This window comes from Paraburkholderia sp. J11-2 (assembly GCF_905220185.1).
GTDB lineage: Bacteria > Pseudomonadota > Gammaproteobacteria > Burkholderiales > Burkholderiaceae > Paraburkholderia.
Genome location: NZ_CAJMYY010000003.1, coordinates 172,283 through 229,832, shown reverse-complemented (window position 1 = coordinate 229,832; position 57,550 = coordinate 172,283). Strand labels below are relative to the sequence as shown.

At 65.0% G+C, this 57,550-nt stretch carries 47 protein-coding genes and 8 tRNA genes (2 of these 55 cut by a window edge); 36 read left to right on the top strand and 19 right to left on the bottom strand.

Annotation, left to right across the window (positions count from 1 at the left end):
- On the bottom strand, positions 1–304 hold the beginning of the coding sequence (locus U5A57_RS05465) for a tetratricopeptide repeat protein (protein WP_321908878.1). 413 nt of this gene lie to the left of the window's left edge; the window shows 304 of its 717 coding nt (coding positions 1–304); the start codon lies at positions 302–304; the stop codon falls past the left edge of the window.
- Between the two features lie 285 nt (positions 305–589).
- Between U5A57_RS05465 and cysS the strand changes: the two genes are divergently transcribed.
- The 7 genes from cysS to U5A57_RS05430 all read left to right on the top strand — a co-directional run bounded on the left by cysS (position 590) and on the right by U5A57_RS05430 (position 8,511).
- Positions 590–1,987 carry a cysteine--tRNA ligase gene (gene cysS / locus U5A57_RS05460; RefSeq protein WP_321908876.1) on the top strand — a complete coding sequence of 466 codons (1,398 nt, stop codon included), beginning with the start codon at positions 590–592 and terminating at the stop codon, positions 1,985–1,987.
- 47 nt (positions 1,988–2,034) lie between these two features.
- Positions 2,035–2,919, top strand: a complete 885-nt coding sequence (locus U5A57_RS05455) for a DNA-3-methyladenine glycosylase (protein ID WP_321908874.1) — start codon at positions 2,035–2,037, stop codon at positions 2,917–2,919.
- Between the two features lie 128 nt (positions 2,920–3,047).
- Positions 3,048–4,019 (top strand): acetyl-CoA carboxylase carboxyltransferase subunit alpha, encoded by a 972-nt coding sequence (locus U5A57_RS05450; protein ID WP_158757629.1) that lies wholly within the window; start codon positions 3,048–3,050, stop codon positions 4,017–4,019.
- Positions 4,020–4,060: 41 nt separating this feature from the next.
- Complete coding sequence (tilS, locus tag U5A57_RS05445) at positions 4,061–5,500, top strand: tRNA lysidine(34) synthetase TilS (RefSeq protein ID WP_321908871.1); 1,440 nt, start codon at positions 4,061–4,063, stop codon at positions 5,498–5,500.
- A gap of 495 nt (positions 5,501–5,995) precedes the next feature.
- Positions 5,996–7,246 (top strand): aspartate kinase, encoded by a 1,251-nt coding sequence (locus U5A57_RS05440; RefSeq protein WP_321908870.1) that lies wholly within the window; start codon positions 5,996–5,998, stop codon positions 7,244–7,246.
- Between the two features lie 224 nt (positions 7,247–7,470).
- A tRNA-Ser gene (locus U5A57_RS05435) sits at positions 7,471–7,564 on the top strand.
- 596 nt (positions 7,565–8,160) lie between these two features.
- Positions 8,161–8,511 carry a hypothetical protein gene (locus U5A57_RS05430; RefSeq protein ID WP_321908868.1) on the top strand — a complete coding sequence of 117 codons (351 nt, stop codon included), beginning with the start codon at positions 8,161–8,163 and terminating at the stop codon, positions 8,509–8,511.
- A 143-nt stretch (positions 8,512–8,654) separates the two neighbouring features.
- On the opposite strand, the gene fabI is transcribed toward U5A57_RS05430, so the two are convergent.
- On the bottom strand, positions 8,655–9,443 hold the full coding sequence (gene fabI, locus U5A57_RS05425; protein ID WP_321908866.1) for an enoyl-ACP reductase FabI: 789 nt from the start codon (positions 9,441–9,443) through the stop codon (positions 8,655–8,657).
- A 109-nt stretch (positions 9,444–9,552) separates the two neighbouring features.
- Here fabI and U5A57_RS05420 point away from each other — a divergent pair, with 109 nt between their 5' ends.
- The 5 genes from U5A57_RS05420 (at position 9,553) to U5A57_RS05400 (ending at position 16,147) form a co-directional block, all read left to right on the top strand.
- Positions 9,553–11,487, top strand: coding sequence for an extracellular solute-binding protein (locus tag U5A57_RS05420; protein ID WP_415765151.1), 1,935 nt, complete (start codon positions 9,553–9,555; stop codon positions 11,485–11,487).
- A 27-nt stretch (positions 11,488–11,514) separates the two neighbouring features.
- Complete coding sequence (locus U5A57_RS05415; protein ID WP_321908863.1) at positions 11,515–12,552, top strand: microcin C ABC transporter permease YejB; 1,038 nt, start codon at positions 11,515–11,517, stop codon at positions 12,550–12,552.
- 1 nt (position 12,553) lies between these two features.
- The gene (locus U5A57_RS05410; protein ID WP_158757636.1) at positions 12,554–13,660 is read left to right on the top strand and encodes an ABC transporter permease; all 1,107 of its coding nucleotides are present in this window, start codon (positions 12,554–12,556) and stop codon (positions 13,658–13,660) included.
- On the top strand, positions 13,657–15,276 hold the full coding sequence (locus U5A57_RS05405) for a dipeptide ABC transporter ATP-binding protein (protein WP_321908860.1): 1,620 nt from the start codon (positions 13,657–13,659) through the stop codon (positions 15,274–15,276). Before U5A57_RS05410 ends, U5A57_RS05405 begins: the two co-directional genes overlap by 4 nt.
- 160 nt (positions 15,277–15,436) lie before the next feature.
- Positions 15,437–16,147, top strand: coding sequence for a C40 family peptidase (locus U5A57_RS05400; RefSeq protein WP_321908858.1), 711 nt, complete (start codon positions 15,437–15,439; stop codon positions 16,145–16,147).
- A 100-nt stretch (positions 16,148–16,247) separates the two neighbouring features.
- Here the strand turns inward: U5A57_RS05400 and U5A57_RS05395 are convergent, their stop codons facing one another.
- Positions 16,248–17,192, bottom strand: a complete 945-nt coding sequence (locus U5A57_RS05395) for a patatin-like phospholipase family protein (RefSeq protein ID WP_321908857.1) — start codon at positions 17,190–17,192, stop codon at positions 16,248–16,250.
- Between the two features lie 485 nt (positions 17,193–17,677).
- Here U5A57_RS05395 and gltX point away from each other — a divergent pair, with 485 nt between their 5' ends.
- The 9 genes from gltX (at position 17,678) to U5A57_RS05350 (ending at position 20,946) form a co-directional block, all read left to right on the top strand.
- Positions 17,678–19,099 carry a glutamate--tRNA ligase gene (gene gltX / locus U5A57_RS05390; protein ID WP_321908855.1) on the top strand — a complete coding sequence of 474 codons (1,422 nt, stop codon included), beginning with the start codon at positions 17,678–17,680 and terminating at the stop codon, positions 19,097–19,099.
- Between the two features lie 235 nt (positions 19,100–19,334).
- Positions 19,335–19,410: transfer RNA gene (locus U5A57_RS05385), tRNA-Ala, on the top strand.
- Between the two features lie 55 nt (positions 19,411–19,465).
- Positions 19,466–19,541: transfer RNA gene (locus U5A57_RS05380), tRNA-Glu, on the top strand.
- Between the two features lie 75 nt (positions 19,542–19,616).
- Positions 19,617–19,693 (top strand) — tRNA-Asp (locus U5A57_RS05375).
- A gap of 71 nt (positions 19,694–19,764) precedes the next feature.
- A tRNA-Glu gene (locus U5A57_RS05370) sits at positions 19,765–19,840 on the top strand.
- Between the two features lie 94 nt (positions 19,841–19,934).
- Positions 19,935–20,011, top strand: a tRNA-Asp gene (locus U5A57_RS05365).
- A gap of 60 nt (positions 20,012–20,071) precedes the next feature.
- A tRNA-Glu gene (locus U5A57_RS05360) sits at positions 20,072–20,147 on the top strand.
- 81 nt (positions 20,148–20,228) lie between these two features.
- Positions 20,229–20,305 (top strand) — tRNA-Asp (locus tag U5A57_RS05355).
- Positions 20,306–20,481: 176 nt separating this feature from the next.
- Entirely contained in the window at positions 20,482–20,946 is a 465-nt protein-coding gene (locus U5A57_RS05350) for a GNAT family N-acetyltransferase (RefSeq protein ID WP_133181337.1), read from the top strand.
- 28 nt (positions 20,947–20,974) lie between these two features.
- Here U5A57_RS05350 and U5A57_RS05345 read toward each other — a convergent pair whose 3' ends face one another.
- Positions 20,975–21,883: a helix-turn-helix transcriptional regulator gene (locus U5A57_RS05345; RefSeq protein WP_321908851.1), complete on the bottom strand. Its 909-nt coding sequence runs from the start codon at positions 21,881–21,883 to the stop codon at positions 20,975–20,977.
- A 170-nt stretch (positions 21,884–22,053) separates the two neighbouring features.
- On the opposite strand from U5A57_RS05345, the gene U5A57_RS05340 reads away from it, so the two are divergent.
- Complete coding sequence (locus U5A57_RS05340) at positions 22,054–22,461, top strand: gamma-glutamylcyclotransferase family protein (protein WP_321908849.1); 408 nt, start codon at positions 22,054–22,056, stop codon at positions 22,459–22,461.
- Between the two features lie 111 nt (positions 22,462–22,572).
- On the opposite strand, the gene aceB is transcribed toward U5A57_RS05340, so the two are convergent.
- Entirely contained in the window at positions 22,573–24,165 is a 1,593-nt protein-coding gene (gene aceB / locus U5A57_RS05335) for a malate synthase A (protein ID WP_321908847.1), read from the bottom strand.
- 69 nt (positions 24,166–24,234) lie between these two features.
- Entirely contained in the window at positions 24,235–25,017 is a 783-nt protein-coding gene (locus U5A57_RS05330) for a haloacid dehalogenase type II (protein WP_321908845.1), read from the bottom strand.
- Between the two features lie 165 nt (positions 25,018–25,182).
- Here U5A57_RS05330 and U5A57_RS05325 point away from each other — a divergent pair, with 165 nt between their 5' ends.
- A complete protein-coding gene (locus U5A57_RS05325) occupies positions 25,183–26,085 on the top strand; it encodes a LysR family transcriptional regulator (RefSeq protein ID WP_321908844.1) in 903 nt (300 codons plus the stop codon).
- Positions 26,086–26,287: 202 nt separating this feature from the next.
- Positions 26,288–26,722 (top strand): universal stress protein, encoded by a 435-nt coding sequence (locus U5A57_RS05320; protein WP_321908842.1) that lies wholly within the window; start codon positions 26,288–26,290, stop codon positions 26,720–26,722.
- A 287-nt stretch (positions 26,723–27,009) separates the two neighbouring features.
- Here the strand turns inward: U5A57_RS05320 and aceA are convergent, their stop codons facing one another.
- The 3 genes from aceA to U5A57_RS05305 form a co-directional block, all read right to left on the bottom strand.
- The gene (aceA, locus tag U5A57_RS05315) at positions 27,010–28,317 is read right to left on the bottom strand and encodes an isocitrate lyase (protein WP_321908841.1); all 1,308 of its coding nucleotides are present in this window, start codon (positions 28,315–28,317) and stop codon (positions 27,010–27,012) included.
- 419 nt (positions 28,318–28,736) lie between these two features.
- Complete coding sequence (locus tag U5A57_RS05310; RefSeq protein ID WP_321908838.1) at positions 28,737–30,449, bottom strand: DEAD/DEAH box helicase; 1,713 nt, start codon at positions 30,447–30,449, stop codon at positions 28,737–28,739.
- A gap of 437 nt (positions 30,450–30,886) precedes the next feature.
- The gene (locus tag U5A57_RS05305) at positions 30,887–31,156 is read right to left on the bottom strand and encodes an acyl-CoA-binding protein (RefSeq protein ID WP_321908836.1); all 270 of its coding nucleotides are present in this window, start codon (positions 31,154–31,156) and stop codon (positions 30,887–30,889) included.
- 179 nt (positions 31,157–31,335) lie between these two features.
- Here U5A57_RS05305 and tsaB point away from each other — a divergent pair, with 179 nt between their 5' ends.
- The 4 genes from tsaB to U5A57_RS05285 all read left to right on the top strand — a co-directional run bounded on the left by tsaB (position 31,336) and on the right by U5A57_RS05285 (position 34,709).
- Positions 31,336–32,178 (top strand): tRNA (adenosine(37)-N6)-threonylcarbamoyltransferase complex dimerization subunit type 1 TsaB, encoded by an 843-nt coding sequence (gene tsaB, locus U5A57_RS05300; RefSeq protein WP_415765208.1) that lies wholly within the window; start codon positions 31,336–31,338, stop codon positions 32,176–32,178.
- On the top strand, positions 32,175–32,669 hold the full coding sequence (gene rimI / locus U5A57_RS05295; protein WP_321908834.1) for a ribosomal protein S18-alanine N-acetyltransferase: 495 nt from the start codon (positions 32,175–32,177) through the stop codon (positions 32,667–32,669). The genes tsaB and rimI overlap by 4 nt, the downstream gene beginning before the upstream one ends.
- Positions 32,656–33,633, top strand: coding sequence for a uracil-DNA glycosylase (locus U5A57_RS05290; RefSeq protein WP_321908832.1), 978 nt, complete (start codon positions 32,656–32,658; stop codon positions 33,631–33,633). The genes rimI and U5A57_RS05290 overlap by 14 nt, the downstream gene beginning before the upstream one ends.
- 83 nt (positions 33,634–33,716) lie before the next feature.
- Positions 33,717–34,709, top strand: a complete 993-nt coding sequence (locus U5A57_RS05285) for a DUF1853 family protein (RefSeq protein ID WP_321909201.1) — start codon at positions 33,717–33,719, stop codon at positions 34,707–34,709.
- A 31-nt stretch (positions 34,710–34,740) separates the two neighbouring features.
- Here U5A57_RS05285 and thiD read toward each other — a convergent pair whose 3' ends face one another.
- Together thiD and lplT are read right to left on the bottom strand one after the other, a co-directional pair.
- Complete coding sequence (gene thiD, locus U5A57_RS05280) at positions 34,741–35,547, bottom strand: bifunctional hydroxymethylpyrimidine kinase/phosphomethylpyrimidine kinase (RefSeq protein ID WP_321908831.1); 807 nt, start codon at positions 35,545–35,547, stop codon at positions 34,741–34,743.
- 106 nt (positions 35,548–35,653) lie between these two features.
- Positions 35,654–36,964: a lysophospholipid transporter LplT gene (gene lplT / locus U5A57_RS05275; RefSeq protein ID WP_321908830.1), complete on the bottom strand. Its 1,311-nt coding sequence runs from the start codon at positions 36,962–36,964 to the stop codon at positions 35,654–35,656.
- 220 nt (positions 36,965–37,184) lie between these two features.
- On the opposite strand from lplT, the gene alr reads away from it, so the two are divergent.
- The 3 genes from alr to U5A57_RS05260 all read left to right on the top strand — a co-directional run bounded on the left by alr (position 37,185) and on the right by U5A57_RS05260 (position 40,053).
- Positions 37,185–38,255 (top strand): alanine racemase, encoded by a 1,071-nt coding sequence (alr, locus tag U5A57_RS05270; protein ID WP_321908828.1) that lies wholly within the window; start codon positions 37,185–37,187, stop codon positions 38,253–38,255.
- A gap of 16 nt (positions 38,256–38,271) precedes the next feature.
- Positions 38,272–39,648, top strand: coding sequence for a DNA repair protein RadA (gene radA, locus U5A57_RS05265; protein WP_321909199.1), 1,377 nt, complete (start codon positions 38,272–38,274; stop codon positions 39,646–39,648).
- Positions 39,649–39,789: 141 nt separating this feature from the next.
- Positions 39,790–40,053, top strand: coding sequence for a DUF2866 domain-containing protein (locus U5A57_RS05260; protein ID WP_042265827.1), 264 nt, complete (start codon positions 39,790–39,792; stop codon positions 40,051–40,053).
- Positions 40,054–40,125: 72 nt separating this feature from the next.
- Here the strand turns inward: U5A57_RS05260 and U5A57_RS05255 are convergent, their stop codons facing one another.
- Both U5A57_RS05255 and U5A57_RS05250 read right to left on the bottom strand, forming a co-directional pair.
- A complete protein-coding gene (locus U5A57_RS05255) occupies positions 40,126–41,346 on the bottom strand; it encodes a CaiB/BaiF CoA-transferase family protein (protein WP_321908826.1) in 1,221 nt (406 codons plus the stop codon).
- A gap of 104 nt (positions 41,347–41,450) precedes the next feature.
- Positions 41,451–43,400: an ATP-binding cassette domain-containing protein gene (locus U5A57_RS05250; protein WP_321908824.1), complete on the bottom strand. Its 1,950-nt coding sequence runs from the start codon at positions 43,398–43,400 to the stop codon at positions 41,451–41,453.
- A gap of 148 nt (positions 43,401–43,548) precedes the next feature.
- On the opposite strand from U5A57_RS05250, the gene U5A57_RS05245 reads away from it, so the two are divergent.
- A complete protein-coding gene (locus U5A57_RS05245) occupies positions 43,549–44,031 on the top strand; it encodes a glutathione peroxidase (RefSeq protein ID WP_321908822.1) in 483 nt (160 codons plus the stop codon).
- Positions 44,032–44,057: 26 nt separating this feature from the next.
- Here the strand turns inward: U5A57_RS05245 and cls are convergent, their stop codons facing one another.
- From cls to dapC, 6 genes are all read right to left on the bottom strand, one after another.
- On the bottom strand, positions 44,058–45,500 hold the full coding sequence (gene cls, locus U5A57_RS05240) for a cardiolipin synthase (protein ID WP_321908820.1): 1,443 nt from the start codon (positions 45,498–45,500) through the stop codon (positions 44,058–44,060).
- A gap of 191 nt (positions 45,501–45,691) precedes the next feature.
- Complete coding sequence (gene prmB / locus U5A57_RS05235; RefSeq protein WP_321908817.1) at positions 45,692–46,588, bottom strand: 50S ribosomal protein L3 N(5)-glutamine methyltransferase; 897 nt, start codon at positions 46,586–46,588, stop codon at positions 45,692–45,694.
- A 32-nt stretch (positions 46,589–46,620) separates the two neighbouring features.
- Positions 46,621–47,760, bottom strand: a complete 1,140-nt coding sequence (gene dapE / locus U5A57_RS05230; protein WP_321908815.1) for a succinyl-diaminopimelate desuccinylase — start codon at positions 47,758–47,760, stop codon at positions 46,621–46,623.
- Between the two features lie 125 nt (positions 47,761–47,885).
- A complete protein-coding gene (locus tag U5A57_RS05225; RefSeq protein WP_028204073.1) occupies positions 47,886–48,251 on the bottom strand; it encodes an ArsC family reductase in 366 nt (121 codons plus the stop codon).
- Entirely contained in the window at positions 48,251–49,078 is an 828-nt protein-coding gene (gene dapD / locus U5A57_RS05220) for a 2,3,4,5-tetrahydropyridine-2,6-dicarboxylate N-succinyltransferase (RefSeq protein ID WP_028204072.1), read from the bottom strand. The genes U5A57_RS05225 and dapD overlap by 1 nt, the downstream gene beginning before the upstream one ends.
- Before the next feature lie 79 nt (positions 49,079–49,157).
- Positions 49,158–50,381 (bottom strand): succinyldiaminopimelate transaminase, encoded by a 1,224-nt coding sequence (dapC, locus tag U5A57_RS05215; protein WP_415774580.1) that lies wholly within the window; start codon positions 50,379–50,381, stop codon positions 49,158–49,160.
- 316 nt (positions 50,382–50,697) lie between these two features.
- Between dapC and U5A57_RS05210 the strand changes: the two genes are divergently transcribed.
- The 4 genes from U5A57_RS05210 to ligA all read left to right on the top strand — a co-directional run.
- On the top strand, positions 50,698–51,813 hold the full coding sequence (locus U5A57_RS05210) for a DMT family transporter (RefSeq protein ID WP_321908812.1): 1,116 nt from the start codon (positions 50,698–50,700) through the stop codon (positions 51,811–51,813).
- Between the two features lie 169 nt (positions 51,814–51,982).
- Entirely contained in the window at positions 51,983–55,501 is a 3,519-nt protein-coding gene (smc, locus tag U5A57_RS05205; RefSeq protein ID WP_321909196.1) for a chromosome segregation protein SMC, read from the top strand.
- Between the two features lie 144 nt (positions 55,502–55,645).
- Positions 55,646–56,929 (top strand): cell division protein ZipA C-terminal FtsZ-binding domain-containing protein, encoded by a 1,284-nt coding sequence (locus U5A57_RS05200; protein WP_321908810.1) that lies wholly within the window; start codon positions 55,646–55,648, stop codon positions 56,927–56,929.
- A 366-nt stretch (positions 56,930–57,295) separates the two neighbouring features.
- Positions 57,296–57,550: the start of an NAD-dependent DNA ligase LigA gene (gene ligA, locus U5A57_RS05195; protein WP_321908808.1), read on the top strand. 1,815 nt of this gene lie beyond the right edge of the window; only the first 255 of its 2,070 coding nucleotides appear in the window; it begins with the start codon at positions 57,296–57,298; its stop codon lies beyond the right edge, outside the window.

Below are 57,550 nucleotides of genomic sequence, written 5' to 3'. Positions count from 1 at the left end.
GCTGCGTAAGTTCGGTGAACGCCTCGATCGCGTCGTCGTCGCGGTTCAGGCGCGCGAGAATGGTCGCGCGCTTGAACTTCGCCTGCACGTCGCGCGGGTTCGTCTTGATGCGTTCGTCGAGCTGGCGCAGCGCGCCAGCCCAGTCCTGCTGGCTGATCGCTGCGTCGGCGCCTGGTGTGGCGTCGGACGTCGCCGGGGGCGCGGCATGCGCGATGCTCACGCTGCACAGCACGATCGCGACGCTCGAGAGAGCCGACGCGGCAAGGGTCGCAGCGCGGGGCGCGCGGCCGCTGGAAGGTTTCATAGGGTGAGGTCGCGGTGTTATACTCCGAGCCATTCTAACAAAAGGTCTGTGCGTTTTCGTCGCGCGCTTTGTCCCTCGCCCGTTTGTTCGCGTTATGTTTGCATTACGGGCGCTTGCGCGAGTCGCCGGGCTTTCCAACGCCACTCGTGGTCGTCTCCGCTGAGCATAGCAACCTGTTTGCAGTCCGGACGCCGACAGACAGCAGCCTGAGTCATGCGGGCATCACCCGCTGGCTGCGGTCGGCGCCGCCGCGGATTTCTTTCGACCCACGTATCCATCGCCTTTATGGAATCACTGCGCATCTACAACACGCTCGCGCGTGACAAGCAAATTTTCGTGCCACTCGAGCCCGGCGTCGTGCGTATGTACGTCTGCGGGATGACGGTGTACGACTATTGTCACATCGGGCATGCGCGCGTGATGGTGGTGTTCGATATCGTACAGCGCTGGTTGCGCGCGCTCGGTTACAACGTGACCTACGTGCGCAACATTACCGATATCGATGACAAGATCATTCGTCGCGCGGTGGAAAACGGCGAGACGATCAAGCAGCTCACCGACCGTTTCATCGCAGCGCTTCACGAAGACGCGGACGCGCTCGGCATCGAGCGTCCCGACCATGAGCCGCGCGCGACGCAGTACATCCCGCAGATGCTCGACATGATCGGCAAGCTCGAGCGCAACGGTTACGCGTACCAGGGTGCGGACGGCGACGTGAACTACGCCGTGCGCAAGTTCGCGAACTATGGCGCGCTCTCGGGCAAGTCGATCGAGGACCTGCGCGCGGGCGAACGTGTGGCGACGAACGATGCCAAGCAGGATCCGCTTGACTTCGTCCTGTGGAAACAGGCAAAACCGCAAGAGCCGGCCGACACGAGCTGGGACTCGATGTACGGGCGCGGCCGTCCGGGCTGGCATATCGAATGCTCGGCCATGGGCTGCACGCTGCTCGGCGAGCACTTCGACATTCATGGCGGTGGCCAGGACCTGCAGTTTCCGCACCACGAGAACGAGATTGCACAGAGCGAAGGCGCGACCGGCAAGACGTTCGTCAATACGTGGATGCATAACGGCTTCGTGAATATCGACAACGAGAAGATGTCGAAGTCGCTCGGCAACTTCTTCACGATCCGCGAAGTGCTGGCGAAGTACGATGCAGAAGTGGTGCGCTTCTTCATGGCGCGCGCGCATTACCGCTCGCCGCTGAATTACAGCGACGTGCATCTCGACGACGCGCGCAACGCGCTCACGCGTCTTTACACGGCGTTGAAGGACGTGACGCCCGACGCCGGTGAGCTCGACTGGAATGAGCCGTACGCACAGCGTTTTCGTGCGGCAATGAACGACGACTTCAACACGCCGGTGGCGATCGCCGTGCTGTTCGAACTCGCGAGCGAGGTGAATCGTACGCGCGACGCCGTGCTCGCGCGTCAGCTGCAGCGCCTCGCACGCGTGATCGGGCTGCTCGTGCGCGAGCCGCGCGTGTATCTGCAACAGGCTGTGGGCGCAGAAGAGGCGGGCGCGCTCGACGTGGCAGCGGTCGAAGCGAAGATCGCGGCGCGCACGGCGGCCAAGCAGGCGAAGCAGTATGCGGAGGCGGACCGGATTCGGGCCGAACTGCTCGAAGCCGGTGTCGCGCTCGAAGACAAACCGGGCGGATTGACCGAGTGGCGCCGCGTGTAAGCGGGCTGTCCAGTTTCCACTGATCGATTCGCGAGGCAGGAGGCAGGATGGCAACGGCCACGAAGACGCAGACCAGGCGGTCTGCGTCGCTAACGGGCGGAACTGCGGGCGCACCCGCAGGTGCAAAGCGCGCGCTCAATGGCGCGGGCGGCAAGGCAGCGACAAAGCCGGCTACCAAGGCGGCGCGTGGTAAGGCAAACGGCGCGTCCACATCGCACGAGGCGCTCGACGGCGCGGCGATCGAGGCCGCGCTCTCCAATGGTCCGGCGGTGCTCGAAGCCGTGGAGCCGGCGGCGAATGCGCTCGGCGATCTCGAATTCGAAGTGCAGCGTCCCGACTATTGGGACAAGGCCTGCGCGGACCTCGTCAAGCGCGACCGTATTCTCAAGAAGCTGATTCCGAAGTTCGGCCCCGTGCATTTGCTGAGCCGCGACGATCCGTTCGTCACGCTCGCGCGTTCGGTGGTCGGCCAGCAGATTTCGACGGCGGCGGCGCAAGCGCTCTGGCAGCGTGTGGAAGCCGCGTGTCCGAAGCTCGTGCCGCAACAGTTCCTGAAACTCGGTCACGAAAAGCTCGCCGCGTGCGGGCTCTCGAAACGCAAGACGGAATACATTCTCGATCTCGCGCAGCATTTCGTCTCGGGCGCGCTGCATGTCGGCAAGTGGACGTCGATGGACGACGAGGACGTGATCGCGGAGCTCACGGCAATTCGCGGCATTGGCCGCTGGACCGCCGAGATGTTCCTGATCTTCAATCTCGCGCGCCCGAACGTGCTGCCGCTCGACGATCTCGGTCTGATCCGCGCGATCAGCGTCAACTATTTCAGTGGCGAGCCGGTCACGCGCAGCGAAGCGCGCGAAGTCGCGGCCAACTGGGAGCCGTGGCGTACTGTCGCGACGTGGTACATGTGGCGCAGCCTCGAGCCGTCGTGAGGCTTGAGTCAGCCGTTAGTTATTAAGAAAAATCCTATCGATCGAAGAAATCGATAGTTCTGAGCCGATTTCGGCGCGGGCTGGCGCGGTTAGAATACGCGCTGCCGCAAAGTGAAGGATTCCCACACATGAAGACCACGTTTCTGGATTTCGAACAGCCGATCGCTGAACTGGAAGCGAAGATCGAAGAACTGCGCTTCGTTCAGGACGATTCGGCCGTCGATATTTCGGAAGAAATCGAGCGGCTGTCGAAGAAGAGCCAGCAGCTCACGAAGGACCTCTATGCGAACCTGAGCCCGTGGCAGGTTTCGCAGATCGCGCGTCATCCGCAGCGTCCGTACACGCTCGATTACGTGCACGAGCTGTTCACCGATTTTCACGAACTCCATGGCGACCGCTCGTTCGCGGACGACCTTTCTGTCGTTGGCGGCCTCGCGCGCTTCAATGGTCAGGCCTGCATGGTGATCGGTCATCAGAAGGGCCGTGACACGAAGGAGCGTGCCGCGCGCAACTTCGGCATGCCGCGCCCGGAAGGCTATCGCAAGGCCGAGCGTCTCATGCGCCTCGCCGAGAAGTTCGGTCTGCCCATCTTCACGTTCGTCGACACGCCGGGCGCGTACCCTGGCATCGGCGCGGAAGAGCGTGGCCAGTCGGAAGCGATCGGCCGCAATCTCTACGTGATGGCCGAACTCAAGACGCCGATCATCACGACGATCATCGGTGAAGGCGGTTCGGGCGGCGCGCTCGCCGTCGCGGTTGCCGACACGGTCATGATGCTGCAATTCTCGACCTACTCGGTGATCTCGCCGGAAGGCTGCGCATCGATTCTCTGGAAGAGCGCTGCGAAGGCCCCGGAAGCCGCGGAAGCGCTGGGCCTCACGGCGCACCGCCTGAAGGCGCTGGGCCTCATCGACAAGATCGTGAACGAGCCGCTCGGCGGCGCGCATCGCGACCCGAAGGGCATGGCTGCGCTGCTGCGCCGCGCGCTTGCCGACTCACTGCGCCAGTTCCAGGGCATGAGCATCGCCGACCTGAAAGAGCGCCGTTTCGAGCGCCTGATGGCCTACGGCAAGTACAAGGAAACGACGCCGGGCGCGTAAGGCGCGCGACGTCAACGCTCTACTACGTCTGCGGTCGTGCTGTGACCGACCATCCCGAATCCGACGCCGGGCGCATCATTCTCGATGCGCTCGGCGTTGTGCTTTCCGCGCTTCCCAACGACGCACGCATCGCGATCGCGTATAGCGGCGGGCTCGACTCGTCGGTGCTGCTCGATGCCGCAGTGCGCGCGGCCGGCGCTGCGCGTCTGATTGCGCTGCATGTGCATCACGGACTGAGCCCGAACGCCGACGCATGGCTCGCCCATTGCGAGGCGAGCGCGCGCGGCCACGGCGTGGCGTTCGACGCACGGCGTGTGGAGCTGGCGCGCGACGACGCGGGCGGCGTCGAGGCGGCCGCCCGCGATGCCCGCTATCGCGCGCTCGACGCGATGTGCGCGGTGCATGGTGTCGAGGTGCTCTGGCTCGCGCAGCATGCGGACGATCAGGCGGAAACAGTGCTGCTGCAGTTGCTGCGCGGCGCGGGACTCGCGGGGCTCGCGGCGATGGCGCCTGCGCGCGCGAGCGGCAATGGCGCGGTGCGCATGCGGCCATTGCTCGCTCTGTTGCGCACGCAACTGGAGCGCTATGCGCGCGCGCATGGCGTGCAGTGGATCGAGGACGAGTCGAACGACGACACGCGTTACGCACGCAACGCCTTGCGCCACGACGTGATGCCGGCGCTCTCGGCCCATTTCCCCGGCTATCGCGACGCGCTCGCGCGCACGGCGGCGCATGCGGCTGCTTCGCAGCGTCTGCTCGACGATCTGGCGCGGATCGATTTGCGCGACGTTGGACTCGATGACGCAGCCGCGCTTTCACACACCGCGCTGGTCGCGCTCGACGACCCGCGCGCGCTCAATGTGCTGCGCTACTGGATGCGCTCGCTTGGCCTGCCGGCGGCATCGGCGGCGCGGCTGGCCGACATGTTGCGGCAGTTGCGCGAGGTTGCGCGCGACGACCTGAACGCTCACGCATTGCGCGTCGATCACGCCGGACACCGCTTGCGCGCGTATCGCGGCATCGTCACGTGGCAAGCCGCAGCTGTACGCGCAGAACGTGCAGAACGCGCAGGCGAGGGCGCCACGCATTCGCGTGCGCCTGTGTCGTTGAAGTGGCGCGGCGAGGAAATCTGGCGTCTGCCAACGTGGCGCGGCACCTACGTTTTTGCGCCTGCCGCGCCCGACGACCCCGACGCCGTCCCAGAGCATGTGCTCGCGAGCGCTCCGCTCGTCGCGCGCGAGCGTAGCGGCGGCGAGCGTTTGCGCGACGAGGCTGCGAACGTGAGCCGCACGCTCAAGAATCTGTTCCAGACGCGTGGCGTGCCCGCATGGGAGCGCGACGTGCCGCTGCTCTTCACGGGAGAGACGCTGCTGTTCGTGCCCCGTATCGGCGTCAACCGGTCGGCGTTCGGTGCGGCGCCAGGCGAGCCGGGCGTGGCCTGGCGTCGCATCGAATGGCGCGAAGATTTACTGATCGCCTGAATTCGCGCGCGCGGTCACCGCGCAGTTGGTGCACAGTTGCCGCACGGCCGTGGCTGAACCGATCGGCGCAAGCGTGATCGTTCCCCCGCAAATCCTTGCCCCGCAAGCCTTTTTCGCCCTCCGCAAGCTTGTTTCGTCTTGTAATTTTGACGTCAATCGGGTAGTGTAAGTCGTTTGTCCAGCCCGCTTTTTCGCGTTCACGGACGCCGTCAAAAGCGGCGTGTGCCATGAAGGCGCGATTTTTCCTTCGAGCGGTATCCGACGGTTGCAGGGACGTCGTAGCGGCATGCGGGCAGGGCGCAAGTGCAAGCCACAAGAAGGCACGAGAAGGTACAAGCGCGCATCACCAATCGACACGATGCGCCGGCCTTCGCGCCCCTGAGGGCAAAACCCGCGCGTGCTGCACGCGCTGAAGCCGCCGCCATGGCCATAAGCGTCCGGGCGGCCCAGTCCTTCGGTGCGCCAGCGCGGTAACATCTCCAGTTCAGAACGACAATGGCACTCATCGTACACAAATACGGCGGCACCTCGATGGGCTCGGTCGAGCGCATCAAGAACGTCGCCAAGCGCGTCGCCAAATGGCACAAGGCCGGCCACAAGATGGTCGTCGTGCCCTCGGCGATGTCCGGCGAAACCAATCGTCTGCTCGGTCTCGCGAAAGAAATTTCGCCGCAGCCCAGCCCGCGCGAGCTCGACATGATTGCGTCGACCGGTGAGCAGGTGAGCGTTGGTCTCCTCTCGATCGCGCTGCAGGATGCAGGCGTCGACGCCATCAGCTACACCGGCTGGCAAGTGCCGGTCAAAACCGACAGCTCGTTCACCAAGGCCCGCATCAACGACATCGACGGCGAGCGCGTGCTGGCCGACCTCGACGAAGGCAAGGTGGTCGTGATCACGGGCTTCCAGGGCATCGACCCGGAAGGCCATATCACCACGCTCGGCCGCGGCGGCTCGGACACCTCGGCGGTTGCAGTCGCAGCCGCGCTGAAGGCCGACGAATGCCTGATCTATACGGACGTGGACGGCGTGTACACGACCGACCCGCGTGTGGTCGACGACGCACGCCGTCTCGATCGCATTACGTTCGAAGAGATGCTGGAAATGGCCAGCCTCGGCTCGAAAGTGCTGCAGATCCGCTCGGTGGAATTCGCGGGCAAGTATCAGGTGAAGACGCGTGTGCTCTCCAGCCTGACCGACCCGATGATGAACCTCGACGAGGAAATGACCTCGGGCACCCTGATTACTTTTGAAGAAGACGAGACCATGGAAAAAGCAGTCATCTCGGGTATCGCGTTCCAGCGCGACGAGGCCCGCATTGCCGTGATGGGCGTGCCCGACAAGCCGGGCATCGCGTATCAGATCCTCGGCCCGGTGGCGGACGCGAATATCGACGTCGACATGATCATCCAGAACCAGAGCGTGGCCGGCAAGACCGACTTCACGTTCACGGTGCCGCGCGGCGACTATCAGCGCGCCATGGATGTCCTGAACAACCAGGTGAAGGGTCACGTGAACGCCGAGCAGGTGCTGGGCGATCCGAAGGTGTCGAAGGTCTCGGTGGTCGGCGTGGGCATGCGCTCGCACGTGGGCGTGGCGAGCAAGATGTTCCGCACGCTCTCGGAAGAGGGCATCAACATCCAGATGATCTCGACTTCGGAAATCAAGATCTCGGTGCTGATCGACGAGAAGTACATGGAGCTGGCGGTCCGCGCGCTGCACAAGGCATTCGACCTCGAGCACGCGTAAATCGCGCTGGGTTGGCGTTGTATTGGCGTTGGGTCTGGGTTGTATGACGCGGATGTGACGCAGTTTTTCCGCTTGATTCTGATTTGAGATGCCGCGCGCGACGTTCGTTGTGCGCTTGCAGAAAAAACTTTGCAAAAAAGCGTCGTATGAATTGACCGGAAGGCGCTAACCCGCTATTATCTTTGCTTCGTTGCGCTGCCTCCCTGGCGCGAACGAAGTTTTCGGGAGACGTGGCCGAGAGGTCGAAGGCACTCCCCTGCTAAGGGAGCATCTGGGCCAAAACCTGGATCGAGGGTTCGAATCCCTCCGTCTCCGCCAGTAATGGCGGCGAAACCCCGCAAGTCTCGGCTTGCGGGGTTTTTGTTTTTTTGGCCCACGTTGTGCGTCAAGTCGGTGTTTGATCGGCCGCTTATTGCTTCTTGCCGCCGTCGAGGCGGCTCCGTTGTCGATTCCCGATTTCCAGGATTCATTTAATCAGGACTGCGATGGATGTATGTCAGGGAAGCGATATGGGGTCCCACATCGAGTCGTGCGCAACGTCTGGTGGAAGAGCGGGGTGTGCGCAAAGTCGTTCGTCATGCGAATGAAACGGCGTTTTCACGTGCATGCCGCACTCATGACCCAAGGTCCTGCTGGCGCCCGCACGCTTTGGCGCCAGCGGTGATATCCTCCGCTGCGCCGTCGTTCGCCGCGTTGCCCATGCTCACGGCAACACTGGGTCGCGAAAAGCACGCGAGCGATGTGCGCATTCGCACTGCGCTGCGCGCCGCCAGCCTTCGCGTGGGTGTAACGAGACGTAACGACATCGAACGCAGGGCAGGTTTGTGCATCAGTTATTACAAGTTTGAAATACGCCGGCCAAGACCGTGCGTTATATTGGTTTCAACAAAACATCAAACCCGAAAGGTGAGTCCATGAAGTTCCCACGTGTTGTTGCAATGCTGCTCGGGGGCGTGGCTATCGGCGCATCGAGCGTTGCTATGGCTGGCGTGAGCGTTGGTGTCAACATCGGTATTCCGGCCCCGGTTTATGTCGCTCCGCAGCCGGTCTACGCACCGCCGCCCCCGCCGCCGGTCGTTTATCAACCGGCTCCTGTCTACGCGGCGCCGCCGGCCATCGTGATCGGCTGGCATGGCGACCGTTACTGGGACGGCCGCCGCTACTGGGGGCGCGACGACTGGTATCGTCACCACGGCGGCTACGACGGCCCGGGCCGTGGTCACTATGACCGCGACCACGGTGGTCCTCCGGGACACTGGCACTAAGCCGCGAGGCTGGTCGCTGGCGTAACGCGTGTGACACGGGTAACGCGTTGCGCCAAAAGAAAAGCCGCCCATTGGGCGGCTTTTGCTTGTCTGTCGTTGCACGCGCAACGAGGCGCGCATAACGGGTAGACGCGAAGGCAGGCTTATTCGAGTCCGGCCATTCCGCCAACCACGGCGTTGAAGCCCGAGTCGACGTGCATGATTTCGGCGGTCACGCCGGCTGCCAGGTCAGAGAGCAGGAACGCGGCAGAATTGCCGACTTGCTCGATGGTCACGTTACGTTGCAGCGGGGCGTTTTGCTCGACGAAGTCGAGAATCTTGCCAAAGCCCTTGATGCCGCTTGCCGCAAGCGTCTTGATCGGGCCAGCGGAGATGCCGTTCACGCGCACGCCTTGCCCGCCGAGCGCCACCGCGAGATAACGCACGCTCGCTTCGAGTGCGGCCTTCGCGACGCCCATGGTGTTGTAGTTCGGGATGGCGCGTTCGGCGCCGAGATAGGTCAGCGTCAGCAGCGAAGCATTCTGGGCGAGCATCGGCTTGGCGGCCTTGGCGAGCGCCGGGAAGCTGTACGCCGAAATATCGTGCGCAATACGGAAGTTCTCGCGGGTCATGCCGTCGAGAAAGTCACCCGCGATCGCTTCGCGCGGTGCGAAGCCGATCGAGTGGACGAGGCCGTCGAGCGTGTCCCAATGCTGCTTGAGGTCGGTGAAGAGCGCTTCGATTTGCGCGTCGTCGGCCACATCGCAGGGGAACACGAGGTCGCTTTCGAATTCGCGCGCGAACTCGGTAATGCGGTCCTTGAAGCGGTCGCCGACGTACGTGAACGCCAGTTCCGCGCCTTCGCGCTTGCATGCCTGCGCGATGCCGTATGCGATCGAACGGTTCGACAGCAGGCCGGTCAACAGAATGCGTTTGCCAGCGAGGAAGCCCATGAATTCTCCTAAATCAGGTCATTGCGCCCGGCGCCTGTAAGGGCGGCGCCGCGTGGTTTGGGTAGAATTCTCTCACAACTGACAAGGCAGCCCGGACAATTACCGATCTATGACGACAGGAACGCGAGGCAGGACGGCGCGCGGCGCGCTTGGGGCAACCGTTCCTGCGGCATGGTTCGCGCCTGGAAAAAGGCTGGCGGCCGCGTGTCTGGCGCTCGCATTCTGGCTGATGGCCATGCCGTCCGCGCACGCGGTCTACGCCATCGCACAGTATGGCGAGCCCAAATATCCGCAAGGATTCGCGCACTTCGACTATGTGAATCCCGATGCGCCCAAGGGCGGCACGCTCGTCCTCGCCAACCCCGACCGCCTCACGAGCTTCGACAAGTTCAACCCGTTCACGCTACGCGGCAATCCGGCGCCGGGCCTTGGCATGCTGTTCGAGAGCCTCACGACGGGAAGTCTCGACGAAGTGGCCTCCGCCTACGGTCTGCTCGCCGACGATATCCGCATCGCGCCCGACGCGCTTTCGGTGACGTTTCACATCAACCCGAAGGCGCGCTTTTCGAACGGCGACCCGGTGACAGCCGAAGACGTGAAGTTTTCGCTCGATACCCTGAAGAGCCGCCAGGCCGCGCCCTCCATGCAGGCGTATTTCAGCGAGATCACGCGCGCGGTCGTGGTCGATCCCGCGACGATCCGCTTCGAGTTCCGCAGCCGTAACCGCGAGCTGCCGCTCATTGCGGGCGGCATGCCCGTGTTCTCGCACAAGTGGGGTTTGCGCCCGGACGGCAGCCGCATCGCCTTCGATCAGCTGGCGTTCGAGCAGCCGATCGGCAGCGGCCCGTATGTGATCGACCGCTACTCGAACGGCCGCACGATCACCTACAAAATCGACGCCAACTACTGGGGCAGGGATCTGCCGGTGCGTGTGGGCACCAACAATTTCGAGCGCATTACCTACAAGCTCTATTCGGATGACGTGGCGCGCCTCGAAGCCTTCAAGGCGGGCGAGTACGACGCGCTCGTCGAATACGTCGCGCGCAACTGGGTGCGGCGCGATGTCGGCAAGCGCTTCGACAGCGGTGAGCTCATCAAGCGCGAATTCCCGCAGCACAATGGCACGGGTATGCAGGGCTTCGTCATGAATCTGCGCAAGCCCGTGTTCCAGGATGTGCGCGTGCGCCGCGCGCTCGACCTCGCGCTCGATTTCCAGTGGCTCAACCGCATGCTGTTCTATAGCCAGTACCGTCGCATCGACAGCTGGTTCGCGAACACGCAGCTGCAGGCCAAGGGCCTGCCGTCGCCTGGCGAGCTTGCCTTGCTCGAGCCGTGGCGCAAGTCGCTCGACCCCGCCGTGTTCGGGCCGCCGCCCTTGCAGCCCGATACGACGCCGCCGGGCTCGCTGCGCGCGAATCTGCTCAAGGCGCGCGCGCTTCTGGCCGACGCCGGCTGGACCTACCGCGATGGCGCGCTGCGCAACGCGAAGGGCGAGCCGTTCACGTTCGAAGTGCTCGACGACACGAGCGCTTCGGCGCAGTGGGCGCCGATCATGGCGCAGTACACGCAGGCGCTCAAGCGGCTGGGGATCCAGGTGAACTATCGTTCGGTCGACTTTGCGCTCTACCAGAAGCGGCTCGACGCGTTCGACTTCGACATGACGACCATCAAGTTCCCCGACGTTCAGGTGCCCGGCGCGGAACAGGTCGACCGCTTCGGCAGCAAGGCCGCCGACGAGCCGGGCTCGGGCAACTTGCTGGGCCTGAAGTCGCCCGCCGTCGATGCGATTCTCAAGGCGCTTACGCAGGCGCAAACGCTCGAGCAACTGCTCGACGCCACGCATGCGCTCGACCGGGTGCTGATGCACGGCTACTATGTGGTGCCGCAGTGGTTCAGCGCGACGCACCGTGTGGCGTTCAAGAACACGCTGGCATATCCGGCGAAATTGCCGCTGTACTATGGCGCGAATGACTGGATCATCTCGACGTGGTGGCTGAAGTCACCACCCCGGCCGCAACCCGGGCAGCAAGCCGCTGGTCATTAACAACGGACACGACGGAAGCAACGAATCATGTGGAGCTACATCGTCAAACGCCTGCTGCTGATGATCCCGACGCTGTTCGGCGTGCTCACGCTGACCTTCGGCGTGATCCAGTTCGTGCCGGGCGGCCCCGTCGAGCAGGCAGTGCGAGAGTTGCGACGCGGGGCGGAGCAGGGCATGCCGTTCGGCATGCGCGCGCATTCGGGCGTGGACGCGCAGCAGATCGCGCAGCTCAAGCAGCTCTACGGCTTCGACAAGCCGCCGCTGCAGCGCTATTTCCTGATGCTCGGTCGCTTCGCGCGCTTCGATCTCGGGCAGAGCTATTTCCATCACCAGAGCGTCTGGTCGCTCATCATTTCGAAGCTGCCGGTTTCGATCAGCATTGGTCTCTGGACCTTCTTCCTCACCTATCTGATATCGGTGCCGTTGGGCATCGCGAAGGCGGTGCGCAACGGCTCGCGCTTCGATCTCGTGACGAGCCTCGTCGTGCTCGTCGGTTACGCGATTCCGGGCTTCGTGCTGGGCGTGCTGCTGCTTGTGCTGTTTGGCGGCGGCTCGTTCCTGCAGCTCTTTCCGCTGCGCAATCTCACCTCCGATAACTGGGACACGCTTTCGCTCGGCGGCAAGATTCTCGACTATCTCTGGCACATCGCGCTGCCGGTTACAGCCTCGGTGGTGGGCAGCTTTGCCGTCACGACCATGCTGACCAAGAACGCCTTTCTCGAAGAGATCCGCCGCCAATACGTGCTGACGGCGCGCGCCAAGGGCCTCTCGGAGCGCACCGTGCTCTGGAAGCACGTGTTTCGCAACGCGTTGCTGCCGCTCGTGGTGGGCTTCCCGTCCGCGTTCATCGGCGCGTTCTTCACGGGCAGCCTGCTGATCGAAACGCTTTTCTCGCTCGACGGGCTCGGGCTGCTTTCATACGAGTCCGTCGTGCGGCGCGACTATCCAGTCGTGCTCGGCACGCTGTATCTCTTCACGTTGATCGGACTCCTGACGAATCTGATCTCCGATCTTTGCTACGTGTGGGTCGATCCCCGCATTCAATTCGAACAACTGGAGCGCTGAGTTGAACCGAGTCCGTGCCGGCGCCGAGTCCGAGCTGCGCACCGAGTCCGTGCGCGCCTTCAAGTCGCCCACGCCCGCGCGGCGGGTGTGGCTGCGCTTCAAGCAGCAACGGCTCGGCTACTGGAGCCTCATCATCTTTGTCGTGGCCTTCGCGGCGAGCCTCGCGGCGCCGCTCTGGTGCAACGACAAGCCGCTCGTCGTGCGCTACGACGGTCACCTGTACTTTCCGCTCTTCAAGGCGTACCCGGAGACGACGTTCGGCGGCGACTTCCCGACGCCTGCCGACTACCTCGATCCGTATATCCGCCACCGGTTCGACGCGCCCGGCAACTTCGCGATCTATCCGCCTAATCCGTACTACTACGACACGCTCAACTACTTTTCGAAGGTGCCGAATCCCGCGCCACCGTCGCGGCAGAACTGGCTCGGCACCGACGCGAGCGGACGCGACCTGTTCGCGCGGTTGCTCTATGGCTTTCGCGTGTCCGTGGAGTTCGGGCTCGTGCTGACGGCGATCGGTACGGTTATCGGCATTCTGGCGGGGGCGGTGCAGGGATATTTCGGCGGCAAGGTCGATATCGTCGGGCAACGGCTGATCGAAATCTGGAACTCGATGCCGGAGCTCTACCTGCTCATCATCTTCGCGGCGATCTTCGAGCCGGGGTTCATCCTGCTCATTGTCCTGTTGTCGCTATTCGGCTGGATCGGGCTCGCGAGCTATGTGCGCGCCGAGTTCCTGCGCAACCGCAACCAGGACTACGTGCTCGCCGCGCGCGCAATGGGTCTTTCGAACTGGCAGATCATCTGGCGCCACGTGCTGCCCAACAGTCTCACGCCGGTCATTACGTTTCTGCCGTTCCGTATGAGCGGAGCGATTCTCGCGCTCACGAGCCTCGATTTCCTCGGCCTTGGCGTGCCTCCGCCCACACCGAGCCTCGGCGAATTGCTCGCGCAGGGCAAGGGCAATCTCGACGCATGGTGGATCTCGATGTCGACATTCGGCGTGCTCGTCATCACGCTGCTGTTGCTCACGTTCATGGGCGACGCGCTGCGCAACGCGCTCGATACGCGCATTTCCGACGCCATGAAGGCCGGAGGCAACCAGTGAGCGCCCAGCCGGAAAACATCGCCGCGCCGCTGCTCTCGATCGAGCAGTTGAGCGTGCGCTTTGACGAGACACTTGCCGTCGACGACATCACGCTCGCGATCGGGCGCGGCGAGCGCGTGGCGCTCGTCGGCGAATCCGGCTCGGGCAAGACTGTGACTGCGCTGGCGGTTCTGCGGCTCTTGCAGGACGCGCAGATGAGCGGAACGATCCGGCTCGACGGCGAGGATCTGCTCGCGAAAAGTGAGCGCGCGATGCGCGGCCTGCGCGGCAGCGACATCGCGATGATCTTCCAGGAGCCGATGACGGCGCTCAATCCGCTCTACACGATCGGCGAGCAGATCGCGGAAACCATCGTGCTGCACGACGGCGTGTCGAAGAAAGCGGCCTACGAGCAGGCGGTGGGGCTGCTCGAGCGCACGGGCATTGCCGAGGCGCGGCGGCGCGTGTCGAGCTATCCGCATCAGCTCTCGGGCGGCCAGCGACAGCGCGTGATGATCGCCATGGCGCTCGCGTGCCGTCCGCGCTTGTTGCTCGCCGACGAGCCGACCACCGCACTCGACGTGACGATCCGCGGCCAGATCGTCGATCTGCTGCTCGAACTTCAGCGCGAGGAGGCAGCGCGGCGCGGTATGTCGGTGCTGCTCATCACGCACGACCTGAACCTCGTGCGCCGCTTCGCGCAGCGCGTGGCCGTGATGGAGAAGGGCAGGCTCGTGGAGTCGGGCAGCGTCGAGCAAATCTTCGAGGCGCCGCAGCACCCGTACACGCAGCGGCTCATCGCGAGCCGGCCGGAGCGCCACGTGCTCCCCGTGCTGCCGATCGCGCCGGTTCTGCTGCAGACGAAGGACGTGATCGTCGACTTTTCAACAAAGCTGCCGGGTTTTCGCGGCTGGTGGCAGAAGGGGCGCTATCGCGCCGTGAACGACGCGAATATCGCGGTGCGCCAGGGCGAGACACTCGGCATCGTCGGCGAGTCCGGCTCGGGCAAGACGACGCTTGCGATGGCGATGTTGGGGTTGCAACGAACGGCGGGCGGTGTCGTCGAGTTCCAGGGGCGGCCGATCGCGAGCTATCAGGGGCGCGAGCGGCTTTCGTTGCGCTCGCATCTGCAGGTTGTCTTTCAGGATCCGTTCAGTTCGCTTTCTCCGCGCCAGACCATCGAGCGCATCGTGGGGGAGGGGCTCGCGCTGCATCGGCCCGATCTCTCCACCGAGGAGCGGCGCAAGCGCGTGGTCGGCGTGCTGCGCGAAGTGGGCCTCGATCGCACCGCTTTGCAACGATACCCGCACGAGTTTTCGGGCGGCCAGCGCCAGCGGATTGCCATTGCGCGCACGCTGGTACTGGAGCCGCGCGTCATTGTGCTCGACGAACCGACCAGTGCGCTCGACGTGTCGATCCAGCAACAGGTGTTGAGATTGTTGACGGATTTGCAACGCAAGTACAACCTGGGCTACGTGTTCATCAGCCACGACCTGGAGGTGATCGGCGCGATGGCGCACCGGATCGCAGTGATGCAGAACGGGGCAATCGTCGAGTCGGGAGAGGTCTCGAATATCTTCGATAGACCGGCGCATCCTTACACGCGAAAATTATTGAAAGCCGCATTCGATCGCTAGGCTTTGGCGGAACTTTAGGGTGAATTTCGGTGAAATTCACCAATGAGGTGAATGTCGCGATTGAATTTTTCTATTTGTTTTGACACACAAATACTTACTGGCTAGTATCGTCCAAACTTTTCTACTAACTCCCTGATTTACGGGCAATTTCTACCGACCAATGCAGCACCGATACCTGACCCAGGCTTGCACGCGCGTCGTCGCCGGGATGTTCATCGGCGTACTGATGGCCGCAGCTCCCGGCGCGTTCGCCGACGAAGTAAGCAGCTTTAACCAGAATGCCTCATTTTCGCCGAGCAGCTCGGCGAATCCGCAGTCCATCCCTGCAGTTCAGAACGCACTTCAGAATGCCAACCAGGCGACCCCGGCGGCGGCTCCGGCCCCGACCGAAGGCGGCGCCAAGGCGTTCCTCTCCGGCATGGCCGGCAAAGCCGGCGACGTCGTTGTCGGCGCACTCAATATGATTGGCGTGCGTTACCGCTGGGGCGGCAACTCGCCTGACTCCGGCCTCGATTGCAGCGGCTTCGTGCGCTACGTGTTCCAGGACACGCTCGGCATGTCGCTGCCGCGCCGCGCCGAAGAAATGAGCCGCGTGGGCGAGAAGGTCAGCATGAGCAACCTGAAGCCGGGCGACCTCGTGTTCTTCAACACGATGCGCCGCACGTTCTCGCACGTCGGTATCTACATCGGCGACAACAAGTTCGTGCATTCGCCGTCCACCGGCAGCACGATCCGTGTTGACGACCTCGACGACGGCTATTGGGAAAAGCGCTTCACGGGCGCACGCCGTGTCGAGACGTCGTTCACGCCGGACCAGCAGCAAAGCCTCAAGCGCGTGAGCGCACAGTTCGACCCCAACGGCGGCAACTGATCGGGGCTTTGTAGCGCACCCGGTAGCTAAAAAGCCTGCTTCTCGCGAAGCAGGCTTTTTGTGTTTGCGCGCCCGCCCAAGGGGCGCTTGGGTCTAGCGGTCAGGCCGTCAGGCGCGCCGCTGCAAGCTTGCGCTCGAGTTCCGGCATGCTGCGCGCCGCCGCTTCCTCGCCCGCGAGAATCGCCGCGTTGCGCTGCGTGAAGTCGCTGCTCGACATCGCGTTGAGGTTCGGGCGGATCACGACGTCGGCGTACTTGTCGAGTTCGTAGGTCTTGATCGTCTGGCCCATGATCGTGAAGGTCTGCATCAGCACGTCGAACTGGCTGAGCGTCGAGGCCGTTTCCGGGCGCGACGAAATGTCCACGGCGATCACGAAATCGGCACCCATCTTGCGTGCGAACGAGGCCGGCACGGGGCTCACGAGGCCGCCGTCCACGTATTCGTGGCCCGCGATCTTCACCGGCTCGAAAATCGACGGGATGCTGCACGACGCACGCACGGCAATACCCGTGTTACCGCGCTGGAACAGGATGGGCTGCCCCGTGCGCAGGTCAGTCGCGACAACGCCGAGCGGCTTCGCCATTTTTTCGATGGGGCGCTCGCGCAGCGTGGTGTTCAGATAGTTCTGCAGCGCCACACCCTGCAGGAGGCCGCGCGTGCGGAAGGGCATCGCCCAGTCGCTGATCGAAGCTTCGTCCATCGTCAGCGCGAGCTTGTTGAGCGCGAAACCGTTCATGCCCGAGGCGTACAGCGCCGCGACGACCGAGCCCGCGCTTGTGCCGACCACGAAGTCGACTTGCACATTGCGCGCCTCGAGCGCCTTGATCACGCCGATATGCGCGAAGCCGCGCGCGGCGCCGCCGCCAAGCGCGAGGCCCACGCGAATCGGGCGCGTCGGCTTGCCGACCGGCGGCGGGGGCGCAGTGGTGACGGGCGGCGGGACGCTGGCGGTCTGCGTGCCCGCGGTCGTGCAGGCGGCAAGGACGGTGGAGGCGGCCGCAAGCGAAAAGTGGCGGCGGCTCAACGAAGGCGATGACTGCTTCAAGAAGGTTCTCCATGCGGTCCGCGTTCGTGTTCGGTCAGGAACGATGCGGTACCCCGGTCTGCTCGCGCGGGCGGCTGAGTATCTGTGTTTGCGCGCGCGACGCCGCAGCGTGGTGGCGGCGCGCCGACATCATAAGGCAAAGCGCGGCCGGTTTAGCGAGCGTGCATGTAACGCGATGTGTCGGAAGGTGACAAAGCGCCTGCCGGTTTGCGAGCGCGCGGGCGTCCGCGCGAGATTTGAGTAAGACTCGCATGAGAGAAGCGCAGCACCGACAGGCGTGCGCCGGACCGCGCCCCCAGGCCGAAGCCGTGCCTGGCGGGTATAATCCCGTCTCTAATTTTCCGGATTCCCGTTCGCGCGCGAGCTTGTGCGCCCCGGCGCTGCCGCGCGGGCCGAATGCGCCGCGAACCCCGGCCGTCCGCCGCCGTGGCTGCTTCTATCGCCAGCGCCGCGCCGCGGATGGCATCGTCCTCGAGTAATCGCCCATGACTACCTCTGTCGTCCGTACCCGCTTCGCGCCGAGCCCGACTGGCTTCATCCACCTCGGCAACATCCGTTCCGCGCTGTACCCGTGGGCGTTCGCGCGCCACAACAAGGGCGTCTTCGTCTTGCGGATCGAAGACACCGACCTCGAGCGTTCGACATCGGAATCGGTCGACGCGATCCTCGAAGGCATGAAGTGGCTCGGCCTGAATTTCGACGAAGGCCCGTTCTACCAGATGCAGCGCATGGACCGGTATCGCGAAGTGCTCAAAGAGATGCAGGAGCAGGGTCTCGTGTACCCGTGCTACATGTCGACCGAAGAACTCGACGCACTGCGCGAGCGCCAGCGCGCCGCCGGCGAAAAGCCGCGCTACGACGGCACGTGGCGCCCGGAGCCGGGCAAGGTGCTGCCCACGCCGCCGGAGGGCGTGCAGCCGGTGCTGCGCTTCCGTAACCCGCTCACGGGCGTGGTGGCATGGGACGACGCCGTCAAGGGCCGCGTGGAGATCTCGAACGAGGAGCTCGACGACCTCGTGATCGCACGCCCGGACGGCACGCCGACCTACAACTTCTGCGTGGTCGTGGACGACCTCGACATGAAGATCACCCACGTGATTCGCGGCGACGACCACGTGAACAACACGCCGCGCCAGATCAACATCCTGCGCGCGCTCGGCGGCGAGCCACCGGTCTATGCGCACCTGCCCACCGTGCTCAACGAGCAGGGCGAGAAGATGAGCAAGCGCCACGGCGCGATGAGCGTAATGGGCTATCGCGACGCCGGCTATCTGCCCGAAGCGGTGCTCAACTATCTCGCGCGTCTGGGCTGGTCGCACGGCGACGCCGAAGTGTTCACGTGCGAGCAGTTCGTCGAGTGGTTCGACCTCGAGCATCTGGGCAAGTCGCCCGCGCAGTACGACCACAACAAGCTCAACTGGCTCAACAACCACTACCTGAAGGAAGTGGACAACGCGCGGCTCGCCGAGCTCTCCAGGCCGTTCTTCGCTGCGCTCGGCGTGGACGAGGCCGCGCTTGCCAAGGGCCCGTCGCTCGAAGGCGTGGTCTCGCTCTTCAAGGACCGCGCGAACACGATCAAGGAGATCGCCGAGAGCGCGATGATGTTCTACCGCGAACCGCAGCCGGAAGCCGAAGCGCTCGCGCAGCACATCACGGAAGCGGTGCGTCCTGCGCTCGCCGACCTCGCCGCCGCGCTCAAGGGCGCTGAGTGGACGAAGGAGGGCGTCTCGGCCGCGCTCAAGGCCACGCTCGCCGCGCACAAGCTGAAAATGCCGCAGCTCGCGATGCCCGCCCGTTTGCTCGTGGCCGGTACGACGCATACGCCGTCGGTCGATGCGGTGCTCGTGCTGTTCGGCCGCGATGCGGTGGTGAGCCGTATCGAGAAGGGCATTTCGGCTGCAAAGTAAATTTTTTGAAGAATTTTTCGCCCGGACCCTAGCGCCCGGGCGGCAGTTCTTGTAGTATTCGGGCTCCGTTGAATACGGAGCGCGAGATAGCCGCGAATTAGCAGCAAATCTCACGCAAAGAGCCCCAGAATCGGGCAACGATGTTTCAAAGAAACCTCGAAGCGCTTCAAAAAACGATTCAAAAGCTCTTGACGAAAGCGAAATTGATGTTTAAAATCTCGCTTCTGTTCTGCAAGGGGGTATAGCTCAGCTGGGAGAGCGCTTGCATGGCATGCAAGAGGTCAGCGGTTCGATCCCGCTTACCTCCACCAACAGAACGTGTAGTACGCAGTAGAGTGTGGTAACGGCATTATCTGAAAAGATCATGTCCCCTTCGTCTAGAGGCCTAGGACATCACCCTTTCACGGTGAGTACAGGGGTTCGAATCCCCTAGGGGACGCCAGACATGAGCGTCGTCAATGAGATTGGCGAGGCATCAGATGGAAGTCAACTGATATCCATCTGACTGTGTCGAACTGGAGCGGTAGTTCAGTTGGTTAGAATACCGGCCTGTCACGCCGGGGGTCGCGGGTTCGAGTCCCGTCCGCTCCGCCAGATCCAGCCCGTTCAGAAACTGTGAGCGGGCTTTTTAGTTAAAGTGACGATTACAGGCGCAAGCCCGTGTTGTCCCCTTCGTCTAGAGGCCTAGGACATCACCCTTTCACGGTGAGTACAGGGGTTCGAATCCCCTAGGGGACGCCAAATCAAAATGCGGCGCCAAAGAAGTAACACTGCGAGCAGTGTGGCGACGCCGCCAGCGGGAATCGACCGACGCCCGCAGGTTGAGCAGCAAGCTGGAGCGGTAGTTCAGTCGGTTAGAATACCGGCCTGTCACGCCGGGGGTCGCGGGTTCGAGTCCCGTCCGCTCCGCCAGATTCAAAGCCGTTCGGTAGTAGCGAGCGGAATGCAGTTCAAAAGGCGTAAGCCTGTGTTGTCCCCTTCGTCTAGAGGCCTAGGACATCACCCTTTCACGGTGAGTACAGGGGTTCGAATCCCCTAGGGGACGCCAAATGAAAATGCGGCGCCAAAAAAGTAGTGTGGCGACGCCGCCAGCGGGAATCGACCGACGCCCGCCGGTGAGCAGCAAGCTGGAGCGGTAGTTCAGTCGGTTAGAATACCGGCCTGTCACGCCGGGGGTCGCGGGTTCGAGTCCCGTCCGCTCCGCCAGAATGAAGCCCGTTGGATACGTCCAACGGGCTTTTTCTTTTTCCGCAGACGTTTCTTCCTTCTCTCCTCATTCTTTCCCTACGCGCCATTTCATTTTTCCGTACGGACAATCTGCGATTGCCGACGGTCGCGCGTTATCGTAGCGTTGTCGAAACCTCGTTTCCCCGCTTGCCGACATGTTCGCACCCAACGACATTGCGTCGCCGTTTCAGCTGCGCCGCGCCACCATGGACGATTTCGAGTTCGCGGAGACGCTCACGCGCAACAACATGGGTGGCTACTATTTGCGGCATCACCTCGTCTGGCGCGGCGATCTCTTTCTGGCGAGCTATCGCGAGTCGGAGAATTTCATTCTCGAACTCGACGGCGAGGCGATCGGCGTGCTGCGCGTGACGCAGGAGGGCGACTCGCTGCACATTCGCGATGTGCAGATCGCCCAAGGCTATCGCGGCAACGGCGCCGGCACGTTCCTGCTCGACATCTCGCACCAATGGGCCCGCGAGCGGGGCTTGCGCGAACTGCAACTGCGCGTGTTCGTCGATAACCCGGCCGCGCGTCTTTATCTGCGCATGGGGTACCGCGTGGCGGGTCCGAGGCTTGCGCGGCTTGGCTCGATTCGCCACATGACACGGCTGGTCTGAACGCAGCCGGTACCTTGTTCAACGCGCACTATTCGTCACGATGATCGTTGCGACTGGCGGTCACGGAATCTTCGGGTTCGTCTTCGTCGCGATCGCCCGAGCCGCGCGCGATGAAGGCGCGCGGGCTCTCGCCGAATGCGCGGCGAAACATCGCTGAAAACGCGCTCTGGCTCTGGTAGCCGAGTTCCTGCGCCACGACGGCCATCGGGCGTCCCTGATTGAGGAGCGGAATGGCGCGGGCGAGGATCGCCTGCTGGCGCCACTGTGAAAAGCTCACGCCGAGTTCCTGGCGAAAGAGCCGCGCAATCGTGCGGGTACTCGCGCCGACGTGTGCGGCCCAGTATTCGAGCGAGCCGGGCCCCGCCGGATCGGCGATCAGCGCCTCGCACAGCGCGCGCAGGCGTTTTTCCTCAGGCATCGGCACGGCGAGCGGCAGCGGCGCCGAGCGCGTGATCTCGTCAAGCGCCAGCGCGCCGAGCAGGCGCTCGCGCGCCGTAGGAATGCCACGCTCGTCGAGCGCGGCGATCGTCTCGCGCAACAGACCTGAGACCTCGACCACGCGGCACGCGTCGAGGCCGGGCGGAATCACCGATTCGTCTACGTAGAGCGTGCGCAGGAACGCGTCCTCGACGATCGCCACTTCGTGCGTGATGTGAGGCGGCACCCAGATGGCGCGCGAGGGCGGCACCATCCACGTCGTGCCGGGCGTCGCCATGCGCAGCACGCCGCGCGACGAGTAGGCGAGCTGGGCCCACGCGTGCGTGTGCTGCGCGATGCATACCCCGGCCGGCATGGGCCGCGAGCGCACACGGATAGGATGCGTGGACGTAGGCGCGAACTCGGGCGGGATATCGATGAGTTCGGCGCGCGGCGGCGCAAGGTGGCTTGCGGTGCTGGCCGCGGTTTTAACCGTAGCGTTGGGCGAATCCTCGGGCATGACGGGCACGGTGCGGCGGGTTGGGCGACGGGGTCGCCAAGTCTGGCGCACCCATTGTAGACGTCTCGCGCGCGGCGGCCTGGGCCGCATGCATTAATGGCCGGGCATAATGTGGACGGATCGATAGCGTGCTCGTGTGGCGCGAGCCACCCTGAAGGAGAAAAAAAGCCATGAAATATGTGTTCGTCTACGGCACGCTGCGCGCGGGCGAGATCAACGACATCAACCTCGCGGCGGATCGCAACGCGATCGCGCGCCCGCGCCACCTCGGTCTCACCACGCTCGCCGGTCGGCTCTTCGACTTCGGCAGCTATCCGGGGATGGTGGCCGAAGCGCCGGATGCGCATTCGTCGGTCGTCGGCGACGTCTACGAAATCGACGACGCGCTCCTCGCCGTACTCGACGAAATCGAGCAGGTTTATCCGGGCGTGGATGGACTCTTCGTGTCGAAGGAAGTGGATATCGAGGTGCAGGGCGAACGCATTGCTTGCCTCTACTATCCGGTTGCGTCTGCCGCCATTGCAGGACGCCCCGAGATTGCGGGCGGCGACTGGGTCGCGCATCGGCGCGCGCGCTGACCCGAAGACGCGCGGCGCTCCCGTGAGCGCGGCGCATGAAAACACGAAGGCCCGACGGATTCTCATCCGTCGGGCCTTTTGCATCGGCTATTCGTTAGCAATACCGATGAATCAGATCTCTTCGTACAGCGGCAGCGTCAGGAACTCGACGAAGTTTTCCGACGTCGACATCTGCTCGAAGATCTGCGCGGCGCGCTCGTACGGCTTGGTGTCGCCGCCCACCGACGCCTTCACCTTGTCCAGCTCCTGCGGAATCAGATCGCGCACGAGTTCGGCCGTGACCTTGCGGCCGTCCTCGAGCTTGCCCTTGGGCGAGCGGATCCACTGCCACACCTGCGAGCGCGAGATTTCGGCGGTCGCCGCGTCTTCCATCAGGTTGTGGATCGGCACGCAGCCATTGCCTGCGAGCCACGAACCGAGGTAGTGGATGCCCACGTTGATGTTGTTGCGCAGGCCGGCTTCGGTGATCGGCGCTTCCGGACGGAAGTCGAGCAGATCCTTGCCCGCAACGTTCACGTCCGGGCGCTGCTTGCCGATCTGGTTCGGCTTGTCGCCGAGCACCTTCACGAACTCTTCCATCGCGATGGGCACGAGGCCCGGGTGCGCGACCCAGCCGCCGTCGTAGCCGTCCGTTGCGTCGCGCGCCTTGTCCGAGCGCACGCCGCCCATGGCCTTGTCGTTGGCGGCCGCGTCGTTCTTGATCGGGATCAGCGCGCTCATGCCGCCGATAGCCGGTGCGTTGCGCTTGTGGCAAGTCTTGAGCAATTCGAGCGCGTAAGCGCGCATGAACGGCACCGTCATCGTGATCTGCGAGCGGTCGGCGAGGCAGAAGTCCTTGTCGTTCTTGAACTTCTTGATTGCCGAGAAGATGTAGTCCCAACGGCCCGCGTTGAGGCCCGAGCTGTGCTCGCGCAGTTCATAGAGGATTTCGTCCATCTCGAACGCGGCGAGGATCGTCTCCACCAGCACCGTCGCGCGGATCGTGCCGCGCGGGATGCCCACGCCTTCCTGCGCCGCGACGAAGATGTCGTTCCACAGGCGCGCTTCGAGATGGCTTTCCATCTTCGGCAGATAGAAGTAGGGGCCGCTGCCGCGCGAAATCAGTTCCTTCGCGTTGTGGAAGAGGTAGAGCGCGAAGTCGAAGACGCCGCCCGACACACGCTGACCGTCCACCGTCACGTGCTTCTCGTCAAGGTGCCAGCCGCGCGGTCGCACGATCAGCGTGGCGGTCTTGTCGTTGAGCTGGTAGGTCTTGCCGTTCTGTTCCAGCGAGATCGTGCGGCGCACGGCGTCCTTCAAGTTGAGCTGGCCGATGATCTGGTTTTCCCAGTTCGGCGAGTTCGAGTCCTCGAAGTCGGTCATGTACGCGTCCGCGCCCGAGTTCAGCGCGTTGATGATCATCTTGCGCTCGACCGGGCCCGTGATTTCCACGCGGCGGCATTCGAGATCCTTCGGCAGCGCCGCGATCTTCCAGTCGGCTTCGCGGATCGATTTCGTTTCGGCAAGAAAGTCGGGGCGCTCGCCGGCGTCGAGGCGCTTCGTGCGCTCGACGCGTGCCTTCAGCAGTTCCTGGCGGCGCGGCTCGAACGCGCGATGCAGCTTCGCAACGAGTTCGAGCGCTTCGGGCGTGAGGATCGTTTCGAAGCCGGGCTGGATTTCAGCCGTGATCTGCATGCCTTGCGGCAGTTGCAACGTGTTCGCCATTTGCTTGCTCCTTGGTCGGTCAGACTGTGAATGTGTGGTTGTTGTGGCTCGCGTCGAGCGGCTTGTCCGTCACGCGCCCGGGCTGGGGCGAGGGCGGCTTTGCCTTTCGGGCGCAGCGGTTTCGAGAAAAGCGGCGAGTTCTGCCATGCCGCCGCCCGTGCCATGCGGCGCCACGCCGAGCTCTTCGGCGGGCAGTCGCTGGCGGTTGATCCAGAACGTGGTGTAGCCAAACCAGCCGGCGCCCGCGGCGTCCCAGCCGTTCGACGACACGAACACGATGTCGCGCGGCGCGGCGTCGAACGCATCGGTGCCGAGCGAATATGCGGCGGCGGCCGGCTTGTAGGCACGCACGGCATCGACCGACAGCACGTGGTCGAAAAGGCCGCTCATGCCGGCGCTCTTCACCGCGATGTCGAGCATTTGCGGGTTGCCGTTCGATAGGATCGCAAGGCCCATGCGCGTGCCGTCTTCGCGCCCTTCGTGCATCTGACGCAGGCGGCGCAGCGCGGGCAGCACGTCGGGGAAGGCCGAGAGGCAGGCATATTCGTCCATGAGACGCTTTTCGCCCGCGCCCGTGAGCGACAGGTTCAGGCGGCGCGCGGCGTAACGCAGCGCGTCGAGCGTGATGTCCCAGAACGGGCGGTAGCGCGCGCCGGCAGGGTCGGAGAGCGTGCGCAGCTGCGTGTACTCGATCTGCTTGAGGCGCCAGAGCTGCGAGAGCGCCTCGCCCTGGCCGGGGAACATCTGCTCGGCGGCAGCGACGACCGAATGCACGTCGAAGAGCGTGCCGTACGCGTCGAAGATCACTGCCTTCGGAAATCGTGTTGTCGATAGTGTCGTTGTGGCCGACATAGCCTTGCACTCCATCTTCAGAGGTCGAGGTCGATTGTATTCATGAGTCGTATCACTGAAAAAGGCGGGATTGATCACTTGATCTTTTACTTTTACCCACCTAATCTGTCGGCCTGATCTCTCTTTTCCACTGTTTCTGTCGCCCAGTGCGCGCCATGACCGCTGATGGACCGCTTTAAACAGATCGAGACCTTCGTCACCGTGGCCGCCAAGGGCAGCCTTTCCGCCGCCGCCCAGGCCGAGGGCGTGGCCCCTGCCATCATCGGCCGGCGCATCGATGCGCTCGAGGAGCGGCTCGGCGTGAAGCTGCTCGTGCGCACCACGCGGCGCATTACGCTCACCTTCGAAGGCTCGGCTTTCCTCGAGGACTGCCAGCGCATCATTCACGACATGCAGAACGCCGAGGCGAGCGTGTCCGAGGGCGGCGTGAAGGCGAGCGGGCACCTGCGCGTGTCCGCGCCGGCAGGCTTTGGGCGGCGGCACGTCGCGCCGCTCGTGCCCGATTTCACGGTCGCGCATCCGGACGTGAGCATCGCGCTCGATCTCTCGGACCGGCTCGTCGATCTCGTGAACGAGGGCTTCGACTGCGCCGTGCGGCTGGGCGAATTGCCCGATTCGTCCCTCGTGTCGCTCAAGCTCGGCGAAAACCGGCGCGTGTGCGTGGCGGCGCCCGCGTATCTGTCGCGCCGCGGCGAGCCCGAAGCGCCCGCCGATCTCGCGCGTCACAACTGCCTCGCTTTCGGCGCGAGCCTGAACCAGCAGCGCGGCTGGGCGTTTCAGCAGGAGGGCAAAGTGGTGTCGATCCGCGTGGCGGGGACGATGGAATGCTCGGACGGCGCGGTGCTGCACGAGTGGTGTCTCGCTGGCCACGGTCTGGCGTGGCGCTCGTGGTGGGAAGTCGGCGAGGATATTGCGGCGGGCCGCCTCGTGACGGTGCTCGACGCGTTCGCCGCGCCGCCCATCGGCATCCACGCCGTGTTTCCGCAGCGCCGCCATTTGCCGCTGCGCGTGCGCCTCTTTCTCGACTTTCTCAAGCATACCTACGGTCAACCCGGTTACTGGGGATAGGGGCCGCAGTGCGTGTTTCCGATATCCGGATTGACCCGCACGCACGGCTTGCGCCGATTTTTCGCGCACTACAATCGACCTGTGGGCCAAGGCGCCCGCCTGCGCGAGACGCTGGCTGACTGCTTGCCTGCGTTTCGAATCCCGCGTTTGACCGCGTTTGACCCTTGTCTTGCCCGTAATCCGCCAGGCCACGGAGGGCGCCATGTTCAAGCACATTCTCGTACCGACCGACGGTTCGGAGCTGTCGAAGAAGGCGATCGACGGCGCGATCGACCTCGCACGCACTGTGGGCGCGCGCGTCACGGCCTACGCGTGCCTGCCGCAATATCCGTACTCGCCATACGCCGACGTGGTGATCGAGCCGCCCGGCGACTTCCAGACGCGCAGTGAGCGAGAGGCGCGCGTGCATCTGGACGAAATCGAGGCGGCGGCGCGCAATGCGGGCGTGATCTGCGACAGCCTCACGAGCGTGCATCCCGCACCGTATCTCGGCATCATCGAAGCCGCCGAATCCGGTGGCTGCGACGTGATATTCATGGCTTCGCACGGGCGTCGCGGGCTCGGCAGCCTGCTGATCGGCAGCGAGACGCAGCGCGTGCTCACCCATACGAAGATTCCGGTGATCGTGTATCGCTAGTCTTTTTAACGGGATGCAGGCGCCGTTCGGGGCGGGTGCTATTTCGCCGATTCGCGATGAAGCACAAGGCCATGCTCGCCCGGTGCGTTGGCTGGGCGAGCCACGAGCCGGATTCTGTCCGGCACGCGCGGCCTGTGTCCTCTACCGCTTCCTCCCTGAAACGCCTTGCGGCATGCGCCCGGGCCGCGCCGGTGGGCATCCGGCGCGCCCCGCCAAGGTACGCGTGCCAGCTGCCTGTTCGTGCGCGGCGGCTTGCGCCGCCGTTACTGCCGTTACTGCCGGTGGTCTTACGCCACCTTCTTGTCGAAGAACTGCTCGTCCTCCGTCGAACCGTGCAGCGCCGTGGTCGAGGCGTCGCGCTCGACCGTCTGCGTCACGGCGTCGAAGTAGCCCGTGCCCACTTCGCGCTGGTGCTTCACAGCGGTGAAGCCCTTTTCGGCGGCGGCGAACTCGGCCTGCTGGAGTTCGACGAACGCGCTCATGTTCTGGCGCGCGTAGCCGTGCGCAAGGTTGAACATCGAGTAGTTGAGCGAGTGGAAGCCCGCAAGCGTGATGAACTGGAACTTGTAGCCCATTGCGCCCAGTTCGCGCTGGAATCTGGCGATCGTCGCGTCGTCGAGGTTCTTTTTCCAGTTGAACGACGGCGAGCAGTTGTACGAGAGCAGCTTGCCCGGGAACTGCTTGTGGATCGCTTCGGCGAACTGCTTCGCGAACTCCAGATCCGGCTTGCCCGTTTCGCACCAGATCATGTCGGCATACGGCGCGTAGGCGAGACCGCGCGAGATGGCCTGCTCGAGGCCGTTCTTCGTGCGGAAGAAGCCTTCCACGGTGCGCTCGCCGGTGAGGAACGGCTTGTCGTTGTCGTCGATGTCGGACGTCACGAGGTCGGCGGCTTCCGCGTCGGTGCGGGCGAGCAGCACGGTCGGCACGCCGCAGACGTCGGCGGCCAGACGCGCGGCCGTGAGTTTGGCGATATTCTCGCGCGTCGGCACGAGCACCTTGCCGCCCATGTGCCCGCACTTCTTCACCGAGGCAAGCTGGTCTTCGAAGTGCACGCCCGCCGCGCCCGCCTCGATCATCGCCTTCATCAGTTCGAACGCGTTCAGCACGCCGCCGAAGCCGGCTTCAGCGTCGGCCACGATCGGCTGGAAGAAGTCGGTGTAGCCTTCGTCGCCGGGATTCTTGCCTTCGGACCACTGGATCTGGTCGGCGCGCGTGAGCGTATTGTTGATGCGCTTGACGACCTGCGGCACCGAATTTGCAGGGTAGAGCGACTGGTCCGGGTACATTTCGCCGGCGAGGTTGGCGTCGCCCGCGACCTGCCAGCCTGACAGATAGATTGCCTTCAGACCGGCCTTCACTTGCTGCATGGCCTGATTGCCCGTGAGCGCGCCCAATGCGTTGATGAACGGCTCGGTGTTCACGCCTTGCCAGAGCTTTTCGGCGCCGTTTTTCGCGAGCGTATGCTCAGGCTGGATCGAACCGCGCAGGCGCACCACGTCGTCAGCGCTGTAGTTGCGTTTGATGCCGTTCCAGCGCGGATCGGTTTCCCATTGCTGCTGGAGTTGCCGGGCTTGCTGTTGACGAGTCGACATGATGTGCTCCTTCGTTTGCCTGATAGTGGATCGCTGAAACGAAACTGCTGAACTCTGAATCTCGCGAAACGAAGGCGCCAGCTTCTGGATTTGAGCGTTTCGTTTCGTGAACTCTTATATAAGAGTCTAGGCAAATCGATCGATCAGCAACAGACGGCTAATGGGCTTTTTTGTGCTTTTTTATTTCATTAAAATCAACGAGTTAAAAAATTATTTTTGCAATGTGAAAGGCAATTTTCCATCTTGCAATCGAGCGCTTTGTGCCACGCAGCACGATTTTTTACGAGGCAAAAAATTTTTTCATATCGTGAAATTCGGGCGGAGATAAAAAAAGACCGGTGCCTAAGCACCGGTCCTGAGCCTGTTTCTGCGGCGGCGGGGCGGCTCAAAGGCCGCGCCGTGCGCCGCTTGTCGACGATTTAGCTGTCGCGACGTGCGCCACGCGGGCCGTCGTTACGGCGCGCGCCGTAACCGCCACCGCCTTCGCGCGAGCGGCCATAGCCTTCGCGTTGCTGGCCGTAGCCGCCGCGGTTGCCTTCACCGCCGCGCGAGCCGCCGCCAAAGCCGCCTTCACGCGAACCGTAGCCGCCTTCGCGGGCGCCGTAGCCGCCGCGCGAGCCTTCCGGCTTGTTGCCCCAGCTGTTGCCGTTGCGATCGCCGCCACCGTTGCCGCCATTGCCGCCACGGGCACCGTAGCCACCCGGCTTGCCGTTGCCGTTACCGAAGCGACGGCCACCGCCATTGCCACCACCCGGACGGCCGCGGCCGCCGAAGCCGCGGTTAGCCGGCGGCGCCTTGCGCGGCTCGAAGCCTTCCACGACGTTCACGGGCAGCGGCGAGCGCACGAAACGCTCGATGCGCTTGAGCGCGCCTTGTTCGGCGTGATGCACGAGGCTCACCGCCACACCCGAGCGGCCTGCACGGCCGGTACGGCCGATACGGTGCACGTAGTCTTCGGCGAACTTCGGCAGGTCGTAGTTGAACACGTGCGTGATGCCGGGAATGTCGATACCACGCGCCGCGACGTCGGTCGCGACGAGCACGCGCACGCGGCGCTCGCGCAGCGCACGGATCGTGCGGTTACGCGCGCCTTGCGGCAGGTCGCCGTGCAGTGCGGCGCTTTCGAAGCCAGCGTCGGCAAGCTTGCCGGCGAGCTGGTCGGCGTCCATCTTCGTGGCGGTGAACACCACGGCCTGGTCGAGGCTTTCGTCACGGAGCAGGTGGTCGAGCAGACGATCCTTGTGATCGCGGTCGTCCACGTAGTGCACGGTTTGCGCGATGTTCGAGTTCGCTTCGACCTTGCGCACGATCTCGATACGCTCCGGGTCCTTCAGCAGGCGGCCGGTGATCGAAGCGATCTTGCCGTCGAGCGTGGCCGAGAACAGCATCGTCTGACGCGTTTCGGGCGTCGCGGCGACGATCGTGTCGATGTCGTCGATGAAGCCCATGTCGAGCATGCGGTCGGCTTCGTCGAGCACGAGCATCTTCAGTTCGGACAGGTCGATGCGGCCGCGCTCGAGGTGATCGAGCAGACGGCCAGGCGTCGCCACGAGAATCTCGGGGTTCTTCGCGAGCAGCATGAGCTGCTGGCCGTATGCCACGCCGCCGAGAATGCTCACGGTGCGCAGACGGCGCAGGTGCTTGCCGTACGTCGAAGCGGCCGTGGTCACCTGCATCGCGAGCTCACGCGTGGGCGTGAGGACGAGGAGGCCGGGGCGCGCGACCGGTTGCGGGCGGCGCTGGCGGCGATCGGCTTGCTGGCCGTTCTGGCCTTGCGGACGCGGTTCGCGCGGCTGGGCGGCCTGGGCCTTCTGGATCTGCGCGAAGCGCTCGATGGCGGGCAGCATGAATGCTGCGGTCTTGCCCGAACCGGTCGGGCTCGAGACCAGCAGGTCGCGGCCGGCGATGGCGGCAGGAATGGCGCGTTCCTGCACGGGCGTCGGGGCCTTGTAGCCCGCTGCGATCAGCGCGGAGACGATCTCCGGCGACAGACCGAGCGACGCGAATTCCGAACCGTCGGTTGCATCTGCGGCCTGCGCGGGGGCTTCAGCGGAAGCGTCGGCGGCGGCGGGAAGACCGAGGGCCTGATCGGCGATTGCGTCCAGGGGGCTTTGGGTATTGCTCGAAGTCATGAAAATCCTTGTTACACAGGAAATAGAACGTCGGCGCCAATCGGCATACCCAAGTCGTCGGATTTTGCGAACAAATCGAAAAACGGGGGCAATCCGCGCGCAATGGCGGATTTTTCGTTAGAAGCTGTTTTGGGTGCGACTTCGGCCGGGATTGGCCAGTCGCCAGCCTGATACTTGACGGCCCGAAAACAGGGCCAAGCAGGGGGGGACAGGTTCTAAACTGGATTGGAGCTTAACGCTACGAGGCGTTGTGCTGATCGAACGAGCGACCGGAGCGCAACGCAGCACGCAGTATATCTCGTTTTGTTGCGGCGCGCCAGAGCGACGCACCGCGAGGGTACGGGCGCGGCGGCATGACGCAGCGGGGAGGGTCGCCCGTGTCGTCACGCACCGCTTTTACCTGGCGTGCGCCAGGCGGTTCTCAGGAAAGGGCCAGATCAGCTCGTGGCGCCGCTCTTGAGCGATTCGACGAGTTCGACGTATTGCTGCTTCGCGGTTTCCTGCGTCGTGCCTTGCAGGGCGGCCCACGCTTCATACTTGTACTTGCCGACGATGTCGGTGAAGCCGGGCTTGTCGCCGTGCACGTCGCCTTCGGTCGCCTGCTTGAAGAGTGCGTAGAGGCGCAGCAGCGTCAGATTGCCGGGGCGCTCCGGCAGTTGCTGCACGTCTTGCTGGGCTTGGGCGAACTGCGTGTTCACGTCGCTCATGTTGTTTCCTCCGCTTGGTGGTTCAGGTCAGCGCGCCGATGGTAGCAGCGCAAATCCCGAAAAAGCTGGAGCGATTCCTCCACTGATGGCTGGCCCGAATGAGCCAAGGGGCGGCAGGGCGCCCGCGCAACCGCCAGATGGCGAGAGCCGGGGGCCCGCGCGGGGGGCGGGGCATTACAATAGCGCTCATGACCGAAACCGTGCTGCTTGCCCTCGATACTTCGACCGAATATTGCTCGGTCGCGCTGCTTCGCGTCGCCCCCGGCGGCGCAGATCGTTCCCCCTCCACCGGCGGCGAGACCGCCTCCGGATCGCTGTCGGAAGTCAGCGTCTGGGTGCGCCACGAAGCCACGGGCGCCGTCTCCAGCACGCGGCTGCTGCCCGCCATCGCTGAATTGTTCGACGAAGCCGGCCTCACGCTCGCCGACTGCGACGCGATTGCGTTCGGCGCGGGTCCGGGCTCCTTCACGGGGTTGCGCACGGCGACGGGCGTGGCGCAAGGGCTCGCGTTCGGTCTCGATATCCCGGTGGTGCCGGTGGGCACGTTGCTCGTCTGTGCGGAGAGCGCACGGCTGCGCGATTGCGCCGCGACCCGCGTGCTGGCCGCGCTCGACGCGCGCATGGACGAAGCCTACTGGGCCGATTTCGAATGGGACGCCGCGGTTGGCGACTGGCGCACGTTGCAGCCGGCATCGCTCGATTCGCCGGAGCACATCGCCGCGCCCGACGCACCGTTCACGCTGGCGGGCAACGCCGCCGCCGCGTTCGGCGCGCGCCTGACAGCCGCTGCCGCCGCGCGCACGATCGACGCCGAGGCGCTCCCGCACGCGTTGCCGCTCGCGCACGCGGCGTTGCGTGCGTTTCGCGCGGGCCGCACGCAACCCGCCGACCAGGCCGCGCCTGAATACGTGCGCAACAAGGTCGCGCAAACCACGGCCGAACGCCTCGCCGCGAAGGCCGCGGCGCAACGTGGTGCGGGCGGAGCGGGGGAAGGTGGCGTGGGCGGCGAGGGCGCGCAATGAGCGGCGTGCTCATGACCGACCGCTATTTGTCGCCGATGACCGAAAGCGACCTGGACGAAGTCGCGATCGTCGAGCGCTCGGCGTACGAGTTTCCGTGGTCGCGCGGCAATTTCGAAGACTCGCTGCGCAATGGCTATTACGGTCTGTGCATGCGTCATGTCACTGGCATGCTGGTCGGCTATTGCGTGCTGATGCCCGTGGTCGACGAGATGCATCTGCTGAATCTTTGCGTCGCGCCTCAGGCGCAGGGTGCTGGCGCCGGGCTCGCGATGCTGCGCGAGGCGGTGCGCATTGCGCGCTCACAAGGTCTCGAAGGCCTGCTGCTCGAAGTCCGGCCTTCGAATCATCGGGCAATCCGGCTGTACGAACAATTCGGCTTCGTCACGATCGGCCGTCGCAAGAACTACTATCCGGCGAAGCACCACAGCCGCGAGGACGCACTCGTGATGCGTTTTTCTTTTGCAGGGGAGGGCGCGGATGCCGCTCGATGAAATCGCGCTGGAGGAGCTTGGGCTCGCGCCACGCTGGGTGCGTAAGGGAGCGCAGGGTGGCGCGTCGCTCGAAGCGTCTCCTGATGACGCGGCCGTCGCACCGTCGCCCGCGGTGACGCGCGCCGAAGTCGAAGTCGAAATCGAAGCGCCAGTGTTGCAAGCGGCGCGTCCGGCCGCCGCGGTGCAGCCCGCCGAAGCACAACCGACCGCCCCCCAGCCACCCCAATCCGTTGCGCGCGCCGCCGCGCCCTCGCAGCCCGCGCCGCATTCATCCGATGAACCGCCGCCGCTCACGGACGAAGATTTCGCGTGGTTCGACTCGGTGGCCCAGCCGGTTCTGCCGCACGAGGCCGAGCCTGCGCAAACGAGCGGCGCACCCCGCAACGACGTCGCGACGCTCGACTGGGACGCGCTCGCCGAGCGCGTCGCCTCGTGCACCCGCTGCCGTCTGTGCGAGAAACGCACCAACACCGTGTTCGGCGTGGGCGATCGCAAGGCCGACTGGATGTTGATCGGCGAGGCGCCCGGCGAGAACGAGGACCGTCAGGGCGAGCCCTTTGTCGGTCAGGCGGGCAAGCTGCTCGACAACATGCTGCGTGCGCTCTCGCTCGCGCGCGGCGAGAACGTCTATATCGCGAACGTGATCAAGTGCCGCCCGCCTGGCAACCGCAATCCGGAGCCCGACGAGGTCGCGCGCTGCGAGCCGTATCTGCAGCGTCAGGTGGCGCTCGTGAAGCCGAAGATCATCGTCGCGCTCGGGCGTTTCGCCGCGCAGAGCTTGCTCAAGACCGACGGCAGCATTGCGTCGCTGCGCGGACGCGTTCACGAGTACGAGGGCGTGCCCGTCATCGTCACCTATCACCCCGCGTATCTGCTGCGCAGCCTGCACGACAAGGCGAAGGCCTGGACCGACCTTTGCCTCGCGCGCGACACCTGGCGAGCGGCCTCCGGCGGCGAGCAATGAACGCTGCGCGGCCCGACGACTTATCCGGTGCGAGCAGTGCCCCGGGCGAAGGCGGGCCGCGAGACGATGCCGGGTCGCAGCGCATGCCCGGCGCTTGCGCGGACCAGGCGCTAATCGATCGCCTCGCCGATCCAGCTGTGCGCGATCTCGCGTGGCTGCTCTTCAGCCCCGATCTGTTGCGCGCGCAACCACCGCTCGCACCGCTTGCGCAATGGTGCGCCAATGCGCACGAAGCTCGCGCCACGTGCGACTGGCTCGCGCAACTCGATCGCGACCCGGCGCATCTGCACGAAGCGCTCATGGCCGCGCCGACGCATCGCCTTGGACGCTATGCCGAAAATTTGCTGGGATGGTTTCTCGCGAATGGACCTGCGGCCCAACTCGTCGCGCAAAATGTGCCGTTGCGGCGTGCAGGCATCACGCTCGGCGAGTGCGATTTCCTCGTGCAGACGCGTGCGGGTGCGCGCCTGCATTGGGAACTGGCGGTGAAGTGTTACCTGCACGCAGGACCCGGCGATGCCGCACGCGCATCGCTTGCCGAATTCGTCGGACCGAACTTGCGCGATCGCTTCGATCTGAAGCTGACGCATCTGCGCGACCATCAGCTGCGTATGAGCGCATGCGAAGAATTCGCCTCGCTTGGTTACGAAGGCCAGTGGCTCGCGCAGATGTTCGTGAAGGGCTGGCTTTTTTACCGGGCGGGAGCGGCGGCGCCGTCACGCGTGGAGGACGCCCCCGAGCTGGCCGCAGATCATGGGCGCGGCTGGTGGGTCACGCGTTCGGATTGGCCGGCGTTCGCGCGACAACAGGCGGCCGACGGCTGGAGCGTGTTGCCGAGGCTCGCGTGGCTCGCGCCACGCAGGCTGGCGGCCGCGCCGGGCGCAGCGCAAGCAACCGCAAGCACAGCGTCGCCCATCGACCCCAACGCGTTGGTCACCGCGCTAGCCCGGCCGGATGACCCTGTCCTGGTTGCGGCATTCGCGACCGACGGCGCGGGCGGCTACCGCGAAATGTCGCGCGGTTTCATCGTTCCCGACGATTGGCCCGCGCGCGCCGCGGCATTTTCGCGTCAGTGAGCTGCCGGTCAACAAGCGCGTGAAAGCGCGCTTACCACCAGCGCCAGAAGTGATGCACCGGCCCGACGCCATGGCCGACGTCGAGCCGCTCGCTGGCCTCCAGCGCCGCCGTCAAATACTGCTTGGCTTCGCTAACGGCCAGTGCGAGCGCGCCGCGTTGCGGCCAGAGTGCGGCAATCGCGGAAGAGAGCGTACAGCCGGTGCCGTGCGTATTCGTGACCGGCACGCGTGGGCCGGCAAGACGCAGCGTGCCACCGGCTTCGATGAGCCAGTCGGGGCTGTCCGCGCTGCCCAAATGGCCGCCCTTCATCAGCACCGCCTGCGCACCTAGCGCGCGCAACGCTTCGCCTTGCTCGACCATCGCGGCTTCGTCGGTAGCGGGCGCCACGCCAAGCAGCGCCGCGGCTTCCGGCAGATTCGGCGTGACGACGCCCGCCAGGGGCAGCAGTTCCTCGCGCAGCGCGGACACGGCTTCGGGCGCGAGCAGCGCGTGATTGCTCTTCGAGATCATCACGGTGTCGAGCACGACGCGCGCCGGCTTGTGCCGCCGCAGCGCATCGGCGACGGCGCGCACGATGTCGGCATTGGCGAGCATGCCGATCTTCACGGCATCAATGCGGATGTCGTCGAACACGGCGTCGAGCTGCGCGGTGACGAACCCCGCGTCGGGCGCGTGGATCGCGGTCACGCCGCGCGTGTTCTGCGCGGTGAGCGCCGTAATGACGCTCGCGCCGTACGCGCCGAGCGCGGAGAACGCCTTGAGGTCGGCCTGAATGCCCGCGCCGCCGCCCGAGTCGGAGCCGGCGATCGTGAGAACGTTGGAAATCGATGAAGTCATGGCAGCGTCAGATGCGCGTCGCGCGCGGTGTGTGGCCGCGCGTGCGCAGAGAAAATTCGGTTCGGCAGAGGAGGCGGGCCGGATTGCATCAGACCACGCACGCCCATCAATGCCTGTGATTTTCGCCGATCAGGGCGACCGAGTCGAACGAGCGCTGATTCGCCTGGTGGCGGCGCATCACGAGCCACATCATCAGGCAGACGAACGTGCCGAACAGCACGATCACGATGGTCACCGGCACGTCGAGCCACACGAGCACGGCATAGAGGCACAGCATCACGAGCACCGAAAGATTCTCGTTGAAGTTCTGCACGGCGATGGAGTGGCCGGCGGAGAGCAGCACGTGGCCGCGATGCTGGAGCAGCGCGTTCATCGGCACGACGAAGAAGCCCGAGAGGCCGCCCACGATCATGAGGAAGATGTACGCGAAAATCAGGTAGCCGGGAACGCGCAAATGGCCGACATGCAGGCCCCAATGCGGCGGAAAGAGATGGCGCGTGTAGAACGCCATGAGCATGACGGCAAGCCCCATGATGATGCCGACCGGCAGCACCGAGAGCGACTTCTTGAGCGGTATGCGCGCGGCCGCGATCATGGCGCCGGCCGCCACGCCCACGGCCACCACGGCCTGCAGCACCGCGCCTTCGGAGAGCGACATGCCGAGCGAGACTTCGGCCCACTTGAGGACGATGAATTGCAGCGTCGCGCCTGCGCCCCAGAAGAGCGTCGTGACCGCGAGCGAGATCTGCCCGAGCTTGTCGCGCCAGAGAATGTTGAAGCAGTCGGCGAAATCGGTGATGAGGCGGATGACACCGTGCTGCTGGCGCGGATAGCGCGCGCCGGTGTCGGGAATACGCAGATTGAAGAGGGCGGCGATCACGTAGATCACCATGATCACGACCATCGCGGCCTCGGCCGGCGTGCTGATCGCGGCGGGCGTATGGCGCAGCACATGCGAGGCGATGTGGGGGCTGATCAATGCGCCACCGAGCACGGTGCCGAGAATGATCGAGCCGACTGTCGTGCCCTCGATCCAGCCATTGGCGGCGACGAGGCGCTCAGGCGGCAGCAACTCGGTCAAGATGCCGTACTTGGCGGGCGAATACGCCGCCGCGCCGAAACCCACTACACCATAGGCGATCAAAGGGTGGGTGCCCGCCAGCATCATGGCGCAGCCGACGACCTTGATCGTGTTCGTGATGAACATCACGCGGCCCTTGGGGCGGGAATCTGCGAAGGCGCCGACGAAGGCGGCAAGAACGACGTAGGAGAGGACGAAGAACAGCTTGAGCAGCGGCGTCATCCAGTTCGGGGCGTGGAGATCTTTCAGCAGTGCAATCGCAGCGATCAGGAGCGCATTGTCGGCCAACGACGAAAAAAACTGCGCGGCCATGATGGTGTAAAAGCCTTTTTTCATCTGATGCGATGCTTTCCTCGCTGCGGTCCGTCCGCCCCGGACGGGTGGGAGGCATCCGGGCTTATTACGTTCGAAATGGGTTGTGCGCAGGGCTTTATATCACGAAAATAGGCGTATTCGGACTAGCACAATCCTTGAGCGCCCGTCAGGCGGGCCTGCGGGGCGCTGAAAACACCCTGTAAGCTCCTGATTCGAAAGCGTCTTTGCGAAAAAATCTCCCATGCCGCGCCCCCTCTCAGCAACGATTCACACCGCCGCTCTCGCCAATAACCTCGCCGTCGTCCGCAAGTACGCGCCAAAGTCGAAAATCTGGGCCGTGGTGAAGGCCAACGCCTACGGGCACGGGCTTGCGCGCGCATTCCCCGGTCTGCGCGCAACCGACGGTTTCGGCCTGCTCGACCTCGAGGAAGCCGTCAAGCTGCGCGAGCTCGGCTGGGCAGGTCCGATCCTCCTGCTCGAAGGCTTTTTCCGGCCGACCGACATCGATGTGATCGACCGCTACAGCCTCACGACCGTCGTGCACAGCGACGAGCAGATGCGCATGCTCGAAATGGCGCGTCTCTCGAAGCCGGTCAACGTTCAGCTCAAGATGAATAGCGGCATGAACCGGCTCGGCTATACGCCCGAGAAGTACCGCGCCGCGTGGGAGCGCGCGCGTGCCTGTGCCGGCATCGGCCAGATCACGCTGATGACGCACTTCGCGGACGCCGACACGCCGCGCGGCGTGAGTGAGCAGATGGCCGCGTTCGAGCGCGGCGCGCAAGGCATTGCGGGTACACGCAGCCTCGCCAATTCGGCCGCCACGCTCTGGCATCCCTCGACGCACTTCGACTGGGTGCGCCCCGGCATCATTCTTTATGGCGCTTCGCCTTCGGGCTTCTCCTCGGCGCTCGAAGGCACGGGCCTGCAGCCGGCCATGACGCTCGCGTCCGAACTCATCGCCACGCAGCACGTCGCCGAAGGGCAGACCGTCGGCTACGGGTCGATTTTCACGGCGCGCAAGCCCATGCGCATCGGCGTGGTGGCGTGCGGTTATGCGGACGGCTATCCGCGCGTCGCGCCCGAAGGCACGCCGGTGATCGTCGACGGCGTGCTCACGCATGTCGTGGGCCGCGTCTCCATGGACATGCTCACCGTCGATCTCACGCCCGTGCACACCGCGGGCGTAGGCGCCCGTGTGGAACTGTGGGGCAACAACCTGCCGATCGACGACGTCGCGAAAGCCTGTGGCACGATCGGCTACGAGCTGATGTGCGCCGTTGCACCGCGCGTACCGGTGCGGGCCGAATAACGCCATGGCAAAGAGCATGGCGAAGGTCAAGACACTGTATACATGTACCGAATGCGGCGGCCAGGCGCCCAAGTGGCAAGGCCAGTGCCCGGCGTGCGGCGCGTGGAACACGCTGGTGGAAGGCGTTGCCGAATCGGCGAGCAGCCACCGCTTTCAGTCGCTCGCGAAGAGCGCGCCGGTGCGGCGTCTCGCCGATATCGAGGCGTCCGACGTGCCGCGCTTCACGACCGGCGTGGGCGAGTTCGACCGCGTGCTGGGCGGCGGTCTCGTAGCGGGCGGTGTGGTGCTGATCGGCGGTGATCCGGGCATCGGCAAGTCGACGCTGTTGTTGCAGTCACTCGCGCAGATCGCGGCGGAGCGTCGCGCGCTCTATGTCAGCGGCGAAGAGTCGGCTGCGCAGATTGCGTTGCGCGCGCAACGACTGGCGCTGCTCGATCCCGGCTCCATGGCGAGCGAGCTGCAACTGCTCGCCGAGATCCAGCTCGAAAAGATCCAGGCAACGATCGAGGCCGAGAGGCCCGATGTCGCGGTCATCGACTCGATCCAGACGATCTATTCCGAAGCGCTGACTTCCGCGCCGGGCTCCGTCGCGCAGGTGCGCGAGTGCGCGGCGCAGCTTACCCGTATCGCGAAGCAGTCGGGCACGGCGATCATCATGGTCGGCCACGTGACGAAGGAGGGCAATCTCGCGGGCCCGCGCGTGCTCGAGCATATCGTCGACACCGTGCTGTATTTCGAAGGCGACACGCATTCGTCGTTCCGTCTCGTGCGCGCATTCAAGAACCGCTTCGGCGCGGTCAACGAACTGGGTGTGTTCGCCATGACCGAGAAAGGCTTGCGCGGTGTGGCGAATCCCTCGGCGCTCTTTCTCTCGCAGCACGAGCAGAGCGTGCCGGGCTCATGCGTGCTCGTGACCCAGGAAGGGTCCCGGCCGCTGCTCGTCGAGGTGCAGGCGCTCGTCGACACAGCGCACGTGCCGAATCCGCGGCGTCTGGCCGTCGGCCTCGAACAAAACCGGCTGGCGATGCTGCTGGCGGTGCTGCATCGCCATGCCGGCATTGCGTGCTTCGATCAGGACGTTTTCCTCAATGCGGTGGGCGGCGTGAAAATCACGGAGCCGGCCGCGGATCTCGCCGTGCTGCTCGCCATCCACTCTTCGATGCGTAACAAGGCGTTGCCCAAGGGTCTGATCGTTTTTGGCGAAGTCGGTCTCGCGGGCGAGATCCGACCCTCGCCGCGCGGCCAGGATCGTCTGAAGGAGGCTGCGAAGCTCGGTTTTTCATGCGCGCTGATTCCCCGCGCCAATGCGCCGAAACAGCCAATCGAAGGTTTACAGGTGATTGCCGTGGAGCGTCTCGAGGAAGCAATCGACCGGGTACGCGAGCTGGAATGAGCGTGGCGCGCGGGTGCGGAAGCCGTGTACTGTCGCGTAATGATTAGTAACAACCCTGGTTCCGGCTGTAACCATTTCAGACTGCGATTTCCCTATCCTTGGCGCGATGTTCAACCCGTGTCGAGCGGAAAGGATAGCGACTTGAAACAGACTGATACGTCCTTCGGCGGTCGTTCGATCGTCGTGCGCGGCTGCCGGGTATCCGAGCCGCTCATGCAGCCTTGGGGCAGCACCTGCCGGATCGTCGAGTGGATCGATGGCGACGGGCGCATTTCGCGCCGCGTCGTGGCGGAAGACGTGACGGCGGCTGAGGTGCGCAGCACCATTGCGCACCACGTTGAGGGCCGCAAGTACGTGATGTACGACGACGAGCGCTCGCCGCGGCAAACGCTGCCGCGACGCTAAACGAAAAAATGGGCGCTGCAAGGCGCCCATTTTGCTTTGTGCTGACGCTCGGCGCGGCGTGCGCCGCGTGAACTAGCCCCACGGACCGTAGGAGAAGGGTTTTTTCCCGCCAGGTGCGCCCGACGTTTCGGCGCCGTGGACCGGCTGGGCTGACTGGACGGAGTGCGCGCCTTGCGGCTGGCCGGCTGGCTGAAAAGCTGCCGCCTGCATACCGGGCGCGGTCTGCTGCGCTTGCCTGGCGGACATCTCGTCCATCATGGCTTGCAGGACTTCGGCATTGAATAGGGGATGGCGCGAAGCCTCGCCAGGTGTGAGGACCGGCGAAACACAGGTGTCGATCGCCTCCAGACGATCGATCCATGTCTGCAGCGACTCCGACTCGATGATGGCCGCCAGCTCCCGCGTGAGCGCGGCGGCGTCCGCACCGCCGATCGCCTGACCGAGGCTCCAGTGGCGCTCGGCCCAGTCGTCGCGGCCAATGGCCTGGCACAGCGTCTGCCAGAATTTCAGTTCGAGCGCGCCGACGGCGAGCCACCGGCCGTCTTGCGTGCGATAGAGGTTGTAGCAGGGCACGCCGCCGTTGAGCAGGCCGCCGCCAGGCTGCAGCGCCGCGGCGTCGTCGTTGGCCAGCGCGACCTGGGCGACCACATTGTGCGCATAGCTCGCGTGCGCCATCGAAACGTCGACAAAACGGCCCTCGCCGCCACGCGCCACATGCCAGAGCGCCGCGAGAATCTGCGTGACCGCGCTGAGCGCGCCGCCGAGCAAGTCGGCGATCTGGAAATTGGGCAGCACCGGCGTGCCGTCGCGCGAAGCCAGTTGGTCGAGCACGCCAGAATAGGCCACATAGTTGATGTCATGGCCCGGATGGCCGGCGAACGGGCCGGTCGTGCCATAGCCCGTGATCGCGCAGTAGACGAGCTTCGGATTGACCTTGCGCAATGTCTCGTAGCCTACGCCGAGGCGGTCCATCACCCCGGGCCGGAAACTTTCGACCAGCACGTCGGCGTCGCGGGCGAGCGCGAACAACACCGACCGGCCGCTCTCGGTCTTCAGGTCGACGCGGGTTTCGCGCTTGCCGCGATTGACGAGGCGATAGAACGCACCAGGGCGTGCGGCCACTTCGTCCACTGCGCTTTGCATCATCACGCGCGCCGCATCGCCCGCGCCAGGCGGTTCGATTTTCAGGACGTCGGCGCCCATTTCTGCGAGCCGCAAGGTGGCCACGGGCCCGGGCAGAAGACGGGTCAGATCCAGTACGCGAAGGCCCTGCAATGCGGCGGGTGACGACACTCGTGGCTCCCTGGCGAAGATTCTTGGCGAAAAGCGCGGCTAGCGGCGCGATGGTGGTGCAGTGACGACCTCAGTGGCAACCACAGTGGCCACTATAAGCTGCACTAGCCGATCTGCTCGAGTTCCTCGTGCGCGTCGAGCCATGCGGCTTCGAGCGTTTCGAGGCGCGAGGCAACCTCGGCCTGGCGGCGAATTGCTTCGGTCAGGCGGCTCTTCTGCTCCGGCTCGTAGCTCGCCGGGTCGACGACGAACGCGTCGAGCGTGCTCTTTTCGCCGTTGAGCGCATCCATTTCCTTTTCGATCTTGCCGATTTTCGCCTGTAACGGCTTCTTCAGGTGCGCAACCTTCTGGCGCTGCTCCGCTTCCTGGCGCCGCTGTTCCTTGCGATTGACGTTGTCGGCGCTATTGGCGCCGTTTGCCGCATCCGCCGTGCCAGAAGCGGCTTCCTTGAGCGCCGCACGTTGCTCGGCCGCATGCTGGAGCAGCCAGTCGCGGTAGTCGTCGAGGTCGCCGTCGAACGGTTGCAGACGATGCTTCGCCACCAGCATGAATTGATCGGTCGTCGCGCGCAGCAGATGCCGGTCGTGCGACACGAGGATCAGCGTGCCTTCGAACTGGGCGAGCGCCATGGTGAGCGCGTGGCGCGTTTCGAGGTCGAGGTGGTTGGTCGGCTCGTCGAGCAGCAGCAGGTTGGGCTTTTGCCAGATGATGAGCGCGAGCGCGAGGCGCGCCTTCTCGCCGCCCGAGAATGGCGCGATGGGAGCCGTGGCCATCTCGCCGGGGAAGTTGAAGCCGCCGAGGAAGTCGCGCAGTTCCTGCTCGCGCGTGTCGGGCGCGAGGCGCGCGAGATGCTGGAGCGGCGAGTCGTCGGGGCGCAGCGTTTCGAGCTGATGTTGCGCGAAGTAGCCGATCTGCAGGCCCTTGCCGGTGCGCAGTTCGCCGCTAAGCGCGGCGAGCGTGCCGGCGAGCGTCTTGATCAGCGTGGACTTGCCCTGGCCGTTCGCGCCGAGCAGGCCAATACGCTGGCCATTCTGGATCGAGAGCGTGACGCGTTCGACGATGGGCGTCTCGCCGCTGTCCTCGGCCCGGTAGCCACAGCGCACGTCCTCCATCACGAGCATGGGGTTGGGTGCGGAGTCGGGCGTGCGGAACTCGAATGTGAACGGCGAGCTTGCATGCGCGGGCGCGATCAGCTCCATCTTTTCCAGTGCCTTCACGCGGCTTTGCGCCTGGCGCGCCTTGGTGGCCTTGGCCTTGAAGCGGTCGATGAAGCTTTGCAGATGCGCGACGGTGCGCTGCTGCTTTTCGTACGCGCTTTGCTGGAGCGCCAGCTGTTGCGCGCGCAAGATCTCGAACTGCGAGTAATTGCCGCCGTAACGCTTGATCTGCTGGTTTTCCAGGTGCAGCGTGACATTGCAGATCGAATCGAGGAATTCGCGGTCGTGCGAAATCACGACGAGCGTGCCGGGATAGCGGTGCAGCCAGTCTTCGAGCCAGACGATCGCGTCCAGGTCCAGGTGGTTCGTGGGTTCGTCGAGCAGCAGCAGGTCGGAGCGGCACATGAGCGCCTGCGCGAGGTTCAGGCGCATGCGCCAGCCGCCCGAGAAGCTCGCCACGGGCTGGCGCGTTTGCTCGAGCGTGAAACCGAGGCCGAGCAGCAGCGCTTCGGCGCGCGCGGGGGCCGTGTAGCCGTCGGCGTCGGCGAACGCGCCGTGCGCTTCGGCTTCGGCCGCGCCGTCGTGTGCGGCCGACGCAGCGGCGATGCGGGCCTCGATTTCGCGCAGTGCGGCGTCGCCGTCGAGCGCGTAGTCGAGCGCGGTGCGGTCCACTGCCGGGGTTTCCTGCGCGACGTGCGCGATGCGCCAGGACGGCGGCAGCGAGAAGTCGCCGGCGTCCGCGTGCAGTTCGCCGCGCAGCACGGCGAACAGGGTCGATTTGCCCGCGCCGTTCGCGCCGATGAGACCGACCTTTTCGCCGGGGTTCAGCGTGAACGAGGTCTGTTCGAAAAGCGGCTTGGTGCCGCGGGCAAGACTGAATTGGTTGAAGCGGATCACGACGGCGCCGGCGGGAAGAAAACGAAGGAAAGCGCTATTTTAGACTGTGTGGGGCTCCGGCCGGCATTGGCCGAACGGCTAGCCGTTTGGTCGAGTGCTAATTCCACGCTTTCTCACGTAGACTGGCGCTTTTCCACGGGAGAGCCAGATGACTTCGATCTATTCGTTTTCGGCGCAACCGCTCGGCGGCGGCGAGCCGGTGAGCCTCGAGCGCTATACGGGCAAGGTGCTCCTGATCGTCAACACCGCGAGCGAGTGCGGGTTCACGCCGCAGTACGCGGGCCTGCAAAAGCTCCACGACCAGTACACCGCGCGCGGGCTCGCGGTGCTCGGCTTTCCATGCAACCAGTTCGGCAAGCAGGAGCCCGGCGACGCCGCGCAGATCGGCAGCTTCTGCGAGAAGAACTACGGCGTCACGTTTCCGATGTTCGAGAAGATCGACGTGAACGGGGCGAACGCGCACCCGCTGTATCGCTGGCTCACGGGCGAGGCGCCGGGGCTCCTCGGGCTCGAAGGCATCAAGTGGAACTTCACGAAATTTCTGGTCGACCGTAGCGGCAGCGTGGTGAAGCGCTACGCGCCCATGACGAAGCCCGAGGCCATTGCAGCGGACATCGAAAAGCAGCTCTGAGCGGCGGCTGGCGGCAAAGGCGCGCGTTATAGAATCGGCGCGAAGAGCCGCGCGAGGTGCATCGTGATCTTGCGCCACGCCGGCGCGTCGCGGTACTCGCTGCGGTCGATCTCGAACGTCTCTTCGAAGTCGCGCAGCAGCATCGCTTCGACTTCGGCCGCGAAGCCGCGATGCACCGTCAGCACCATGATCTCGAAGTTCAGGCGAAACGACCGGTTGTCGAGATTCGCGCTGCCGATGGCCGCGGCCACGTCATCGATCAGCACGACCTTCTGGTGCAGGAAGCCCGGCTTGTAGCGGAAGATGCGGATGCCTGCGCGCACCGCATCGAAGGCGTACAGCATGGACGCTTCGAACACCACGTAATGGTCGCGCCGGCTCGGGATCATGATGCGCACGTCCACGCCGCGCAGCGCCGCGAGGCGCAGCGCCGAGAACACGGCTTCGTCGGGCACGAGGTAGGGCGTGGTGATCCACAGGCGTTTTTTCGCGGCATTGATCGCCTCGACGAAAAAGAGCGAGCAGGTCTCCTGGCGGTCGGCCGGACCCGTGGGCAGGACGAGGCAGTACATGTCGTCGCCGTCGCGCGGCACAACGGGGGGCGGTTCGCAGCCGGGGAGTTGCTGGGTGGCCCAGTACCAGTCTTCGGTGAAGGCGAACTGCACGTTGGCGACCGCTGGTCCGCGCAGTTCGATATGCGTATCGCGCCAGGGTGAGAGGCGTGCATTCGCGCCGAGGTATTCGATGCCTACGTTGTGGCCGCCCACGAACGCGTGCTGGCCGTCGACCACGACGATCTTGCGGTGGTTACGGAAGTTGAGCTGGAAGCGGTTGACGAAGTGGCGTTTCGTGGAAAACGGGTGCACTTCCACGCCGCCGTCCTGCAACTCGTGCACGTAGCTGGCGGGCAGGTCGAACGAGCCGATGCTGTCATACAGCAAGTACGCGCGCACGCCGCGTTTCGCGCAGTCGAGCAGCACGTCCTTGAGCATGTCGCCGAGCGCGTCGGCGCGCACGATGAAGAACTGCACGATCACGTAGTGCCGGGCGCGTTCGATGGCATCGAAGATGGCGGAGAAGGTCGCATCACCATTCACGAGTGTGCGCACGGCATTGCCCGGCACGAGCGGCATGCCGCCGAGGCGCGCGAATGTGCGGATCACGCGTACGCCCAGTTCGTCGGCTGGCCATTCGCCCGCGGAGACTAGCTTGTCCCAGTCGGGCGCGGGAGCGCGTGAGCGCAACGTTTCGTTGCGCAGGCGCCGCGCGTCGGCATAGCCCGCGAACTTGCTGCGGCCGAGAAAGAGATACGGGACGAGCGTGAGGTAGGGCATCGTCGCGAGCGAGACGGCCCAGGCGATCGCGCCCTGCGAGGTGCGCGTGTTGAGGATTGCGTGGCACGCCGCGATCAGCCCAAACAGATGGATGATCGCGAGCAGCGTGCCGAGGTGTAACCAGTCGAATCGCATAGATGCGTGGGACGCTCCTTCAGCCGAACGCAGGGCCGGCCCGCGCCGGGAAGCGCACGGCCGGAGGGCTCAATCTTACCGAACCCGTTGCGACGACGGCTATCGGCCCAGTCCTGCACACAGCGAGACGCGGCGCACAGGCGCCGCGTCGTGTTCGCGCATTGCGCTCAGACTGTTAGACCCTAAGATCCTCAGACCGGCAAGTCACAGGCCTGGATCAGGAAAACCTGATCGTCGCCGGCGCTCGTCGAGAGCCAGACGAGCTCGAGGCCGCCGAACGCCGCTTCCACGTGCTCGCGCTCGTTGCCGATTTCGACCACCAGCACGCCGTCGTCGGTGAGCCAGTTGCGTGCGTCCTTGATGATGCGGCGCACGATGTCCATGCCGTCCGCGCCGCCCGCAAGCGCCATTTCCGGCTCGTGGCGGTACTCGGGCGGCAGCGCCTGCATCGAATCGGCATTCACGTACGGCGGGTTCGTGATGATCACGTCGTAGCGGCGCTCGGGCAGCGGTGCGTACAGGTCGCCTTCGAAGAGGGCGATGCGTTCGTCGAGATCGTGTTCGTGTACATTGCGCTTGGCCACTTCGAGCGCGGGCGCGGAGAGGTCGACGGCGTCGATATCGGCGTTCGGGAACGCGTGCGCCGCGAGAATCGCGAGGCTGGCCGAGCCGGTGCACAGTTCCAGCACCGCGGTGACCTGCTCGGGATCTTCCACGTAGGGCTGCAGGCCGTCTGCGAGCAGCTCGCCGATGAACGAGCGCGGCACGATGACGCGCTCGTCCACGTAGAAGCGCAGGCCGTGCATCCACGCTTCCTGCGTGATGTAGGCGGCGGGCACGCGCTCGGTCGCGCGGCGCTCGATCACGCCGAGCACCTTGTCGATTTCCTCGGGCGTGAGGCGCGCGTCGAGAAACGGGTCGAGCAGGTCGAGCGGCAAATGCAGCGTGTGCAGGATCAGGTACGCCGCTTCGTCGTAGGCGTTGTTCGAGCCGTGGCCGAAGGCGAGCTGTGCGGCCGAAAAGCGCGAGACGCCGTAGCGCAGCAGGTCGCGCACAGTGGCAAAAGTAGCGGCTAGCGGATGGGTCATGTTCTGGACTCCGGAGCGTGTTCGGTTGGCCGTCAGGCGATCAGCTGTTCGAGCACGCGGCGATAGATGTTCTTGAGCGGATCGATGAATTTCACTTCGATATGCTCATCGATCTTGTGGATGCTGGCGTTGGGCGGCCCGAATTCGACCACCTGCTCGCACATGCGCGCGATGAAGCGGCCGTCGGACGTGCCGCCCGTGGTCGAGAGTTCGGTGGTGACGCCGGTTTCGTCGTGGATCGCTTTTTCGAGTGCGCTCGAGAGCGCGCCGCGCGGCGTAAGGAAGGGCAGGCCGCTCACGCTCCAGTGCAGGTCGTATTCGAGGCCGTGCTTGTCGAGGATGGCATGCACGCGCTTTTGCAGGCCTTCCACGGTGCTGGCGGTCGAGAAGCGGAAGTTGAACATCACGTCGGCATGGCCCGGGATCACGTTGCTCGCGCCGGTGCCGCTGTGCATGTTCGACACCTGCCACGTGGTGGGCGGGAAGTATTCGTTGCCGTCGTCCCACTTTTCAGCGACGAGTTCGGCAAGCGCGGGAGCCAGCAGATGCACCGGGTTTTTCGCGAGATGCGGATAGGCAATATGCCCCTGCACGCCCTTCACGACGAGCTTGCCCGACATCGAGCCGCGGCGGCCGTTCTTCACGCAGTCACCGAGCGTGTTGGTCGAGGTCGGCTCACCGACGATGCAGTAATCCATCTTCTCGCCGCGCGCCTGCAGCGCCTCCACGACCTTCACGGTCCCGTCGGTCGCTGGGCCTTCCTCGTCGCTCGTGATGAGGAAGGCGATCGCGCCACGATGTTGCGGATGCGCCGCCACGAACTCTTCGCTTGCCACCACGAAGGCCGCAAGCGAGGTCTTCATGTCGGCGGCGCCACGGCCGTAGAGCACGCCGTCGCGGTGCGACGGCTGGAACGGCGGCGAACTCCATTGTTCGATGGGGCCGGTCGGCACGACGTCGGTATGGCCCGCGAAGGCAAGCAGCGGGCCTTGCGCGCCCGCGGTGCCGCGCTTGACGGCCCACAGGTTCGTCACGCCGTTGGATTCGATCGTTTCGCACGCGAAGCCGAGCGCGCCAAGGCGTTCGGTCATGATGCGCTGGCAGTGCTGGTCGTCGGGCGTGACGGACGCGCGCGCGATCAGGGCTTCGGTAAGGGCGAGGGTGGCGGACATAAAAAGACCACTTTCAATAAAAATGCCGGCACAGCTGACGGAGCAGGGGCCGGCAACAACTTGTCATGACCGTATGCGCTCGATCTTCCATGGAGCAGATCGGGCGCACCGGTCTCATGCGGCGCTCAGGCGAACAGCTCCGCATACTGGTCGGCGGAAAAGCCAAGCGTCTTCACGCGGCCGTTCACCACGACTACGGGCCGCTTGATGATCGACGGCTTGTGGATCATCAGCGCAATCGCGCCGGCGGTCGTGTCGGCTTCGGCCTTGTGCACGTCCGACAGGCCGCGCCACGTCGTGCCGCGCTTGTTGATGAGCTGATCGAGCGACACGTCCTTGAGCCAGTCCTGGACGAGTGCGTTCGAAACGCCCGCCTTCTTGAAGTCGTGAAACTCGAACTCGACGCCGTGCTCTTCGAGCCATACGCGGGCCTTCTTCACGGTGTCGCAGTTCGGAATGCCGTAGACAACGGTTTTGGCGGACTTCGCCATCAGTCGCCTCGCAGCAGCTCGTTCAGGCCGACCTTGGCGCGCGTCTTCGCGTCGACCTTCTTGACGATCACGGCGCAGTACAGGCTGTGCGAGCCGTCCTTCGAGGGCAGGTTGCCCGCGACCACGACCGAGCCCGCCGGAATACGGCCATACGAGACTTCGCCGGTTTCGCGGTCGTAAATCTTGGTCGACTGGCCGAGGTACACGCCCATCGAGATGACCGAGTTCTCTTCGACGATCACGCCTTCCACGACTTCCGAGCGCGCGCCGATGAAGCAGTTGTCTTCGATGATGACCGGATTGGCCTGCAGCGGCTCCAGCACGCCGCCGATGCCCACGCCGCCCGAGAGGTGCACGTTCTTGCCGATCTGCGCGCACGAACCGACCGTCGCCCACGTGTCGACCATCGTGCCTTCATCGACGTACGCGCCGATGTTGGTGTACGACGGCATCAGCACGACGTTCTTCGCGATGAACGAGCCGCGGCGCGCGATAGCCGGCGGCACCACGCGGAAGCCGCCCGCGGCGAAGTCTTCGGCCGTGTAGTTGGCGAACTTCGAGGGCACCTTGTCGTAGAACTGGCTGTAGCCGCCCGCGGGCATCGGCGCGTTGTCTTCCAGGCGGAACGACAGCAGCACGGCCTTCTTCACCCACTGGTTGACGACCCAGTCGCCGTCCTTCTTCTCGGCGCAGCGCAGCGCGCCTTTGTCCAGTTCGGCGATGACGTGGGCGACGGCTTCGCGCACGTCGTTCGGGGCCGACTTGGGCGAAAAGTCGGCGCGGTTTTCCCAGGCGGTGTCGATGATCTGCTGAAGTTGTTGCGACATGGTGGTGATTTCGTGAGAGTAATGGTTGAAAGCGGTGTTGCGCGCAGCGAGGCAGGACCCCGGCGCGCAGGCAAAAGCTTTACGGTTTGAGCGAGCGGCAGAACTCGACGATGCGCTGCGCGCCCTCGATGCACTCCTCGACGTCGGCGACGAGCGCCATGCGGACGAAGTCTTTACCCGGATTCGTGCCATGCGCCTCGCGCGCGAGGAACGAGCCGGGCAGAACCGTCACATTATAGTCGGCGTAGAGACGCTGGGCGAACGCGGTGTCCGAGAGGCCGGTGCGCGCGACGTTGGCCCAGAGGTAGAACGCGGCGTCGGGCAATTTCACGTCGAGCACGTCGGCGAGCATGGGCGTGACGGTCGAGAACTTCTTCAGGTATTTCGCGCGGTTTTCGCGCACGTGCGCCTCGTCGCCCCAGGCCGCGATGCTGGCGGACTGCCAGACCGGCGACATGGCCGAGCCGTGGTAGGTGCGGTACAGCAGGAACTGCTTGAGGATGGCGGCGTCCCCGGCCACGAAGCCCGAGCGCATGCCGGGCGCGTTCGAGCGCTTGGAAAGGCTCGACAGCATGACGAGACGCTCGAAGCCGCGGCCCAGCTTGTGCGCCGCTTCGAGACCGCCGAGCGGCGGATTCGCTTCGTCGAAATAGATTTCCGAGTAACACTCGTCCGAGGCGATGACGAAGCCATAGCGGTCGGAGAGCGCGAACAACTCGCGCCAGTCGTCGAGCGTGATCACGGCGCCCGTGGGGTTGCCCGGCGAGCACACGTACAGCAGCTGCGTGCGCGCCCAGACTTCTTCAGGAACCTGCGAATAGTCGCAGGCGAAGTTGCGGGCCGGATCGCTGTTCACGAAGTACGGCTCGCCGCCGCCCAGCAGCGCGGCGCCTTCGTAGATCTGGTAGAAAGGGTTCGGGCAGAGTACGATCGCCCGCTTTGCCGGATCTTTCACGCCCGCTGTCGGGTCGACCACGGCCTGCGCCAGTGCGAAAAGCGCCTCGCGCGAGCCCGAGACGGGCAGGATTTCCGTGTTCGCGTCGATGACCGGCAGTCCGTAGCGCGCCTTCACCCAGTTCGCAATCGACTCGCGCAGCGCCGGGGTGCCCGCCGTGGCTGGGTACGACGAGAGGCCATCGAGCGATGCCACGATGGCGTCGCGGATCAGCGCAGGCGTGGGGTGTTTCGGCTCGCCGATCCCGAAGCTGATATGGCGCTGGCCGGCGTTCGGCGTGACGTCCTTGAAGAGTACGCGCAGCTTTTCGAAGGGATAGGACTGAAGGGTGTCGAGTAGCGGATTCACTTGGGCGTCGGACAGGCGTGGGCGAAAGACGGATGGCGTGGCGCGCAGGATGGGAGCGGCCGGTGCGAGCCGGCGAGCCAGTTGCGCTGCGCTCGGCTTGGCTCGGCGAAAAACACAGAGGCGCGGCCTTGGAACTGCAAGCGCTCGATTATAGCGTGGCGTCGTTGCTGCTGCGGGCGCCAGCCGGAACCCGCCCTGGCGCAGCCGGTGCTCGCCGGACGACGAGACAAAGGAAAAGCATGGAATTTTCGAATCACGTTCCGAACAGCGGCGCCAGCGCTGTGAACGCGCGGCCGGGCCAAGGGAAACGCGAGCAATGAGCCAGAGCACCAGCTTGCGCGCCGCATGGCCGACGCTCGCCATCATGATTGGCGCGTCCGTATGGGGTTTCGTCTGGTATCCGCTGCGCATGCTGGCGGCCGCCGGGCTCACCGGCACGGCATCGAGCGCCGCGACGAGCGCAGCCGGCTGCCTCTTCGTGCTGGTGCTGCGCTGGCGCTCGCTTGCGACCGTGCGCTGGCACTGGGTCCTGCCGATGCTCGGGCTTGCTGCGGGCGTGACCAATGTGGGTTTCGTGTGGGGCGCGATTCACGGCGAAGTGATGCGCGTGCTGCTGCTCTTTTATCTGACCCCGGCGTGGACGGCGATCTTCGCGCACTTCATCCTGCACGAACGCCTGAACTGGGCGGGAGGCGCGCTCGCGACGCTTTCGCTGCTGGGTGCGATCCTGATGCTCTGGTCGCCGAAACTCGGCGTGCCGCTGCCCGCCAACGCCGCCGAATGGGCGGGTTTGATCGGCGGCATGGGCTTCGCGATGAGCAATGTGCTCGTGGTGAAGACGAGCCGCGTGCTGCCGCATATGAAGCCGGAGATGCGCACCGCCGTGATCTTCGCGGGCGCGGCGCTGTTCGGCGCGCTGACTTCGTGCTTCGAGCCGATGTCGGCCGCTCCGGCTGGCGAGCATCTCGCGCGCGTCGTGCTGCTGGTGCTCGCGCTCGGCATCGTGCTCGGCACCAACAACATGCTGGTTCAGTACGGGCTTGCCCGCGTGCCGGCTAACCGCGCGTCGATCATCATGCTGTTCGAGATCGTCGTCACGGCGCTCACGTCGTGGCTCTTCGCGGGCGAGACGCCGGGCCCGCGCGAATGGGCGGGCGGCGCGTGTATCGTGCTTGCTTCGTTGCTGTCGAGCTGGGTGCACCGCGCGCAGGACACGCGCAAGCGCGGCGCACACGTGAGCGCCGACGCGAGCGTCATGACCCATGCCGACGCAAGCCGCACCGATGACGCGGACGACGCCGACGGTAGCGGCCCCGGCGGCGACGATGGCAACGGCGGTGGCAACGGCGATGGCAACGGCGATGGCAACCCAGGCGGCGGCTCGGGTCCAGGGCCTTCCCGCGCGCGGAATGGCGCGCGTGCGATGGTATGATTGCCGCTGATTCCCGCCGACCGCTCGCGCGCATGCGCGTTCGTGCGGCGAGCCGTGGCGCCTGCCTTGTGCGCACTGCGCCGCCGTGCGATCGATACCGGATTCGCGGCGGCAAGCGACGTACGGCACGGGCGGTCCCGTTCACCACTATTCAAACAGCGATATCGCCGTGCGTCTGACCTCGATTAAACTCGCTGGCTTCAAATCATTCGTCGATCCCACGCATTTCCAGGTTCCGGGCCAACTCGTCGGAGTGGTCGGGCCGAATGGCTGCGGGAAATCCAACATCATCGACGCGGTGCGCTGGGTGCTGGGTGAATCCCGGGCGTCCGAGCTGCGTGGCGAGTCGATGCAGGACGTCATCTTCAACGGTTCCACCGCGCGCAAGCCGGGCAGCCGCGCGAGCGTCGAACTGGTGTTCGACAACGCGGACGGCCGCGCCGCCGGGCAGTGGGGCCAGTATGCCGAGATTGCCGTGAAGCGCGTGCTCACGCGTGACGGCACGTCGAGCTACTACATCAACAACCTGCCGGCGCGCCGGCGCGATATCCAGGACATCTTCCTCGGCACGGGCCTCGGCCCGCGCGCCTACGCGATCATCGGGCAGGGCATGATTGCGCGGATCATCGAGGCGAAGCCCGAAGAGCTGCGCGTGTTCCTCGAAGAGGCCGCGGGTGTTTCGAAGTACAAGGAACGCCGCCGCGAGACCGAAAACCGTCTGCACGACACGCGTGAAAACCTCACGCGTGTCGAGGACATCGTGCGCGAACTGTCCAACAACCTCGAAAAGCTCGAGGGTCAGGCAGTCGTCGCCACGAAATTCCGCGAGCTGCAGTCCGAGGGCGAGGAAAAGCAGCGCCTTCTGTGGCTCTTGCGCAAGAACGAGGCGGCGGGCGAGCAGCAACGCCAGCAGCGCGCGATCGAGCAGGCGCAGATCGACCTCGAGCGGCATACCGCGCAGCTGCGCGAAGTGGAAGCGCAGCTCGAAACACTGCGCGTGGCGCACTACTCCGCAAGCGACGCCATGCAGGGCGCACAGGGCTCGCTCTATGAAGCGAACGCCGAGGTGAGCCGTCTCGAAGCCGAGATCAAGTTCATCGTCGAGTCGCGCAACCGCGTGCAGGCGCAGATCGCCGCGCTCACCGCGCAGCGCGAGCAATGGCAAGTCCAGGCGCAGAAGGCGCAGGACGATATCGAAGACGCCGAAGAGCAACTGGCGATCGCCGAGGAAAAGGCGGCGCTCGCGGAGGAAGACGCAGCGGCAAAGCAGGAAGCCTTGCCCGCGCTCGAAAACCGCTGGCGCGACGCGCAGGCGCAACTGAACGACGAGCGCGCGGGCATCGCGCGCACCGAGCAGGCCATCAAGCTCGAAGCCGCGCACCAGCGCAACGCCGACCAGATGCTTCAGCAGCTTCAGCAACGCCATGAGCGGCTGAAGTCGGAGGAAGGCGGGCTCGACGCGCCGGACGAAGCCCAGCTCGAAGAGCTGCGCATGCAATTGGCCGAGCAGGAAGAAGTGCTGCACGAAGCGCAAGCGCGTCTTGCGGATGCGCAGGAAACGGTGCCGCGCCTCGACGCGGAGCGCCGCGCCGCGCACGAGCGCGTGCAGGCTGAAAACGCGCAGATCCACCAGTTCGAAGCGCGTCTGGCCGCACTCAAGCAGTTGCAGGAAAACGTACAGACGGAGGGCAAGATCCAGCCGTGGCTCGAGCGTCACGAACTGGGCGCGTTGCCGCGGCTGTGGAAGAAGCTGCACGTGGAAGCGGGCTGGGAAACGGCGCTCGAAGCCGTGCTGCGCGAGCGGCTCGCCGCGCTCGAAGTGTCGAACCTCGACTGGGTGAAGGCATTCGCGAGCGACGCGCCGCCCGCGAAGCTCGCGTTCTATTCGCCGCCTGCCGCGGGGCCGGCAAGCGCCGCGCCTGCGGGCCTCACGCCGTTGCTTTCGCTCGTGCGTATCGACGACGCGGGCCTGCGTGCCGTGCTCACCGAATGGCTCGGCTCGACTTACGTTGCCAACGATCTCGCCGAGGCGCTTGGTCAGCGCGCGCAACTGCCGGCTAGCGGCGCGTTCGTCGTGAAGGCCGGTCACGTCGTGACGCGCGTGGGCGTGCAGCTGTACGCTGCCGACACCGAGCAGGCCGGCATGCTCGCGCGTCAGCAGGAAATCGAGAATCTCGAGCGCCAGGTGCGCGCTCAAGCATTGCTCGCCGACGAGGCACGCACCGCTGTCGTGCGCGCGGAAGCCGCGCACACGCAAGCGGCGCAGGTGCTCACGGAAGTGCGCCAGCAGGCCGAGCGCGCGACCCAGCGGGTGCACGCCCTGCAGATGGATGTGCTCAAGCTCACGCAGGCGCATGAGCGCTACACGGCGCGCAGCACGCAGATCCGCGAAGAACTGAACGAGATTCGCACGCAGATCGAAGAGCAGCGCGCGCTGCGGGCGGAGTCGGAAGCGAACTTCGAACGCCACGACGTCGAACTCGCCGAACTGCAAGCCCGTTTCGAGGACAACCAGCTCGCGTTCGAAGCGCTCGACGAGGAACTCGGCGCGGCGCGCAACGAGGCGCGCGATCTCGAACGCGCGGCCGCGGACGCGCGCTTTGCGGCGCGCAACATGGCGAACCGCATCGAAGAGCTCAGGCGCAACATCCAGGTCGCGCACGATCAGAGCGAACGCGTGGCCGCTTCGCTCGAAGACGCGCGCGCCGAGCTGGAAACGATCAACGAGCAGACCGCACACACGGGCCTGCAGGATGCGCTGGAAATTCGTGCGCAGAAGGAAGACACGCTGCGCGCTGCGCGCGCCGAACTCGACGACTTGACCGCAAAGCTGCGCGCCGCCGACGAAACGCGTCTCGCGGCGGAGCGCGCGCTGCAGCCGCTGCGCGACCGTATCACCGAGCTTCAGTTGAAGGAACAGGCGGCCCGCCTCAATGGCGAGCAGTTTGTCGAGCAGCTTCAGGCGGCTGGCGTAGACGAGGCCGCGCTGCAGGAAAAGCTCACGGCCGACATGAAGCCGTCGTACCTGCAAGGCGAAGTCACACGCATCAACAATGCGATTGCCGCGCTCGGGCCCGTCAATATGGCGGCGCTCGACGAGCTGGCCGCGGCGAAGGAGCGCAAAACTTTCCTCGACGCCCAGTCGGCCGACCTCACGAGCGCGATCGAGACGCTCGAGGACGCGATCCGCAAGATCGACCAGGAAACGCGCACGCTGCTGCAAGGCACCTTCGACGAAGTGAACCGTCATTTCGGCGAATTGTTCCCGCGCCTCTTCGGTGGCGGCCAGGCGAAGCTCATCATGACCGGCGACGAGATTCTCGACGCGGGCGTACAGGTGATGGCGCAGCCGCCCGGCAAGAAGAATTCGACGATTCACCTGCTTTCGGGCGGCGAGAAGGCGCTCACGGCCACGGCCCTCGTGTTCGCGATGTTCCAGCTCAACCCGGCGCCTTTCTGTCTGCTCGACGAAGTGGACGCGCCGCTCGACGACGCGAACACCGAACGTTTCGCGAACCTCGTTCGCGCGATGTCGGACAAAACACAGTTCCTGTTCATTTCGCACAACAAGATTGCCATGGAGATGGCGCAGCAGCTTATTGGCGTGACGATGCAGGAGCAGGGCGTGTCGCGCATCGTCGCGGTCGACATGGAAACGGCGGCGGGTTTCGCCCAGAATACGGTCTAATCGATTTACACGGTCTAACGGACGGCGCGCGTTGCGCGGCCGGCGGCGCCATCGGTGAGGCAGCCGCCGCGCGCAATGCGCTTGCCACAGAAACGGCGCGCACAACGAGCGCGCTGTCGAATAAGAATTGCTGATGGAGCATGCATGGATGAGTTGACTCTCGGGTTGATCGGCGCGGGCGCCGTGGTAGTCGGGGGCGTGGTGGTGTATAACGCGTGGCAAGGCGCGAGGGTGCGCCGACGCATGCCGCGCCCAATGCCCGAAGAGGCGGTCGAGGCGCCGCAGCGCGACGAGTTCCAGGAGCAAAGCCCGTTCATCGAGCCGGCGCATGCACCGTCGCGTCGCGAGCCATCGCTCGCCGGCGCAGCGGAGGCCGAGCGCGTGGAGCCGGGCTTTGGGACTGTGGCGCCGCTCGACACTCCGGCCGACATCCAGGCGGAAACGACGACCCCTAACGGCTTTCCTGCGGAAGCAGCGGCTACCGAGGAGAGCGGTGAAACGGCGCCAGCCGCAAGCGCGGCTGTTCCCGAATCCGTGAAGGACGACGCCGACGAAGCCGAGCGCATCGAACCCGTCATGCCGGCCGCCACGACGATCTCTTCGGCGCCGCCGGCCGTGGTCGACCGACGTATCGACTGTATTGTGCCGATCCGGCTTGGTGCTTCTGTGCCGGGCGAGCGCGTGATTCCGTTTGCGCAGCGCTTGCGCCGCGCGGGCAGCAAGCCGGTGCACATCGAAGGCAAACCCGAAGGGGGCGACGGCTGGGAGCTGCTGCAAAGCGGCGTGCGCTACGAGGAGCTGCGCGCTGCTGCGCAACTCGCGAACCGCAACGGCCCGCTCAACGAACTCGAGTTTTCCGAATTCGTGACCGGCGTGCAGCAGTTTGCCGACGCGCTCGATGCCGCGCCCGAGTTTCCGGACATGATGGAAACGGTTGCGATGGCGCGCGAACTGGACGGCTTCGCGGCGCAATGCGACGCGCAACTTTCCATCAACGTGATGTCGGACGGCGCGCCTTGGTCGGCAAACTACGTGCAGGCCGTGGCCGCGCAGGACGGCCTGCTGCTTTCGCGCGACGGCACCCGCTTCGTGAAGCTCGACGCGAAGCAGAGCCCCGTGTTCATGCTGCAGTTCGGCGACACCAACTTCCTGCGCGACGACCTCACGTACAAGGGCGGCGAGTTGATTACGCTGATCCTCGACGTGCCCGTGGCCGATGAAGACATCCTGCCGTTCCGCCTCATGTGCGACTACGCGAAGTCGCTTGCGGAGCGCATTGGCGGGCGCGTGGTCGACGACCAGCGCCGGCCGCTGCCGGAGTCCGTGCTGCAGTCGATCGACAAACAGCTCATGACGCTTTACGCGAAGCTGGAGCAGGCCGGCATTCCGGCCGGCTCGCCGGCCACGCGGCGGCTGTTCAGCCAGTAACGCCGAAGGCCTGTAGCCGGCCGGCAGACAAGGCGCGGTGCCGTAAAGGCGCCGCGCCTTTTTTGCGTGCGCGTGCGCGTGCGCGTGGCGCGGCGCGCTTGGCACGGGCGGATAGGGGTGATCGGGGTCATGGAGGGGCGAGCGCCGTTACCGGCACAAGTGATGTAGTGCGTTCAAGCTCGCACTGCCGGACCCCGGCGTCAATGCTGCCGATGCAGCGTTAGCCATTCGGCCAGGACCTTGGGGAGGCCCGTTCGGCGGCGCACGAAGAATGCCCGAAGTTAGCCTTTCGGCCGATGCGACACGCGCCGCTTCCTGAGATAATCTGACGTCCGAAATCATTTCCATCTGCGAGTCGCCCAAGGCATGATCCGTCATCCCGCCCGTCCTCCCGAAGAAGCCACCGCTGCGCAGCGCGCGGTGTGGTTGCGCGCCGAACTCGAGCGTGCGAATCACGCCTACTACGTGCTCGACCAGCCGGAGCTGCCCGACGCGGAATACGACAAGCTGTTCGGCGAGCTTCAGCAAATTGAGGCCGCGCATCCCGATCTCATCACGCCCGATTCGCCCACTCAGCGCGTGGGCGGCGAAGTCGCCGGGGGCTTCGAGCCCGTGGTGCAC

Excerpts from the sequence above, each read along its gene's own strand:
- U5A57_RS05430 (WP_321908868.1), top strand. The coding sequence starts at position 8,161 with ATGAAGTTCCCACGTGTTGTTGCAATGCTGCTCGGGGGCGTGGCTATC.
- cysS (WP_321908876.1), top strand. The coding sequence starts at position 590 with ATGGAATCACTGCGCATCTACAACACGCTCGCGCGTGACAAGCAAATT.
- prmB (WP_321908817.1), bottom strand. The coding sequence starts at position 46,588 with ATGACCCATCCGCTAGCCGCTACTTTTGCCACTGTGCGCGACCTGCTG.
- U5A57_RS05305 (WP_321908836.1), bottom strand. The coding sequence starts at position 31,156 with ATGAGCGACGTGAACACGCAGTTCGCCCAAGCCCAGCAAGACGTGCAG.
- U5A57_RS05420 (WP_415765151.1), top strand. The coding sequence starts at position 9,553 with ATGACGACAGGAACGCGAGGCAGGACGGCGCGCGGCGCGCTTGGGGCA.
- U5A57_RS05415 (WP_321908863.1), top strand. The coding sequence starts at position 11,515 with ATGTGGAGCTACATCGTCAAACGCCTGCTGCTGATGATCCCGACGCTG.
- thiD (WP_321908831.1), bottom strand. The coding sequence starts at position 35,547 with ATGACTTCATCGATTTCCAACGTTCTCACGATCGCCGGCTCCGACTCG.
- U5A57_RS05225 (WP_028204073.1), bottom strand. The coding sequence starts at position 48,251 with ATGGCGAAGTCCGCCAAAACCGTTGTCTACGGCATTCCGAACTGCGAC.
- rimI (WP_321908834.1), top strand. The coding sequence starts at position 32,175 with ATGAGCGGCGTGCTCATGACCGACCGCTATTTGTCGCCGATGACCGAA.
- U5A57_RS05290 (WP_321908832.1), top strand. The coding sequence starts at position 32,656 with ATGCCGCTCGATGAAATCGCGCTGGAGGAGCTTGGGCTCGCGCCACGC.
- lplT (WP_321908830.1), bottom strand. The coding sequence starts at position 36,964 with ATGAAAAAAGGCTTTTACACCATCATGGCCGCGCAGTTTTTTTCGTCG.
- U5A57_RS05345 (WP_321908851.1), bottom strand. The coding sequence starts at position 21,883 with ATGCCCGAGGATTCGCCCAACGCTACGGTTAAAACCGCGGCCAGCACC.
- U5A57_RS05340 (WP_321908849.1), top strand. The coding sequence starts at position 22,054 with ATGAAATATGTGTTCGTCTACGGCACGCTGCGCGCGGGCGAGATCAAC.
- alr (WP_321908828.1), top strand. The coding sequence starts at position 37,185 with ATGCCGCGCCCCCTCTCAGCAACGATTCACACCGCCGCTCTCGCCAAT.
- U5A57_RS05330 (WP_321908845.1), bottom strand. The coding sequence starts at position 25,017 with ATGTCGGCCACAACGACACTATCGACAACACGATTTCCGAAGGCAGTG.
- radA (WP_321909199.1), top strand. The coding sequence starts at position 38,272 with ATGGCGAAGGTCAAGACACTGTATACATGTACCGAATGCGGCGGCCAG.
- U5A57_RS05310 (WP_321908838.1), bottom strand. The coding sequence starts at position 30,449 with ATGACTTCGAGCAATACCCAAAGCCCCCTGGACGCAATCGCCGATCAG.
- dapE (WP_321908815.1), bottom strand. The coding sequence starts at position 47,760 with ATGTCCGCCACCCTCGCCCTTACCGAAGCCCTGATCGCGCGCGCGTCC.
- U5A57_RS05210 (WP_321908812.1), top strand. The coding sequence starts at position 50,698 with ATGAGCCAGAGCACCAGCTTGCGCGCCGCATGGCCGACGCTCGCCATC.
- U5A57_RS05320 (WP_321908842.1), top strand. The coding sequence starts at position 26,288 with ATGTTCAAGCACATTCTCGTACCGACCGACGGTTCGGAGCTGTCGAAG.
- U5A57_RS05450 (WP_158757629.1), top strand. The coding sequence starts at position 3,048 with ATGAAGACCACGTTTCTGGATTTCGAACAGCCGATCGCTGAACTGGAA.
- U5A57_RS05285 (WP_321909201.1), top strand. The coding sequence starts at position 33,717 with ATGCCCGGCGCTTGCGCGGACCAGGCGCTAATCGATCGCCTCGCCGAT.
- aceA (WP_321908841.1), bottom strand. The coding sequence starts at position 28,317 with ATGTCGACTCGTCAACAGCAAGCCCGGCAACTCCAGCAGCAATGGGAA.
- U5A57_RS05350 (WP_133181337.1), top strand. The coding sequence starts at position 20,482 with ATGTTCGCACCCAACGACATTGCGTCGCCGTTTCAGCTGCGCCGCGCC.
- U5A57_RS05325 (WP_321908844.1), top strand. The coding sequence starts at position 25,183 with ATGGACCGCTTTAAACAGATCGAGACCTTCGTCACCGTGGCCGCCAAG.
- fabI (WP_321908866.1), bottom strand. The coding sequence starts at position 9,443 with ATGGGCTTCCTCGCTGGCAAACGCATTCTGTTGACCGGCCTGCTGTCG.
- U5A57_RS05200 (WP_321908810.1), top strand. The coding sequence starts at position 55,646 with ATGGATGAGTTGACTCTCGGGTTGATCGGCGCGGGCGCCGTGGTAGTC.
- aceB (WP_321908847.1), bottom strand. The coding sequence starts at position 24,165 with ATGGCGAACACGTTGCAACTGCCGCAAGGCATGCAGATCACGGCTGAA.
- cls (WP_321908820.1), bottom strand. The coding sequence starts at position 45,500 with ATGCGATTCGACTGGTTACACCTCGGCACGCTGCTCGCGATCATCCAT.
- dapD (WP_028204072.1), bottom strand. The coding sequence starts at position 49,078 with ATGTCGCAACAACTTCAGCAGATCATCGACACCGCCTGGGAAAACCGC.
- U5A57_RS05455 (WP_321908874.1), top strand. The coding sequence starts at position 2,035 with ATGGCAACGGCCACGAAGACGCAGACCAGGCGGTCTGCGTCGCTAACG.
- U5A57_RS05245 (WP_321908822.1), top strand. The coding sequence starts at position 43,549 with ATGACTTCGATCTATTCGTTTTCGGCGCAACCGCTCGGCGGCGGCGAG.
- gltX (WP_321908855.1), top strand. The coding sequence starts at position 17,678 with ATGACTACCTCTGTCGTCCGTACCCGCTTCGCGCCGAGCCCGACTGGC.
- U5A57_RS05400 (WP_321908858.1), top strand. The coding sequence starts at position 15,437 with ATGCAGCACCGATACCTGACCCAGGCTTGCACGCGCGTCGTCGCCGGG.
- U5A57_RS05440 (WP_321908870.1), top strand. The coding sequence starts at position 5,996 with ATGGCACTCATCGTACACAAATACGGCGGCACCTCGATGGGCTCGGTC.